This window comes from Flavobacterium sp. (assembly GCF_028712645.1).
Taxonomy (GTDB): Bacteria; Bacteroidota; Bacteroidia; order Flavobacteriales; family Flavobacteriaceae; genus Flavobacterium.
In genome coordinates, this window is sequence record NZ_JAQTPQ010000002.1 from 1 (window position 1) to 44,849 (window position 44,849).

Genomic DNA, 44,849 nt, shown 5'->3' on the forward strand with positions numbered 1-44,849 from the left:
AAAGTGTTACAATTATAGATTCATTTTGAGCTAAAGAACCTGTCCAAGTTTGAGTTTGATTGGCTCCTCCAGCAATAGAGTATTTTAAACTTGCGGATGTTAAAGCGGATGTTCCTCTATTGGTTAGAACCACATTCTTGTTGGTAGGAGTGGGTAGTGAGGCGCAGTCGGTAATATTGGAAGAGCAGTAATTGGTTACCGTTTTAATTTCGGCATCATTAGCATATAAAATAATCGCTGTCCCTTTAGTAGAGAGGGCAAGCGTTTTTCTTCTGTCGGAATTAGCCATAACGACCATTATTCTCTCTTTTTGATTTTGGGTAAAAATATTCATACAGGCATCATCAGTGTAATCCATATAATTTTCTACCATATCATTGCCTATATCTGTTGGACAAGTGTCATAAGTAGTTATACAATCATAGTGTTCATAGCCTTCTTGAGGAGTATCTGCACAATAATCAGTTGCTGTACAATCAGGGGATGCCGGAGATGCCGGGGTTGGAGGGGTTGTGGTTGGATCAGCTGGAATGGCTGGATGACCATTGCCATCACCCCAAGTATGTCTTAATCCTAGATAATGTCCAACTTCGTGCGTCATAGTTCTTCCTTTATCATAAGGTGCTGCCAATAAAAAGGTGCTGCCAAAATCGCTACTACCAAAAACATCATAACGTGAAACGACACCATCTGTGTTTGCATCTCCTCCAAAAGCATTAAGACCTTGTAAGCCAGAAGAATTTGGAAATTGAGCATAGCCAAGAAGATCGTTTCTTGTGAATTTTAAGGTCCACATATTCATATATTGAGTTGGATCCCAAATTGTTGATGGCTTTACAGTTTCGTTTATGTCAGTTTCTGACCAAGAAGATTGACACATGTTTACTCGGTCAATTCCGTTTGTAGGGTTTCCGTCTGGGTCTTGTTTGGCAAGAACAAATTCAATTTGGACATCAGCCGCAACAAGGTTCGTACTTGTTCCTCCTGGAGTACCTAACATTCTTCTGTAATCTTGATTTAGAACTGTAATTTGTGATTGTACTTGGTTATCGGTAATATTTGGAGCAGTTCCAATAGCTTGTCCGTTGTGTATCACGTGAACAACTACTGGGATTGTTATTATTGTTGATACAGCTGTTTTTGAGCTAGCTCGCAATGCTATTTGTTTCTTTACTAATGGAGCTAGCCAAGCTTCAAACTGAGCATTTGTCATTCTCGATGGGTTTTTCTCTTGAAGATATTGCTCATACTCTACAGTGGCACAACGAATGATTCCATTGTTTGGATTTGCATTTTTTACTTTAACAGCTTTGCCAAATAGAGTTTTGCTTGTTGTTTTGTTTGCCTGACTATAGGTATTACCGAGTATAAAAAGGCAAAAGGCAGTAAGGATTATTTTGGTAGAAATAGAGGTAATTGTTTTCATTTTATGAAATTTATTCGTCAAAGTTACTAATTTTCTAATAAGTATTTAAAAAAAGCAAATGGAAAGAAATCAATCCTCTCTGAATATTATTTGACAAAATTATTCTTTGATAAATCGTAAAGCCTTTTTCTTGGTTCCTTTTTCAAGAGCAATAAAATAGACACCACTGCTTAAAGAGGTTGTGTTGATTGTATAGTCATTTACATTAAAAAACGTTTCGGTTTTGATTATTTGCCCTAAAATATTACTAATCTTGTAACTGTTTAGAAACCCTGAATTGCTTGGGGTTTTTACATTTAAAAGTTCTTTTGTGGGATTTGGATAGATATAAAAATCATTGGAATCTATAACTACGTCTAGATTAATGCTGAATGTTGTGATTGCGGCTGTTGCAAATGAAGCTCCTGACGCTACAAGAATAGATCCGTCTGAAGATTTAATATCATAATAACCAGCTCCGAAATCACAGCAAATCCCATCTCCTTCAGTGTCATTTATTGAAAAAATATAGCATTGGTTATTTGCAAGTGTCCAGTTTTGAGTGATTAATGCAGGGATTGGTGTTGTGTCTGTATAGGATCCGCCACTATATAAAATTGTTCCAGAATCATTTTTTAGACTCCAAGTGGTTTCGCTTCCAAACTCGTCTTGCTGTAATCTAAACACAAAATCATTAATAGTGTAGTTAGTGGGCGCTGTTGGAAGTGTAAATGTTTCAGAGGAAGTGTTGTTTGAATTTCTTTGGTCAGCTACTCCATTAGCTTTAATGATTTCAATGTTTATAATTCCATTTATTGGCGAATTTATTGTTAAATCAAAAGTATCCGCTGCATTTGTTGCTAAATTTCCAGTCCAATTATAGGTTGCATTAGTACCATTATTAATGTTATAATTTAATGTTGCCGAAGTTAAGTTGCTTGTTCCTCTATTATAAAGGGTAATTTTCTGAATAGTTTGGTTAGGAACAGCACCGCAAGCGGATAATGGACAACTTGACTCAAGCTTTACTTCTGCATCATTTACAAATAAAGTTAATGGAGCGTTTTTGGTTGAAGTTTTTAACGTAGATCTTCGAGGAGAATTATTCATAACGGCAGTTATTCTGTCTTTTTGGTTTTGGGTGAAAATGTTCATACAAGTATCGTCCGTATAATCCATATAGTTTTCAACCATTTCATTTCCATTGGCATCACAATTTACAATAGTTGGGCATCCATAATTAGCATCGTGGTGAACAGGTGTGTCTGCACAATAATCGTCTCCACAAGTAGAATCTCCCCAAATATGCCTTAATCCTAACCAGTGGCCTACTTCATGAGTCATTGTTCTTCCTTTGTTATAAGTTGGATCCAATAAAAAAGTCCCGTCATCATATGTAATACTACCAAACACATTATAGCTTGAAACTACTCCGTCAGAGTTTGCATTACCACCAGAAGCATCAAGACCTGATAAGCCCGAAGCATCTGGAAATTGTGCATAACCCAAAACTGTATTGTCGGTTAATTTAACAGTCCACATATTCATATATAATGTAGGATCCCAAATGGTTGCTGGTTTTACCTTTGAATCAAACTCTGTTTCTGACCAATTTTCTTGGCAGAAACTTATTCGATCGATACCGTTTGTTGGATTTCCATTTGGATCTTGAAGAGCAAAAGCAAATTCAATTTGAACATCAGCTCCTACAGGATTTGAGTTATCACCAGGAGTTCCTATCATTTTTCTGTAATCTTGATTCAATATAGTAATCTGAGATTGAACTTGTGCATCTGTAATGTTTGGTGCCGTTCCGATTGCTTGTCCACTATGTATCACGTGGACTACAACTGGTATTGTTATGACTCCTCCACTTTGAGATGTAGTTCTCATAGATTGGTAGTGCTTAACTAATGGTGTTACCCATGCTTCAAACTGGGTGTTGGTCATTCTTTTTGGATTATTTTCCTGAAGAAATTTTTCATATTCTGTAGTTGCACATCGAATGTGTCCGTTAACTATATTTTTTGGATTGCCAAACAAAGTACTTTTTGCTTGTTTATTGCCTTGACTAAATGTCAAGTTTAGGGAAAGCAAACAAATTACAACGAATAGATTATGAATATGAGAAGTATTTTTCATTTAAGCAAAACTAGGAAAGACCAAATTAATTATAATTTAAACACAAAAATATTTTTTACCGTCTTATTTCCCATTGAATGCTGTCATTGTGTTTTCTAATCCAGCAGTTCCAAAGGATTTTATAATCTCGGAAGCCAATTCTAGTCGCTCGGGAAGCTTTTCTTTTTCATCTTCTTCCCATTCGCCAAGTACATAATCTATTTGTTTCCCTTTTTTGAATTCGTCACTAATGCCAAATCTAAATCGGTTATAATCTGTTGTATTCAAAAGTAAGTTGATGTTTTTTAATCCGTTGTGCCCTCCGTCACTGCCTTTTTTTCTGATGCGAATGGTTCCAAAAGATAAATTTAAGTCATCGGCAATTATCATAATATTTTCTAGAGGAATATTTTCTTTGTCCATCCAGTATTTCACTGCTTTTCCACTCAAATTCATATAAGTATTGGGTTTTAAAAGCAAAAAAGTGCGCCCTTTAAGTTTATATTCAGCAAGTGCTCCAAGCTTTACGGTTTCGAAATTAATTCCTTCTTTTTTGGCAAAGAAATCGACGATTTTAAAACCAATGTTGTGTCTTGTGTTTACATATTCAGCACCAATATTGCCTAGTCCTACAATCAAAAATTTATTACTCATGCTTTCATATTATTTTTTTGGTATTCGTGAACCTCTGGTTTCATATAATCTGTATTGTCTTCTGTTTTTGTTGATGAAAATAGGGTTTTTATCTATTTTATCATTTTACAAAAGTAATCTAATTACTTAATTTGAAAATGAGATAATTTGGAAATTTGAAAAGGGGGATTAGATTCTGCGTCTGTTGAGTTTTATAAAACAAAAAAAGCACCAGTTGTACAACTGATGCTTTTTTGAATATTTCGAAAAAAATTATTTTTTCTTTCCTTTTGCAGGTGCTTTTGCTGCTTTTGCTGCTTCTTGAGCTGCTTTCATAGCTGCACGAGAAATTCTTACTTGACAAACAACAGTGTTGTCTGGGTGTAATAATTTGTATTTGTCAGAAACAAGTTTCGTTACATACAATTTGTTTCCCATTTGAAGTTCAGAAATGTTAGCTTCAACATTATCTGGAAGATTTTTTGGTAAAGCTTTTACTTTTAATCTACGAGTATTTAAACGTAAATCACCACCTAATAATACACCTGGAGAAACACCAGTAATTTTTACTGGAACTTCCATAGTGATTTCTTTGTCGTCAAATAACTGAAAGAAGTCAATGTGTAAAATTTTGTCAGACACCGGGTGAACCTGAATGTCTTGTAAAACAGCATTGAATGATTTTCCTTCACCAAGTTCAATCACAACCGTGTGTGCGTTTGGAGTGTAAACCAAGGTTTTGAATGCTCTTTCGTCTGCTGAAAAATGCACTGGTTGATTTCCTCCGTATAACACGCAAGGAACCGCTCCAGCATTACGTAAGGCTTTAGTCGCAACTTTGCCCACGCTTTCTCTTTCTGATCCTTTAATTGTAATCGATTTCATTGTAAATATTTATATAGTTATTAATTAAACTCTTGTTGGGATTAGCTTTTGGTTTCTGTGTATGAATTACATCAAAAACTTTCCGCTAATGGAATTGTTGTGTTGTACCATTTGCATTACTTCTGCAAAAAGAGGTGCACAACTCACGACTCTTATTTTGTTTGATTCTTTCTTTAACGGAATAGAATCGGTAACTATCAATTCGAGTAATTTCGAATTTTCTATTTTTTCGTAGGCACCTCCTGATAAAATAGCGTGTGTACAAATTGCTCTTACACTCAATGCTCCTTTTTCTATCATTAAATCTGCGGCTTTCGCCAATGTGCCTCCGGTGTCAATCATATCATCAACCAAAATTACATTTCTGCCTTTCACTTCACCAATCAATTCCATTGTGTCAATAACATTGGCTTCTTTTCTCTGTTTGTAGCAAATTACAACATCAGACTCTAGGAATTTTGAATACGCATAAGCTCTTTTAGAACCTCCCATATCTGGCGATGCGATTGTTAAATTTTCTAGGTTCAAACTTTTTACATACGGCAAAAATATTGTCGATGCAAAAAGGTGATCTACAGGTTTTTCAAAGAATCCTTGAATTTGATCTGCGTGCAAATCCATCGTCATTATTCTTGTTGCTCCAGCAGTTTCTAGCAACTTTGCTGTCAATTTTGCTCCAATCGGAACCCTTGGTTTGTCTTTTCTGTCTTGTCTTGCCCAACCAAAGTATGGAATTACAGCTGTGATGTGTCTAGCCGAAGCTCGTTTTGCAGCATCTATCATAAGTAACAATTCCATCAAATTATCTGAATTTGGGAAAGTGGAACAAACAATAAATACACGCAAGCCTCTAATAGACTCCTCATAAGAGGGCTGAAATTCCCCATCGCTGTATTTTGACATTGTAACCTTGCCTAATGGAATTCCATATTCTTTAGCAATCTTTTCGGCGAGATAAACACTTTGTGAACACGCAAAAATTTTAGCTTCTGGCTCTAAGTGTGACATTTAATTTGTTGTTTTGTAGTTAGTTGCTGTTTTTCGTTTTACCGAGGTGCAAATTTAGGAATAAAATCGAACTCTGAAAGGAAAAATTTAAGTATTTTTAATAGTGATTTTAATATTATTTTTTACATTTGCACCGTGTTAAAGGAATCGATGGTTGATTTATAACAATCTCCTCTTTTATTGCGTTGAAATAACTGTTGTTATTTCATTGTCTGCTAAGCCCGGATGGCGGAATTGGTAGACGCGCTGGTCTCAAACACCTGTGGGAAACCGTGCCGGTTCGACTCCGGCTCCGGGTACAAAAACCGCTTCGAAAGAAGCGGTTTTTTTGGTTTTAATTCACAAAGAATTTCTCAATATCAAGGAACATTTGTTTTCTATTTGTTCTTTTTTTCCTTCTAAAATCATTTGGGACATAATTTTTCCCATAGCACGAAAATCTGTTGAAATGGTTGTGATGCCATTTTCTACTATTTTTTTTAAAGGAGTTTCATTGTAAGAAATAATTCCAAAATCGTCACCTAATTTCAAATTTTGAAGTTTCGATTTTTCTATCACACTTACTAAGTCTCGGTCATTTGGAATGATATATACTTCCTCTGTTTTTATTCCTCTGTTTTTAAACTCAGCAATGATTTCATATTCAATTATATAATCATTGCAAAATTTTTCAAATCCTTCTTTCATACCAATGGGTTCTCGAAAGCCAGGAAAGATTAAGATCAGTTTTTTATATTTCAATAGTTGGTTTTTCCCCTTTAATAAAGCATTATAAATATCCTTTTTATGATTTTGAAAAACAGCGGGAAAGATTTTAAGTTCTGAATTTGTTTGGTCTAATATATAAACATCATTAACTGGTAGGGTTTTTATAATTGCGGCGGCTCCAACTAAATTTGTCGGCATAATTATGTATTTGGTGTAGAGACCATTACTGTCGTCAATTATTTTTTTAAACACTTTGAGATTAAAATGATGAAAGAAAATTTCGACTTGAACGCCATTTCCTATGTTTTCTAAGATAGAATTATAAAGGTCTTCTTTGAAAATATTTAATTCCTCGAAAAGTAAAAAAATCCTTTGTTTTGTGGTTATATTAGTGCTTTTTAAGTAGTATCCTTTGCCTAAAATCGCATAAATAATTCCTCTTTTTTTAAGTTCTTCATAAGCTTGTAACACCGTATCGCGGGACAAAGAAAATTCTAAGCAAACTTTATTTATTGATGGTAAATGATCGTCTTTTTTTAATTTTCCTTCTTCAATTGCTCTTTCTACTGATGAAATGATTTGTTTATATTTTGGAATTCCCAAATTATTTTTGATAGAAATAATGTTCATAGAAATGATTTTTTTGCAAGATACAAAAACTGGTAGGTACTGGTATGTAAAAGTGAATTTTTATTTTATTTTTGAATATTGGAAAAAAAACATAAAAAACGTGAATCAATAATTTTTAGCACAAAATTTTATACTTATACTAATGAATAATCTTTTAATTACAAAAACAATAAATTTTTTCAAAGAAAAATTGGGTTCAAATCCAGAAAAAATAGTACTTTCTCCGGGAAGAATTAACATTATTGGCGAGCATATCGACTACAATGACGGTTTTGTTTTACCAGCAGCAATTGATAAAATTATCTGTTTTGCTTTCGAGAAAAACAACACCAATACCTCAAAAATAATTGCCATTGATCTTGAGGATGAATTTGAAATTGATTTAAATGATACCGTTAAGTTAAATGATAAAGTTTGGACAAATTACTTGCGAGGAGTTATTAATCAATTAAAAAACAATGGATTTATTTTTGAAGGTTTCAACTGTGTTTTTAGCAGCAATATTCCAGTGGGTTCCGGTTTGTCTTCTTCAGCAGCATTAGAATGTGGATTCCTTTTTGGAATTAATGAACTTTTTGGTTTGAAAATAAAGCCAATTGATATTGCCTTAATGGGACAAAAAGCGGAACATTGGGTTGGGATTAATTGCGGAATTATGGATCAATTTTCGAGTGTAATGGGTTTAGAAAATAAAGTGATAAAAATAGATTGTAGCACTTTAGAATTCGAATATCACGACGCTAATTTTAGCGATTATTCTTTGGTTTTATTCGATTCGAATGTAAAACATTCCTTAATGACATCGGCCTATAATCAAAGAAGAGAACAATGTGAAGAAGGCATTTCGATACTAAAAACAAATTTTCCAGAAATTAAAAGTTTTAGAGATTGCACAGAAAGTCAAGTTTTAAGTTTGGAAAAGGTGATGGGGCCAGATATTTTTAAAAGATGTTCTTTTGTAGTTAAAGAAATTAGCCGAGTTACAAAAGCCTGCGAAGCTTTAGACAATGGGGAAATTGAAGTTTTAGGAAGATTAATGTTTGAAACTCACGAAGGATTATCGGTTGAATATGAAGTGAGTTGCGATGAATTAGATTTTTTGGTCAATAGCGTAAAAAAAGAAAATTGCGTAATTGGTTCTCGTTTGATGGGTGGTGGTTTTGGGGGATGCACTATAAACTTAATTAAAAAAGGAGAAGAAGAATCCATAAAGTCAAAGCTTTCTAAATTATATTTGGATGCTTTTGGGATAGAATTAAAAATTTATGATGTTAAAATAAGTAACGGCACAACACTTTATACTAATTAGAATGAAAAAATTCGATATATACGAAGACCCACATAGACGCTATAATCCATTAATAAACGAATGGGTTTTAGTTTCTCCTCACCGTTCAAAAAGACCTTGGCAAGGTCAGAATGAAACGGTAACTTCAAATACATTACCCGAATATGACCCAAACTGTTACTTATGTCCTGGAAATATAAGAGCTAATGGCGAGGTAAATCCAGCTTATGAAAATGCTTTTGTTTTCGAAAATGATTTTGCTGCTTTAAAGCAAGAAGAAATTGCATTTGAAGAGAAAACAACTGAAACTTTTTTCAAAGCAAAACCAGAAAGAGGTATTTCTAGAGTAGTTTGTTTTTCTCCAAAACACAACTTGACTTTGCCTGAAATGCCTATGGAAGATATTGAAAACATTATACTTACTTGGCAAAAAGAATATACTAATTTGGGAAATGTTGATTACATCAACCACGTTCAGATTTTTGAAAACAAAGGAAGCGTAATGGGATGTAGCAATCCACATCCACACGGACAAATATGGGCGCAATCTTCCTTGCCAACCGAAGTTGAGAAAACGCAAAACAATTTAAAAGGGTATTATGATGCACATCAATCTAATCTTCTTTTAGATTATTTGAAAGAAGAATTGAAGTTGGGAGAAAGAATTGTAATTGAGAATAATCATTTTGTAGCTTTAGTTCCCTTTTGGGCTATTTGGCCGTTCGAAACGATGATAATTAGTAAACGTCATATCAATAAAATCACTAATTTTACTAAAGACGAAATCACTGATTTTGCCTTGACTTTAAAACAATTGACATCGAAATATGATAATCTATTTCAAACGTCGTTTCCTTATTCATCAGGAATTCATCAGTCCTCTACAGATGGAGAGTCGCATCCGGAATGGCAATTTCACATGCATTTTTATCCGCCATTATTGCGTTCAGCAACTGTAAAAAAATTTATGGTGGGATACGAAATGATGGGTGAATCTCAACGTGATATCACTCCTGAGAAAAGCGCTCAAATGTTAAGAGATTTATCTGATGTACATTATAAAAGCAAATAATATACTGGGATGGAAGACCAAATTCAGTATAGATTCAAGCTATAGAAAGTGCTAGGAAAGGGTACAAAAAGGAAGGTCTAAATAGGTTTTATTTTTTGCAGACATTAATAAATAAGAATACAAATAGGAAAACATATTTTTAGAGTATAAATTATTTTAAATTACTAACAATAAACATTTTATGGAAACAGGTTTTGGATTTATAGATTATGCGGTTTTTTCCGCTTACGCATTACTAATTTTGGGAGTTGGCTTATGGGTATCACGAGATAAGGATGGTCAGCAAAAAAATGCTGAAGATTATTTTCTTGCGAGTAAATCATTACCATGGTGGGCAATTGGTTCGTCATTAATTGCGGCAAATATTTCTGCAGAACAATTTATCGGGATGTCAGGTTCTGGTTTTGCTTTAGGTTTGGCAATTGCTTCTTATGAATGGATGGCTGCTTTTACTTTAATCATAGTTGGAAAATATTTTCTGCCTATCTTCATTGAAAAAGGAATATATACTATTCCTGAATTTGTTGAGAAACGTTTTTCTACAAATCTGAAAACAATTTTAGCCGTATTTTGGATTGCTTTATATGTATTTGTAAATCTAACCACTGTATTGTATTTAGGTGGATTAGCTATTGAGACAATCTTAGGTATAAATATTATGTATGCTATTATTGGATTAGCACTATTTTCTGCGGCTTATTCTTTATATGGCGGACTTTCAGCTGTTGCTTGGACAGATGTAATTCAAGTAGTTTTCTTGGTTTTAGGAGGTTTAGTAACTACTTATTTGGCCTTAAATACAGTTTCTGATGGAGCTGGAATGTGGGCAGGATTACAACATATTTACCATGCAGCACCAGACCGTTTTGTGATGATTTTAGACAAATCGAATCCTGAATATATGAATCTTCCTGGTATTGGAGTTTTAGTTGGTGGACTTTGGGTTGCTAATATATATTATTGGGGTTTTAATCAATATATTATCCAAAGAACATTGGCTGCAAAATCGTTGCGTGAAGCTCAAAAAGGAATTTTATTAGCAGCTTTTTTAAAATTGATTATCCCTTTGATTGTGGTAATTCCTGGAATTGCAGCTTATGTAATTATTAATGATCCAACTATTATGGCTAGATTAGGAGCCTCTGCAATGGAAAACTTGCCGGGAATAGGAACTGCAGATAGAGCTTATCCCTGGTTATTGCATTTCTTGCCAGCAGGATTAAAAGGATTGGCTTTTGCTGCATTAGCTGCTGCCATTGTATCTTCGTTAGCTTCTATGTTGAACTCAACTTCTACCATTTTTACAATGGATATTTACAAGCAATATATTAATCCTAATGCAGGTGACAAAAAAACAGTAAATGTGGGTCGTCTTTCTGGAGGTATTGCATTATTAATTGCGGTTATTATGGCACCACTTTTAGGAGGAATTGATCAAGCATTCCAATACATCCAAGAATATACAGGGATTGTAAGTCCAGGTATCTTAGCTGTTTTTGTATTGGGATTGTTTTGGAAAAAAACAACAAACAAAGCGGCTATTTGGGGAGCATTATTCTCTATTCCGATTGCTATGTTCTTTAAAATTGGACCAAAAGGTTGGGTTGCAGGAAGTGGAATGGAATCTTTTTTCCCAACGTTGCCTTGGATGGATCAAATGGGATATACTGCGGTTTTAACTATGATTTTAATTGCAATCATTAGCTTGATCGAAAATAAAGGAAAAGAGGATGCAAAAGGAATTCCTTTGACTAAAGAGTTATTTAAAACAAGTCCTTTATTCAACATCTGTTCCTTTGCAATAATGATTATCTTGGTTGTAGCTTATGCAGCTTTCTGGAAATAATTCAACACAGAAACTATCATTACAACAAACGGTTTTTTTATAATATTAATTAAAGAATTAGCCTGTTTTTAGCTATGAGTATTGGTTATTTTTTAAGATTTTAACACTAATAGACATCTAATGTTTATGCCTTTTTAAAAATAATAATGAAAAAAATAATAGTACAATTTCGATTAGTTTTTGTGACAATAATCTCATTGCTAATTTATTCTTGCAGTGGAGCCCAAACACCTGAGCCAACACCTGAACCTACTCCCATACCACCAACTTTTGCGTTTTTAAAAGGGGCTGATGTGGGCTGGTTGCCACAAATGGAAGCCACAGGATTCAAATTTTATGATACTGATGGTTCACAAAAAGATTGTTTGCAATTGCTGAAAGATAGAGGAATAAATACCATTCGTCTTCGTGTTTGGGTAAATCCATCTAACGATAAAGCTAGCGGACATTGTAGCCCAGCCGAAACTGTCGTGATGGCTGTTCGTGCCAAAAATATGGGAATGCGTATTATGATTGACTTTCACTATAGTGATTCGTGGGCAGATCCAGCTAAACAAACCAAACCTGCCGCTTGGGCAAGCCATCCTTTTGTAGAGTTGCAAAATGATGTGTATCAACATACTTATGATGTTTTGACAGCCTTGAAATCCGCTGGTGTAACTCCAGAATGGGTGCAGATTGGCAACGAAATTCCTAGTGGAATGCTTTGGCCAGAAGGAAGCACTTCAAATTGGGGTCAATTGGCACTATTATTAAATAAAGGATACGAAGCAACAAAAGCAATAGATGCATCAATCAAAGTTATTGTTCACGTGGATCAAGGAAATGATAATGCAAGATTCAGATGGTTTTTTGATAATGCGAAAGCTAATAATGTAAAATATGACGTGATTGGAATGTCGTATTATCCTTATTGGATAAAAAGTGATTATACGGCTACGATTGCTGACTTGGAGAATAATCTAAAAGATATGGTTTCAAGGTACGGAAAAGAAGTGATGGTTGTTGAGGTTGGAGGCGATTATACATTAGTTCAAAACACTAAAGATATGCTCGTTGCTGTTATAAATGCTGTAAAAGCTGTTCCAAATAACAAAGGGCTTGGCGTTATTTATTGGGAACCCGAAGGCGAAAAAAGTTGGAGTGGTTATCAATTGAATGCTTGGCAATCTGACGGAAAACCTTCGCCTGCTTTAGATGCTTTTAAATAATAGTAAATATCAAAAATGAACAAAATTTTATTACCGATATCTGGGAAATTGGCATTTCTAATTTTATGCTTTGTCTTAAATGGATATAATGCAAACGCTCAAAAAAAAATAAACTTTGATGAAGGTTGGAAGTTTCATTTTGGAAATGCAGCCAATCCAGACAAGGATTTTAATTATAGTACGGCCACTATTTTTTCTAAATCAGGATCGGCTCCTAAAACAGCGATTGATCCAAAATTTATAGATACTACTTGGACGCCTATAAACGTGCCGCACGATTGGGCAGTGGGTTTGCCATTTGAAAATTCTGCCAATTTTGATGTAGAATCTCATGGCTATAAACCAGTTGGCGGCTTTTATCCCGAAACAAGCATTGGTTGGTATCGTAAACATTTTTCTGTAACTAGAGACAATATAAATAGTCGTTTCCAAATTCAATTTGACGGAATCTTTCGCAATGCCTCCATCTGGTTAAATGGTTTTTATGTGGGCACAAATAGTAGTGGCTATGTCGGAAAATCTTATGATGTAACTGATTATATTAATTTTGATAAAGAAAATGTATTGGTTGTAAGGGTTGATGCGACCCAATATGAAGGTTGGTTCTATGAAGGAGCTGGAATTTATAGACACGTATGGCTCAATCAATACAACAATTTGCACATCCCGGAAGATGGCTTGTATGTAGTTCCTGAAGTCAAAGGAAAAAAGGCAGCAATAAACATTCAAACAACAGTTGAAAATAAAAATCTAAATGCTTCCCAATGTGTTGTTTTCTCATACATCACAGATAGAAATGGAAAAATAGTAGCCAAAACTGGGGTGCAAAAAGTTTCTCTTCCAGTAAATGGTAAAATAATTGTCAAGCAAAAGTTGAACATAAATAACCCCCATTTATGGTCATTGGAGGATCCTTATTTGTATAGAGCGGTTTCGGTTGTTGAGCAAGATGGACAAATTGTCAATCAAGCCAAAAGCAAATTTGGAGTCAGAACAATACGATTTGATGCCAAAGAGGGTTTCTTCCTAAATGGGAAACACATCAAAATTAAAGGAACTAACAACCATCAAGATCATGCTGGAATCGGTAGTGCCTTACCAGATTATATGCACTATTATCGCATTAAATTATTAAAAGAAATGGGGTCTAATGCGTATAGAACTAGCCACAATGCACCTACACCAGAACTCCTTGAAGCCTGCGACAGTTTAGGAATGCTCGTTTTAGACGAGCAACGTTTACTCAACAGTAGCCCAGAATATATAGATCAATTCGAGCGATTGATGCTGAGAGACCGAAATCATCCTTCTGTATTTCTTTGGTCGATTGGAAACGAAGAAGGATGGATTCAGAAAACCGAACAAGGCAAAAAAATTGCACAAACACTATTGGCCAAACAAAAAGAACTTGATCCTTCCAGAACGAGTACTTATGCTGCAGATATGGGGAATGAATTCAAAGGTGTAAACGAAGTGATTCCGATTCGCGGATTCAATTATCGTCAATTTGCCGTTGCCGATTATCATAAAGAGCATCCCAATCAACCCCTGATTGGAACTGAAATGGGAAGTACCGTTACAACTCGTGGAATTTATGAAAAGGACAGTATCAGAGCCTATGTTCCTGATCAGGATATAACGGCACCTTGGTGGGCTAGCAAAGCAGAAGATTGGTGGAAACTGGCCGCAGAAAACGACTATTGGCTGGGTGGTTTTGTATGGACTGGTTTTGATTATCGGGGAGAACCAACACCTTATAAATGGCCAAATATCAATTCTCATTTTGGAATTTTGGATGTTTGCGGTTTTCCAAAAAATATTTATTACTACTATCAAAGTTGGTGGACAGACGAAGATGTTTTACACATTTCTCCGCATTGGAACTGGCCTGAAAAAATAGGGCAACCCATTGATGTATGGGTGAATTCCAATGCCGATAACGTGGAATTGTTTTTAAACGGGAAAAGTTTAGGAAAAAAAGTAATGCCAAGAAATAGTCATTTGCAATGGGAAGTGAATTACGAACCTGGAACTTTAGAAGCAATTGCTTATAAAAAAGGCAAAAAACTAACTTCAAAAGTGGAGACAACAGGTCAAGTTTATAATGTTGTATTGACTCCCGACAAAAATATGCTGACTGCTGACGGGAAAGATGCTACGGTGATTAATATTTCTCTTACGGATGAAAAGGGAAGAGAAGTTCCTGATGCCGATAATAGGGTACGCTTTTATCTTTCAGGAGATGCTAAAATAATTGGCGTAGGAAATGGTGATCCAAGTTCTCACGAACCTGATAAATGCAGTGATGGTGCTTGGCAGCGAAGTGCATTCAACGGGAAATGTCAGGTAATTATTCAATCCGGAAAAACAACAGGTTCTGTAAAATTGGAAGCAAAATCAAACGGATTACAATCTGCATCAACAAACATTACCCTTAAATAATCAACGAATTCAAAATTTAAGTATTAGCTAAAATTTAATGTCGTATTTTAATGAATTCCTTTGCCACAGATTTGCTTCGCCTGTTCGTTATCACTCGGGTCTCAGATTGGCACAGATTAATTCGGTAAAGCTTAAAAATCTTTTTAATCCTTCTAATCTGTGGCAAAAACTCTTTTTAATAATTGCGACATTATATCTTTCTCGTTACTTATGAAGAAAAAGTGTGAAACTAATTCAGTTTAGTTTCACACTTTTTTTATTACATAAGTCACGATTCCCCAAATGATGAGTTCATTTTCTTCGGTGACTTTTATGGGAGAATAGCTGGGGTTTTCGGGCATTAAATACAAACAATCTTTTTCTTTTTGAATGCGTTTTACGGTGAATTCTCCATCAATAAAGCAAATGGCAATTTTGTTATTCTGTGGCTCCAAACTTCGATCTACCACGAGAACATCTTTGTCGTTGATTCCGGCGTCAATCATCGAATTCCCTTTGACTTTGATGTAAAAAGTAGCCAAAGGATTCGTGCTTAATTCTTTATTCAAATCAATATTGGTTTCCATAAAATCAGCCGCAGGCGAAGGAAATCCAGCCGAAACCCCTTCTTTTACGAAAGGAAATCTAAGTTCGCTTTCGAAATTAGGTTTGAAAAAAGTTAGTTTTTGCGCTTTATTTACTGACATCGTATTTCGAGAATATCGTTGAAATTAGTAGTATATTTGGGTGACAGATGATTCTGGTTCATATTCCAAGTCAGGTTTAAATTCTGAGTAGCCAATTTCACTTTCGTATCGCCAATTTTGGTATTCAATTTGTCCATTGCTTGCATCAAAGCTAAATGTTTTGGATTTTCTTCGTCGAATAATTGAAACTGTTTTTGGTTTTCGTCAATCAATTCAGTAACAATTACACCCGCTTTTTTGAACTTCATATTTTCGTTTCCTCTATGCAATTTTTTCAGCATTTCAATCGCCATATTTGAAATGGTCAGCGTCGAATTCGTTGCAAAAGGTAGCGTAACCGCCATGTTAAAATAATATTTTGAGGTTTGAATTGTATGTTTGTCAACGACCAACATCACAATAATAGTGTGACAACAAGATTTTTGTTTTCGTAGTTTCTCCGCACAAACCGATGCAAATGTAGCCACGCGTTCGCGCAACAAATCAAAATCGGAAATTTGTTTGGGAAAACTTCGGGTAGTGGTAATGCTTTTCTTTTGGTCGATAATTGGGTCTAATTCCAAAACCGATTTTCCTTCTAGTTCATATTTCAAACGCATTCCCACAACGCCCATTTCTTTCTTGATCCAAGCTTCGTGTTGAGGTTGAACAAAATCGAAAGCGGTATTGATGTTTCGCAATTTTACTTTTTTAATCATTCGATAACCAATGCCCCAAACATCCTCAATCTTTGTCCATTTCAGGGCTTTGATGCGTTTTTCTTCGGTGTCGATTATATAAACTCCCGAAGTTCTATCTTGAAATTTCTTCGCAATTTTGTTGGCGACTTTCGATAGAACTTTGGTTTCGGCAAAGCCAATACAAACAGGAATGCCAACCCATTTTTGCACTCTACGTTTTATTTGAAGTCCATAATTATGATAATCTGAAATGGTCAATCCATCAAAATTCAGGAAAGCTTCATCAATGCTGTAGATTTCCAGATTAGGTGTAAATTGGTTTAAAATCGCCATCACTCGATTGCTCAAATCGCCATAAAGTGGATAATTCGAAGAGAATAATTTGATGTTTTTTTCTTTGACCAAATTTTTAATTTGAAATGCAGGTGCGCCCATTGGAACGCCAACGACCTTGGCTTCGTTACTTCTAGAAATCACGCAACCATCGTTATTAGATAAAATCGCAACCGGTTTTCCGTTGAATTTCGGTTGAAAAACACGTTCGCAGGAAGCGTAAAAATTATTGCAATCGACTAAAGCATACATTGTGTAAAATTACAGAATAGCCTATAATTGTGATGTGGATAAAAAGTTAATTTTGATGATTGTTGATAAAAATTTTGATGCGTTTTTTTGACTTTCCAAAAAGCAATCATATTATTACTCTAGAACGGAACGCAGTTCTTTACGATATTGTGAGGCACTCTTACCTGTAAATTCTTGGAATGATTTATTGAAGTAGCTAAAGTTATTGAAACCACTTTCGAAGCTGATCTCGGTAATGCTTATGCGTTTTTCCGCTAATAGTTTGGAGGCGTGTACCAAGCGATATTCATTGACAAACTTCGTAAATGTTTTATGAGTTATTTTCTTGAAATAGCGGCAAAAAGAAGGAACGGTCATACTGACCAATGCTGCCACTTCCTCTAAAGTGATTTGTTCTTGAAAATTATCTTTTACAAAGTTGAAAATCGTATTTATTTTGTCATTGTCCTGCATTTGCATGTGCATTGAAAATCCTTCGGCATTCAAAACCTTGAATTCGGTGGCTTCTTCCATTTCATTTAGAATAGAAAGCAAAGTGAGCAATCTTTCAAACGGCAATTGGTTTTCAATAAGTTCTATTTTGTTTCCTATTCTTTTTTTTGTTTCACCAATAAAAACAAGACCAGATTTGGCTCTATGGAAAAGATGCTGAATATTTTTCATTTCTGAAATCCCCAAAAAATCAACTCCCAAAAAGTCTGGTTTCATGTGTATCACCGTTTCTTTGGTATTTCCAGTTTTTTCATCGGTAAAACCACAATGGGGCAAGTTGCTTCCTATAAGTATTAGACTGCCAGTGGTGTAATAAGAAATATGGCTTCCTACTTGGCGTTTGCCTGTGCCTCCGTTTACATATACCAATTCGATTTCGGGATGATAATGCCAAAAGTGGGCTTGGCTATTCTCATTTTCGACATATTTAGTCAAAGTGAAGGAACTCCCGAACGATGGTTCTATCATTTCTAGGGTAGGAAGTATCTTTTTCATAGTACTAAGAATTTAAATCAATGCAAAATTAACTCTAATTAACACACAATTGTCTTTTTTAACCTATTTCGTTTTCGTAAAAGGTAATATACCATACAAATAAGAAAATAGGGTGTTGTTATGCTCTGAATCACTCCAATATCTTTGCCTTATCAAACCATAATAAATTTAAAAAAAAACAATTATGAAAAAGATTTTAAAATTTAGTTTAGTGTTGGTAGTAGCATTTACAACTATGAACTTACACGCAGGTACTGTTGATTTTACAATTGGAGTAAAAAAAGAACAGGGAAAGATTGTAACTTTTGCTTTGGAAAATATGATAAGTACTATTGATTTATCTATATATGATGCAGAAGGTAAACTGATTCATTCTGAAAAGGTGAATTCGAAAAAGAATATTAATAGAACCTATGATTTGAATGCTTTGCCAAAAGGAACTTATTTCTTAGAAGTTGAATCTGATTTTAAAATTTCTAGATATATAATTTCAGTTATTGGGGAAACGGCTTCATTATCAACTGAACCAACTTCAGAAATTTACAAACCAACATTTGTATCCAAAGAGGGATTGGTATGGGTAGGTCTTTTTAATGTAGATAAATCTCCTGTAAACATTAAAATTTTCGATAAAGACGACAATGAAGTTTATGATAGCAAAGAGGTTTTAGATCAAAACGTGAAAAAAGTTTTTGACATCAACTATAATAATAGTGAAGAATACACTTTTGTAGTTACAGATAACGACAGAACTTTTACAAAAACATTTGGAAAAAGATAGTAATTCAACAATTCTTTTTTTTTAGAAACAGCTCCATTTTTGGAGCTGTTTTTATTTTTTTAGGTTTCCTAGAATCCCAACTGGCTTGAACAGCAGTCAAACCGTTAGAAGGATATTCAATAAAAAATTCAGGTTAATTCTCCAAAAGAAAAATAAATAAGCCCAAATCGTGACTTGGCTCAACCCAAGATTTTCCAACGAATTGTTTTGGTGTTGTTTGCCATTTGTAATATTTTATTTTGTTTGAAAAAACCTTTCTATAACAACAGCCGTAAACATCCTCGCACCAGTATCATTCATGTGACCGCAGGAAGAAAAATATTGATCACCTTGAACGACATTTTCCAGATTGTGAATTTCAGGATAAATTTTGTTTGCCTTTTCAAAATAGTCCATTCCTTTTACATTAGAACACATTGGCGTCATTACAGCGATTAGAGTGTAATTGTTTTGCTTGCAAATTTGCTTGATTTCCTCGTAGTATTTATTGTGAATGGGTTTCAAAGCAGTCAAATCATTTTTCATATTTCCAGGTTTGTGTCCCAAAGGATGATAACCCAAATGGTCTAAAATATTCGTCGGTTTGCCAGTTGCAGTATTGTACATTTCTCGGAAACCAATAAGCGCATCAAAATCAATATAACGATAAAAAGGAATATAATACAATTCATTAAAGTTTTCTAGCTTTAAAAAATGGTTTTTTATTACTTCGGAATGATGAATGTAGGGTAGAAATTTTGCAGCAATCATATCGGATTCTTTTTCGTTGCAAAGTCCTAAATCAGCTTCCAGAATCACGGTTTTGATTTGATATTTTCTTTCTGCCATCAATTTTAGCATTAGCGAAGCCTCGAATAAATGTGCGCCACTCATCCCATAATTGAAAGTTTTAAGTCCTTTCTTTTCAAATAATTCGGGTACAAAATGATTATTAGCTCTTGACGAACCCAAAATTACCACATCATAATTCTTAGCTTTGGAATTGAATACATTTTCCACTTTTCCACGATTGGAAGAATGCAAATACACCGTCGTGTAAGTCCAATCCAGCGCTACTAAAATCACTAGAATAGTGAATAGAATTTTGACAACTAATGTTATAAATTTCTTCATTAGAATTGGAAATAAATAAATTCTTTATAATCCGCATAAGTTCCCAAAGCGATAATTGCTAAGAGACACAAAGCCATTTTTAACCAACTGTATTTTCCTGAAATGGGTTCTATTTTGAATCGGCTGTTCCATTCCACCAAAACAAATGCAAAGACGAGCAACAGCACTTCGTAATTGTAACGTTCGTTTTCTAGATATTGCGTTGCGAAAGTCCAGTTGGTAAAGATTCTTTCAATATAATCAAAAGCAATGCTTATGGATTTTGCCTTAAAAAATATCCAAGCCAAACACGTCATCGAAAAAGTGGCGAGAATACTAAAAAACACTTTTATGGAATTGAAATCCCAATTCAGTTCGGCCGTTTCCATATTGTTTCGGTTTGTTCCCAATAACAATGAAGGTAAAAAATACAAGGCGTTGATAAATCCCCAAGCTAGAAAAGTCCAATTGGCTCCGTGCCAAAAACCACTCACTACAAATATGATGAATACATTTCGGACTTGTTTCCATTTGCTTCCACGGCTTCCGCCAAGGGGAATGTACAAGTAATCTCGAAACCAAGACGATAATGAAATATGCCAACGACGCCAAAACTCGGCAATATCTCTTGAAAAATAAGGATAATTGAAGTTTCGCAACAAGTCTAATCCAAACAATTTCGACATTCCCAAAGCCATATCCGAATATCCTGAAAAGTCGCCATAAATTTGGAATGCAAAATAAACTGCGCCCAAAATCAAGGAAAAAGAATTCATCGAAGTGTAATTGTCAAAAATAGCATTAACATAAGTGGCGCAAGTGTCGGCAATCACTACTTTTTTTACCAATCCCCAAATAATTTGGTAAACACCTTCTTTGGCTTTTTCGAAATCGAAATTTCTTTTCAGTTTTACTTGTGGCAATAAATGCGTGGCTCTTTCGATTGGTCCAGCCACCAAAAGCGGAAAATAACTTACGAACAAGGCATAATCAATTACATTTTTCTCGGACTGAATTCTTTTGTAGTAAATGTCAATCACGTACGAAAGTCCGTGAAAAGTATAGAAAGAGATTCCAACGGGAAGAATAACATTCAATAAAAGTGGACTGGATTTTATACCAATATTGCTTAATGCTTCTGCAAAGGAAAAGGCAAAAAAATTGTAGTATTTGAAAATTGCCAAGAATCCAAGATTAAAAACGATGCTCAACCAAAACCAAAATTTTCGACTTTTTTCCTGTGTACTTTTTTCTATTTGGATTCCTGTGAAATAACATAAAAGGGTAGAAAACAATAGCAAAAATAAGAATCGCCAATCCCAACAAGAATAAAAATAATAACTCACTACAACCAGAAATGTGTTTTGAGCACTTTTTGTTTTACTGAAAACAAGCCAATAGAGTAAAAACACTATTGGTAAGAAAACAGCAAAGGGTAATGAGTTAAAAAACATATTTTGGTTGTATAATGAAGACAAAAACCACCACGCTTATAGGCAGGATGGTTTATTATCTTATATTTTAAAAAAAATTACCGCAGATTCACAGATTTTAAAATTTATCAAAAATCTGCGAATCTGCGGTTAAATTATTTTTGTAATCATACTGACTTTTTATCCCAATAAATCCAATACCACAGAAGGGAATAAACCTAAAATAATATTCAGAAGAATTGCCACAACTGCCACTGCATAAAACACAAACGGAGTTTTTGTAGTCTCTTCATTTGGTTCTTTGCCAAACATTGCCAAAATTAACTTGAAATAATAACCCACACTTATTATTGAGTTGATAACTGCTGCGATTACAATTACTAAATAACCCGCTTGAATGGTTTGATTGAACAAAACCATTTTGGCAAAAAATCCAGCAAAAATTGGTATTCCAGCCATCGAAAGTAAAGCTGATGTAAGAACGACTGCCAATAATGGATTGGTTTTTCCCAAACCGTTGAAGTTTTCGATAGCTTCGTTATCCTTGTTTTTGCAAACGTATAAAATCACCGCAAAAGCAGCAATTCCAGCTAATGAATATGCCGTAGCATAATACAATAAACTTCCTGCCGAAGTACTGATGCTTAACAAAGCCATCAACATAAAACCAGCGTGTGAAATTCCGGAGAAAGCCAACATACGTTTCACGTTGGTTTGTCTCAACGCCATTATATTTCCAACAGTCATCGAAGCAATTGAGATAACAATAATGATATTGATAAATGCATCCGAAAGGTCAGCATTCATAGCTGTAAGCAATTTATATAAAGTTGCCATTGCAACTACTTTTACCAAAGTACTCATTGTTGCAGTTGTCAAAGCAGGTGAACCTTCATAAACATCAGGAGCCCAAAAATGGAAAGGAACGGCAGCAATTTTGAAAAGCATTCCAATAGTAACCAATGAAACTCCTATTGGAAACCAAGAAGGCAATTCGGCAGAGCGAGACCAATCTGTAATTTCTGCAATGTCAAAAGTTCCCATTGCACCGTAAATCAAACAAATTCCGAACAATATAATTCCAGAAGCAAAGGAACCCATCAAGAAATATTTCATTCCAGCTTCGTTGCTTTTTATATTTGTTCTCTTGCTTGCGGCAAGAATATACAAGGAAATAGACAAAATTTCGATTCCTAAAAAGAACATTGCCAAGTTTCCAAAAGAGACCATTGCGATTGCACCAGCTAACATAAATATTTTTATGGCAATAAAATCTGATATTTTTGTTTGGTGATCTTCGTAGAAATCGTGACTCAACGCCACCAAGAAAATGGTAAGAACAATAAACAATGCTGAAAATGCAGATGAAAACTGGCTCACCACAATCATATTATTGTGATAACTCGCAGGAGAATTAAATTCGGAGTAGGTTAATCCAAGAATTGCCAATAATCCAATAATTGTTACTGGGACAATGGCTTTTCTGAAATTTAAAATTTCAAATAAAAGGCATAAAACACCTAATCCTGTTATAGCTATTAATGTATTCATTTTTTTATTTGACTTAGTTAAATCTGTTTACTTGAGTTAAAATATTTTCTAGACTTGGTGTAATCAAGTCCATAATTGGTTTTGGATATAATCCAAAAAAGAATAAAACGGCAATGATAAGAACCAAAGACAATCCTTCGTTGAAAGTCACATCATTGAAAACTTTAGCATTGGTTTCACCCAACATTACGTGTTGAAACATTCTCAACATATAGTAAGCTCCTAAAATGATGGTTGTTCCACCAAGGAGTGCAAACCAAATATTCACTTGAGAAAGGCTAAATAAAACGGTAAATTCTCCAACAAAGTTGAATGTTGATGGCAAAGCAACCGACGCTAACACCAAAATCATAAACATTGAAGTTAATTTTGGAGATTGTGCACGAATGCCTCCCATTTCGGAAATTTTTCTTGTTTCGTATCTTCTAAAAATGATTTCGGCAACAAGAAACAAACCGACAATAACAAATCCGTGTGCTATCATTTGTAAAACCGCTCCACGCAATCCGTCAAGAGTTAAAGTATAGGAACCTGCAGCTATTAACCCGACGTGTGCCAAGGAAGAATAAGCTAGTAATTTTTTTAAATCTTTTTGTCTTAAAGCCAAGATTGAACCATAGATTACACCTACAAGTCCAAGACCAATAGAAAGTGTCATCAATTCTTTTGCAGCAATGGGTGCAATAGGTAATTGCCAACGAATAACGCTGTACAATCCCATTTTTAACATAATTCCCGAAAGTAACATTGTACCTACGGTTGGTGCTTTTTGATACACTTTTGCTTGCCAAGTATGAAATGGAATCAATGGTATTTTGATGGCATAAGCCAAGAAGAAAGCCAAGAAAATCCAGAATTGTTCTTTCGAACTTAAGTTTGCTTTTACTAAATCGTTAATTAATAAGCTTCCCGCTTTTTGGTATAAATAAATAAAAGCAACTAGCATAAACAAGGAACCAGCAAGTGTGTAAATAAAGAATTTCACCACCGCTTTTTTGCGTTCTTCTGCATCACCATTACCCCAAACCAAAGCGATGAAGTAAATAGGAATCAATGATAACTCCCAAAAAATATAGTATAAAAGTCCATCAGAAGCCAAGAAAGTTCCTGACATTGCAAAAGTCATAAACAAGATTAATGCGTAAAAAGCTTTTGAGTTTTTATAATTATTACCAAAAGAAGAATAGATGATAATTGGTGTCAAAGCAGTTGTAAGCAAAAGCATCGCTAGTGAAAGTCCGTCTGCATGTAAGGCGAAATAAATTTTTGGTTTAGAAATCCAAGGTAATATAAAGTCAATTTCGTTTCCTAAATTGTATTGGCTTAATAAACAAATTGATCCGAAAAATGCAGTTAATCCAAAAAGTAAAGCCACTTTTGGAGCCCATTTATCGCCCGAAAAATATGTAGCAAACGCTCCAACAAGTAGTATGATTAATAGTGTAGTTACATCCATTATTTAAAAATTATTTTGATAGTAGAAATAGGTTAATATGGCACAAACTCCTATAACAAAGGCGAAAAGATAAAAACCAATACTTCCGTTTTGTAATTTTTTCCCTTGGAAAGCCAATTCGTTGGTTGCTTTTCCTAATCCAAAAACCATTGCAGATAAAGTTGTCTCGACAGTATCTCTGAAGAAATTAGACAAGAAATTAACTGGTTTTACAAAAATAGCATCATAAATTTCGTCAACATAATATTTGTTATACAAAACTTTGGTTAAGCCAGTGATTTCGGCATCTTCGTTCGGAATTACACTGTTTTTAATGTATTTCATACGAGCATATAGTATTCCAGCAATCGCACCAACAGTAGCAATTGCCATCAAGGTATATTCGGTAGTTCCTAATGAATGTTCTTCGTGAACAACTTTCGAAAATAGGGGCGATAAATAATTATTCAACCAAGTGTTTCCTGGAAAATTAATCAAACCTCCTACGAAAGATAAAATGGCAAGAACAATTAAAGGCAAAGTAATTAAACTTGGACTTTCGTGTAAATGGTGTTCTTGTTCTGAAGTTCCCCTAAAGCTTTTGAAAAATGTTAAATACATTAATCTAAACATATAAAACGCTGTCATTATCGATGCTACAGAACCAATTACCCATAAAGTTGGGTTTTGGTGAAAAGCTGTCATTAATATTTCGTCTTTCGACCAAAATCCTGCCAACGGAAAAATTCCAGAAATCGCTAACGAAGCAATCATCATTGTCCAAAAAGTGATAGGCATTGCTTTTTTCAAACCACCCATTTTTCGCATATCTTGTTCGCCACCCAAACCGTGAATTACAGATCCTGAACCTAAGAACAAACAAGCTTTGAAGAAAGCGTGTGTAATTACGTGGAAAACAGCAACTCCATAAGCGCCCAAACCTAAAGCCAAAAACATTAATCCCAGTTGTGAAACAGTAGAATAAGCCAAAACTTTTTTGATGTCTGTTTGTGTCAATGCTATTGTTGCAGCAACTAATGAAGTTACAGCACCAATAATTGCTATAATATTTTGAACACTTGGAGCCATATCAAACAAGAAATTTAATCTTGTAATCATAAATATACCAGCTGTAACCATCGTAGCTGCGTGAATCAATGCAGAAACTGGAGTTGGTCCAGCCATTGCATCAGGCAACCAAGTATACAAAGGAATTTGCGCCGATTTTCCGGAAGCTCCAATAAATAAAGCCAAAGCAGCAAGCGCAATCCAAAAATCATTTACATCACTTGCAGTAGTAATTATGCTTTTTAAACTTGTAAAATCTAATGTATTGAATAAAGAACCTACAATGAATATTCCGATTAAAAATCCTAAATCACCAATTCTATTCATAATGAAAGCTTTTTTAGCAGCATCATTAAAAGCTTGGTTTTTGTACCAAAAACCAATTAATAAATAGGAGCAAAGACCAACGCCTTCCCAACCTATAAACATCACTAGTAAATTACTTCCAATTACCAAGGTAATCATAAAGAATATGAACAGATTTAAATAAGCAAAAAAGGAATGCATCTTCTCATCGTCGTGCATATAACTTATCGAGTACAAATGAATCAACGCCCCGATTCCTGTAACGAACAACAACCAAATTAATGACAATTGGTCTAATAAGAAACCAAAATTGATTTTGAATCTTTGTATCGAAATCCATTCAAACAAATTGATTTGAATAGCTTCTTTTGTTTGGTTTATTTGCAAGAAAAAATAAATTGTAACCGCAAATGAAACTACGACAGAAAGTGTTCCCACAATTCCTACAATGCTTTTACCCGCTTTTTTACCCAGGAAAACATTGAACAAAAATCCTAAGAAAGGAGAAAGTAATAAGACTAAAATTAAACTTGTATCCATTGAAAATTATCCTTTTAAATTTTTTAAATTCCCTACGTCTATCGTTCCCAAATTTCTGAATACGGAAACTAGAATTGCCAATCCAACGGCAACTTCTGCGGCAGCTACAGCCATCGAGAAAAACACAAAAACTTGTCCTTGGGCATCTTGATGATAGGTTGAAAAAGCCACAAACAAAAGATTCACAGCATTCAACATTATTTCTATTGACATAAATACGATAATGGCATTTCGTCTATACAAAACTCCAAAAACGCCAATACAAAAAAGTATTACGCTAAGGAATATATAGTTTTCGATCCCAATTTGATTTAGAATATTTTCCATTTTATTTCTCGTTATTTTCTTTTTTAGACAATAAAACCGCTCCAATCATTGCAACTAAAAGTAATATAGATGCAAATTCAAAAGGCACCATATATTCATTCAGCAGCACTTTACCCAATATTTTTATAGATTGGTAATCTTCGCCAGTTATCACATATTCTCCAACAATTGGTTTAGAATTTATAAAAATGGCGATTAAAATTAGTGACATTAAGCAAAACAAAACAATTGCTCCCAATCGTGTAACTCTAGGTTTATGCATTTCATTTTCCTTGTTCAAATTCATCAACATTATTGTAAATACAATCAGAATCATAATCGCTCCCGTGTAAACAATGAAATTGACTATCGCTAAAAATTGCGCATTCAAAAGCAAATAATGTCCTGTGATTGAGGTAAAACAGATTACTAAATAAATAGCGCTGTGCATTGGGTTTTTGCTGTAAATCGTTAAAAAAGCTGTCGCTAATGTGATAACAGACAACACAAAAAATATAATTTGTATGGGTGTTGCATTGGCGATATCAGGAATGTGTATCATTAGTTGGCGTTGTTAAGTTGTGCATTTTTCATTGCGATATCTAATGGCATTACTAGTTTATCTTTCCCGAAAATAAAATCTTCTCTATTATAACTTGCAGGAACTAATTCTTTTGAAATTGTTAGATAAATTGCATCTTTCGGGCAAGCTTCTTCACACAATCCACAAAAGATGCAGCGCAACATATTGATTTCATATATCTCCGCATATTTTTCTTCTCGGTACAAATGTTTCTCGTCGGCTTTACGCTCTGCAGCTTTCATTGTTATGGCTTCGGCAGGGCAAGATAAAGCACACAAACCACAAGCAGTACAGTTTTCACGACCTTGTTCGTCACGTTTCAACATATGTCGACCGCGATAAACAGGACTCATAGTACGAACCTGTTCTGGAAATTGAATGGTTGCTTTTTTTCTAAAAAAGTGTTTTATAGTAATCCATAGACCTTTGAAAATGGCTATGAGATACAGTCGTTCGAAAAAAGTCATCTCTTTATTTGAGACTACCTTTTTTCTTCCGGAAAGTGATATTTCTTGTATTGACATTTTTTATTTTTTTTGAAGCTTTATCCTGCTATCCACTTGTATCTTTTGTTCTGAACCCCAGAACAAAAGGATACCGTTTCTATCAGGGCTAGGGCATTTGTATTTTAATTAAAATCCTAAATAAGCCATTATTTCTACTCTCAAAAGAACAATTCCTGTAATTATGATATTAAAAATCGAAAGAGGGATTAAAATTCTCCAACCCAAATGCATCAATTGATCGTATCTAAATCTTGGAATAGTCCATCGAACCCACATATAAAAGAATATAAATCCACATAATTTTATAAATAGAGCCGTAATTCCTAATACGTTCGCGATGTTTACACCCCAATTTTCAACAACCCAACTCATTCCAGGATAATTGTATCCTCCAAAGAATAAAACTGCCAAAATTGTTGATGAAATAAACATATTAGCATATTCAGCAAATAAGTAAAAACCCATTTTCATTGATGAATATTCAGTGTGATAACCTCCAATTAATTCCGTTTCGCATTCCGCTAAATCAAAAGGCGTTCTGTTTGTTTCTGCAAAAGCACAAATCAAGAATATTAAAAAAGATAGGGGTTGGTAAAAAACATTCCAATTCATTCCAGATTGTTGAATCGAAATTTCTTTTAAACTTAAAGTCCCAGTCATCATTAATAAAGCCACAACCGATAATCCCATAGCGACTTCATAAGAAACCATTTGAGAAGCGGCACGAATTGCTCCAAGTAATGAAAATTTATTATTCGATGCCCATCCTCCAATCATAATTCCATAAACTCCCACTGAAACCACTCCGAAAATGTACAAAACAGCAACATTGATATCCGTAGCTTGTAGTAAAATATCTCTTCCGAAAAGGTGAAATCTGTCTCCCCAAGGAATTACCGCACTGGTCATCAAAGCCGTTCCCATTGCAATTCCAGGGCCGACTAAGAATAAAAATTTATTAGGAGTGTTTGGAGAAAATTCTTCTTTGGCAAATAATTTTAAACCATCCGCAAGTGGTTGAAATAATCCAAAAGGGCCTGCTCTGTTTGGTCCAACTCTGTCTTGTAGAAAAGCAGCAACTTTTCTTTCTGCCCAAGTCGAATACATTGCCATTACCATTGTTATGGCAAACACAACAAGGATTACAACACTTTTTTCTATAACAAATGTACTATCCATTTTTGTTTGAATTTAATGGGTTACCGTCTATTTTTTCGTTGTAATCAATCTCAGACATACTTATTTTTTTTCGGTCTTCATCTCTTCCCAAAAGAATAGTTCTTTCAGTATCAATTTCAACAGACTCTAATTTTCCAAAGTGTTTATTTTGGTTGATAACCGAATCTTTTTCAAATTCTCTTGGTCCTTCAATTACCCAGTCGTTTACATCTTTGTGATCAAAACGACAACTGTTGCAAATGAATTCTTCAATTTCGTGGAATTCGTCTTTTCTGCCTGTAACTCTTTGTATTTCGTCACCAAACATCCAAACCGTAGTTTTTCCGGAGCAAGTTGGACAATCTCTGTGTGCATCATAAGGCTTGTTGAACCAAACTCTCGATTTGAATCGGAAAGTTTTGTCAGTCAAAGCTCCAACAGGACACACATCAATCATATTTCCTGAAAATTCATTGTCAATCGCGTGCGAAACACAAGTCGAAATATTCGAATGATCACCTCTGTCCATAACTCCGTGTACTCGGTTGTCTGTTATTTGGTCGGCAACCATCACACAACGGTAGCAAAGGATACAACGATTCATATGCAATTGAATATTTGGACCAATATTTTCTGGTTCAAATGTTCTTTTTTCTTCAATATAGCGGCTTTCAGATTTTCCGTGCTCGTAACTTAAATTCTGCAAATCACATTCTCCCGCTTGGTCACAAACTGGACAATCCAAAGGGTGATTAATCAACAAAAATTCAGTCACTGATTTTCTTGCTTCTTGCACTCTTGTTGAAGATTTGCTGGCAATTTCCATTCCGTCTTGGCAACCTGTTACGCATGATGCCATCAATTTTGGCATTGGTCTTGGGTCGGCTTCGCTACCTTTAGTTATGTCAACCAAACAACAACGACATTTTCCGCCGCTTCCTTTTAGTTTAGAATGGTAGCACATGGCTGGCGGAACTACTTCTCCTCCAATCATTCTGGCTGCTTGCAGGATGGTTGTTCCTGGTTCTACCTCAATCGCTTGACCGTCTATGGTTACTTTCATTGTAGTAAATTCTTGTCTTTATACTGTTAATTTAGAAACTAAATGCTTTACACTTTCAAAAGGTTCCGCAACAAAATGGTCTCTATTTTTTATTTTTTCTGGGAAACGAATATGGTATTCAAATTCATCTCTAAAGTGACGAATCGCCGCTGCCACTGGCCAAGCTGCCGCATCGCCCAAAGGACATATCGTGTTTCCTTCAATTTTGCTTTGAATGCTCAAAAGCAAATCGATGTCTTCTTCACGACCGTGACCGTTTTCAATTCTGTGCAATACTTTTTCCATCCATCCAGTTCCTTCACGGCAAGGCGAACATTGACCGCAAGATTCGTGGTGATAAAAACGAGAAAAATTCCAAGTATTTCGAACGATGCAAGAAGTGTCGTTATAAACGATAAATCCTCCTGAACCCAACATCGAACCCGTTGCAAAACCACCGTCGCTCAAACTTTCGTAAGTCATCAAGCGGTCTTCGTTATTGGCTGTTTTGTAAATTAAATTAGCTGGTAAAACAGGAACTGATGATCCGCCGGGAACGAAGGCTTTCAAAGGTCTGTCAGAACTCATTCCTCCCAAATATTCATCAGAATTCATAAATTCGTAAACACTCAATCCCAATTCAATTTCATAAACTCCTGGATTTTTGATATGCCCTGATGCAGAAATTAATTTGGTTCCTGTAGATCTTCCCAAACCTATTTTAGCATAATCAGCACCTGAATTATTTACAATCCAAGGCACAGCTGAAATAGTTTCGACATTGTTCACAACTGTTGGGTTTGCCCAAAGTCCTGAAACTGCTGGAAATGGTGGTTTGATACGAGGATTACCTCTTTTTCCTTCCAATGATTCGATTAAAGCGGTTTCTTCTCCACAAATGTAGGCTCCGGCTCCACAATGAACATATACTTCTAAGTCGTATCCGGTTCCTAATATGTTTTTTCCTAACCAACCTGCGGCTTTAGCTTCGTTGATGGCTTTTTCTAAAATTTTGTAAACCCACATATATTCGCCACGAATATAGATGTAAGATAGATTGGCACCCAAAGCAAAACTCGAAGTAATCATTCCTTCAATCAATAAATGAGGAATGTGTTCCATCAAATATCGGTCTTTGAAAGTTCCTGGCTCTGATTCGTCGGCATTACAAACTAAATGTCTTGGTTTTCCTGATTTTTTGTCAATAAAACTCCATTTCATTCCTGCTGGAAATCCCGCTCCACCACGACCGCGCAATCCAGAAGTTTTTACTTCTTCGACAACTTCGTCAGGTGTTAGTGTTTTTAAGGCTTTTTCCACAGAAGTATAACCACCGTTTTGGCGATACACTTCATAGGTTTTGATTCCCGGAATATTTACTTTGTCTAATAATATTTTTTGTGACATATTATTTATCGTGTAACGTAATTTTGTTATCTCTACAATCAGCAATAATCTGATCTACTTTTTCTTTGGTTAATTTTTCTTTATAAAAATCACCTAACTGCATCATCGGAGCATAACCACAAGCACCTAAACATTCTACTCCAGCAATAGTAAACATTCCGTCAGCTGTGGTTTCGCCCATTTTTATTCCCAGTTTTTCAGAAGTATAATCCATTAAATCTTCGGCACCGTTCAAACAACAAGGGGAAGTTCTGCAAAATTCGAACATATATTTCCCGATAGGTTTTTGGTTGAACATCGTGTAGAATGAAACAACTTCATAAACTTCGATAGGTTTAATTTGAAGTATTTCGGCCACTTTGTTCATTAATTCAAAACTCAACCAGTTGTCGTGAGCATCTTGAACTTCGTGCAAAATTGGCAATAAAGCTGATTTTTTCTTGCCTTCTGGGTAATGACTGATTAACTCATTGATGCGGTTCATCAATGGTTCAGTTATGTTTATTTCTTGTTTGTATTGTGTTCTTTCCATTTTTCTTTTAAATCTGAAATCTAAAATCGTTAATCAACAATCTGAAATCTTTAAGCGTCTAATTCTCCGGCAATAACATTTAAACTTGACAAAATGACAATCGCATCCGAAAGCATTGCGCCTTTTATCATTTCGGCATACGCTTGGTAATAAATAAAACAAGGTCTGCGAAAGTGCAGTCTGTAAGGGGTTCTGCTTCCATCGGTAACCAAATAAAAACCTACTTCTCCGTTTCCACCTTCTACTGAATGATATACTTCGGCAACTGGAACAGGAATTTCTCCCATTACAATTTTGAAATGGTAAATCAACGATTCCATATCGTGATACACATCTTCTTTTGGAGGCAAATAATATTCAGGAACATCAGCGTGAAATTCATTTCCTTCTGGCATTTTGTCTAATGCTTGACGAATAATGCTCAAACTTTCCCAAACTTCAGCATTACGAACACAAAAACGATCGTAAGTATCGCCTGATTTTCCAACAGGAACTATAAAATCAAAATCTTCATAAGAAGAATAAGGATGAGCCACGCGAACGTCATAATCAATACCGGCAGCGCGTAAATTTGGACCTGTAAATCCATAAGCCATTGCTTTTTCGGCTGAAATAGGACCTACATTTACCGTTCTGTCAATAAAAATTCTGTTTCTTTCGAACAAGTTTTCAAATTCTTTCCAAGCAACTGGGAAATCTTTCAAAAACACATCTAATTTACGGAAGGCTTCTGGAGACCAATCTCTTTCGAAACCGCCTAATCTTCCCATATTTGTTGTTAAACGAGCACCACAAATTTCTTCGTAGATTTCGTAAATTTTCTCTCTAAATTGAAAAACGTATAAGAAACCAGTGTAAGCTCCAGTATCAACACCAAGAATAGAATTACAAATCAGATGGTCTGAAATTCTAGCCAATTCCATCACAATAACTCTCAAATATTGGGCTCTTTTTGGAACTTCAATATTCAACAATTTTTCTACAGTCATCCACCAACCCATATTGTTTATAGGTGATGAACAATAATTCATTCGATCAGTAAGAGGGGTGATTTGGTAAAAAGGACGATTTTCGGCAATTTTCTCGAAAGCCCTGTGTATGTAACCAATAGTTGGTTCAGCTTCGAGAATTTTTTCTCCATCCATCAATAATACGTTTTGAAAAATACCGTGTGTAGCTGGATGTGTAGGGCCTAAATTCAGAATAGAAAGCTCGCTTCCGTCTTCATTATGGCGCTCTTTAATTATTTTAGCATATCGATGCTCGGGTGGTAATAATAGTTCTGACATTTATAATGTTGAATTATTTATTTTTGATTCTATTTCGTTTTTTAAATTTGGAATATGATTAATGACGATGCTCCAAATGTTTTCGTCAGAAATATTGTCATAAGCGTGAATAATTTGATTTCGTAATCCTATAATTCTTCGGGCATTCACTATAGAAAATTCAGGATTTTCCTTTAAAATTCTATTTACTGCTTCGCCAATAATTTCTAAATTTCTTTCAATTCCTCTTTTTAGTAAAATATTCTTCGAATAATTAGAGAAAGTCTTTTCTTCATTCAATAAAAATGAGTCAATTTCATCAATTGCTAATTTTATATCATATAAAAATTTTAAAATTTTCTCATCCATATATTAATTGTTTTTCTCTGTCAACAATTTTTCTAAAAATGGGATTTTTAATCGCTTGATTTTCTACTAAATCTACTGGTCTATTAAAAAGGCTTTCTACACTTTCTTTAAAGTCCATATAATTATCAAAATAATCTTTTAAATCAATGTTAGAAAATTGTATCAACATATCTATATCACTATTCTTGTTGAATTTTTCTGTTAGAATTGAACCAAACAAATGCAATTGCTTTACGTGATGTTGCACGCAAAGAGCATTTAATTTTTGTTGGTTGTCCTCTATTAATTTCATTGTTTCTATAACTATTTATTATCTTTTTGAGGCGTTCTTCCAAAGAAACGGTCATCTTTATCTGTTCTTCCTCCGTCTTCTAACGGAAATTCTTTTCGCATTGGAAAAGAAACCATTTCATCCATATTCAAAATTCGTTTTAACTGTGGATGACCAATGAAATTAATTCCGTAAAAATCATAAGTTTCTCTTTCCATCCAATTAGAACAAGGAAAGATATTGGAAACTGATTTTAATTCTGGTTTTTCACGATTAAGGAATGTCTTAACTTTTATGCGTTTATTTTCATACCAATTATGCATATGGTAAACTACAGCAAATTGTCTTTCGACTATGTTGTCAGGGTAATGAATGCCACATAAATCAGTCAAGAAATGAAAACGAAGTGTAGGGTCATTTTTTAAGAAAAGAATTACTGCAGTTATTTTGTCGGCAGTAACTTCTAACGAGAATATGTCTTTTTCTTGATTGAAATTAAAAACACTTTCACCAAAGGTTTCTACTAATTTATCTTGAATTTGTGTTGTTTCTAAAGTCATTTTCTTATTTGATATTATAAGATGCCAATAATTCCTGATATTCTGGAGAACTTCTTCTTCTTACTGATTCGTTTTTCACTAATTCTTGCAATTGCATTACGCCATCAACAATTTGTTCGGGTCTTGGAGGACAGCCAGGGACGTAAACGTCAACTGGAATTACTTTATCTATTCCTTGTAAAACAGAATAAGTGTCGAAAACCCCACCTGATGAAGCACAAGCACCAACAGCGATTACCCAACGTGGTTCAGCCATTTGTTCGTATACTTGGCGTAAAATTGGTCCCATTTTTTTTGAAATAGTTCCCATTACTAATAACATATCTGCTTGACGAGGAGAAAAACTCACACGTTCAGAGCCAAATCTGGCCAAATCATAATGCGAAGCCATAGTTGCCATAAATTCAATTCCGCAACAAGAAGTTGCAAAAGGCAATGGCCAAAGCGAATTGGCACGAGCTAATCCCACAACATCATTCAGTTTTGTAGCAAAGAAACCTTCGCCAACAACGCCTTCTGGAGGGGCAACCATTGTTATATTTGAATCACTCATTTTAATTTCAGATTTCAGATTTCAGATTTCAGATTCTTGTGAATCTTAAAAAGTGAAGTCAATTTTTAAAAAAAAATCAATATCTTAATTTGAGAAATTTATGTTCTAAATCTAAAATTCTAAATTTATGTTCTAAATCTAAAATCTAAAATCTAAAATCTAAAATTTCTTTATTCCCATTCCAATGCTTTCTTTTTGATGATGTAGAAAAATCCCACCAACAATAAAAGCATAAAAATTACCATTTTTACCATTCCTTCTATTCCTAATTCCTTAAAATTGATTGCCCAAGGATAAAGAAAAATTACCTCTACGTCAAATAAGACGAAAAGAATAGCAACTAAAAAATATTTTACCGAGAAAGGAATTCGGGCATTTCCTACAGATTCAATTCCACATTCGAAGTTTTGATCTTTTATTTTTGAGGATCTTTTAGGACCTAATTTTCCTGATATTATTATAATTCCTGCCACAAAAGCAACAACTAAAAGCAATTGCATTAATATTGGAAAAAAATCTAATTGACTTGATTGCATAATGATAATTTTGTTTTACTCTAAATAAGGCACAAAGATAGGTTTCAAGGATTTAAAACACAAGTTTAATGCAAAATTTAGTTTGTAGAAAAAGCAGAATTATTTCTTAATTATGAATTGAATTTTTTGAAGCAGATTTGCTTTGTGTTTTTTTATTTAAACGCAAAAAAGCGTTCCGAAATAAATCGAAACGCCTTAAACATTCGTAAGCAAAAATTTTACTTAGATAACTGCTACTTTCGCAGCAACTTTTCCTTTTCTTCCTTCTTCTTCTTCATAGCTAACTCTATCACCTTCACGAAGTTCTTCCGCGTTGATTCCTGAAGCATGAACAAAAATGTCTTTTCCTGTTTCTTCGTCTGTAATGAATCCGTAACCTTTTGATTCATTGAAAAATTTAACTGTACCTGTACGCATTGTAATTGTAATAATAATTTATAATGCAGCAAATGTAATATATAATATAATACGAAAGATATTTTATATTAAAATTTATTAAAATATATGAAATTCAACTATTTACAATGCATATTCATTAACAAAAGGCTATAAGTCCAATTTAATATGTAATTCATTCAATTGCAATTCATCAATTATTGATGGAGCATCAATCATAACGTCTCTTCCTGAGTTATTTTTTGGAAAGGCAATAAAATCACGAATGGTTTCTTGGCCTCCTAAAATGGATACTAATCTATCCAATCCAAAGGCTAAACCTCCGTGCGGTGGTGCTCCATATTGAAATGCGTTCATCAAGAATCCAAATTGATCTTCAGCTTGCTCTGGCGTAAATCCTAAATATTTAAACATCAATTGCTGTGTAGTTTTATCGTGAATACGGATAGAACCACCACCAATTTCGTTGCCATTCAAAACCATATCATAAGCATTAGCACGAACTTTTCCCGGATTGGTTTCTAATAAGTGCATATCTTCTGGTTTTGGCGAAGTAAATGGGTGATGCATCGCGTGATAACGTCCGGTTTCTTCTTCAAATTCCAATAATGGAAAATCAACAACCCAAAGCGGAGCGAATTCTGTAGATTTTCTTAACCCCAAACGATTGGCTAATTCCATTCTTAAAGCAGAAAGTTGCGTGCGAGTTTTGTCGGCTGGACCTGAAAGTACAAAAATCATATTGCCAGGTTTCGCCTCAGTGGCTTTTGCCCAATTTTTTAAATCTTCTTGGTCATAAAACTTGTCTACCGATGATTTGAAAGTGCCATCTTCGTTGCATTTTACATAAACCATTCCGCTGGCGCCAATTTGTGGACGTTTGATCCAATCAATCAAACCGTCAATTTCTTTACGTGTATATTCGCTTGCTCCTGGAGCAGCAATTCCTACGACTAATTCCGCCGAGTTGAAAACTGAAAAATCTTTATTTTGTGCTACTTCGTTTAATTCGCCAAATTCCATTCCGAAACGAATGTCTGGTTTGTCATTCCCGTAGGTTTTCATCGCATAATCGTAGGTAATTCTTGGGAATTTTTCTACTTCAATTCCTTTTATTTCTTTCAATAAATGACGTGTCAATCCTTCGAAAACATTCAAAATATCTTCTTGCTCAACAAAAGCCATTTCGCAATCGATTTGTGTGAATTCTGGTTGACGATCGGCACGTAAATCTTCGTCGCGAAAACATTTCACGATTTGAAAATACTTATCCATTCCGCCCACCATCAACAATTGTTTGAATGTTTGTGGCGATTGTGGTAAAGCATAAAATTGTCCTTCATTCATTCGAGAAGGAACAACAAAATCTCTCGCACCTTCTGGAGTTGACTTGATTAAATAAGGAGTTTCTACTTCGCAAAAATCTAAATCAGATAAATATTTACGCACTTCCATTGCTACTTTATGGCGAAAAAGAAGGTTGTTTTTTACTGGATTTCTACGAATGTCTAGATAACGATATTTCATTCTGATATCTTCTCCACCATCGGTTTCGTCTTCGATAGTGAAAGGAGGTGTTATTGAGGAATTTAGTATTTTAAGTTCTGTAACTAGAATTTCGATGTCGCCAGTTGACATATTGGCGTTTTTGGCTTCACGCTCAATAACAGTTCCTTTGGCTTGAATTACAAATTCACGTCCCAAGGTTTTTGCTAGTTCAAAAACGTTTTTATTGGAACGACTTTCGTCGAAAATTAATTGAGTAACTCCGTAACGGTCACGCAAATCGACCCAATTCATAAATCCTTTGTCTCTTGATTTTTGAACCCAACCGGCAAGTGTAACTTCGGTATTGATGTGTGAGGCGTTTAATTCGCCACAGTTATGACTTCTATACATAATCTAAATTTTAGAATGCAAAAGTAAAAACAAAAAACAACTTAATCTCTAAATCGGTAAAACTTCGTTTAAATTATTGTTAATCTTAATTAACCTTTAAAAAATTGAAGTAGATTTGGACAACAAAATTTTAAACTTAATTCTTATGAAAAAATTATTCTTAATTGCAATTGCTTTAATTATTAGCTTGAGTACTAACGCTCAAGAAAAAAAACAAATGACATTTCAGGCTGAAATTGCAAATAGATCAGGTGATTTTATTACTTTTTTTGATAGCAAAAACAAGGAAATAAAAAAAATACAAGTTAATAAAGAGGGCATTTTTAAAGACACAATGAATGTTGCAACGGGCAGATATGTTTTTTCTGACGGCAATGAATTTACCATTGTTTATCTAAAAAACGGCTTCGATTTAAAATTAAAAATGGATGCTAAAATGTTTGATGAATCTATTGTTTATACAGGAAAAGGAGCTGTCGAAAATAATTTCTTAGCCCAAAATTCTTTAATTGAAGAGCAAACTAATATGGAAACTTTGCTTGCCTCAACTGAAGCGGATTTTCTTGAAGGATTAAATAAGAAAAAAGCCGATGATTTGAAACGTTTAGAGAACAAAAAATTAGATCCTGTTTTTGTAAATCTTCAAAAGAAAAATATTGATGATAATTACAATAATATCGTGAAATATTACAAACAAAATTATCAAGCAAATTTAGCTAAAAGCAAAATGAATAACACGATGTCGCCATTATTTGATTATGAAAATCAGAAAGGAGGCAGTACAAAACTCGAAGATTTAAAAGGGAAATATGTTTATATTGATGTTTGGGCAACTTGGTGTGGTCCTTGTCGTGCTGAAATTCCTGCATTGAAAAAAGTTGAAGAAAAATACCAAGGTAAAAACATAGAGTTTGTGAGCATTTCTGTTGACGTTGCAAAAGACCACGATAAATGGAAAACGTTTGTTAGCGAAAAACAATTAGGAGGCATACAATTATTTGCCGACAAAGATTGGAATTCCGACTTTATGAAAAGCTATGGAGTAACAAGCATTCCTAGATTTATTTTGATTGATCCTAGCGGAAAAGTTTTGAAATCTGATGCAGCAAGACCCTCGGATCCTGAGCTGCAAAAAGTATTAGATTCACTTGTGAATTAGTTGTAAGACAAATAGGGGCAAAGGTTATTATTGCTTTATTTTTTGATTGAAATAGTGAATTTCTTTGTCAAATATTTTTTTTGTAAAAATAAATTTTATAAATTTACTACATACAAAGACGCTCCAATTTACAGAAATTAGAGAACTGATTTAGAAAATAAATGGCTCTTTCTGTGTGTTAAATCAATACTGTTGCGTCTATAAAAAAATCGGCTGTCGTAAATTTTTGCAACAGCCGATTTTGATTTTATTACAACAAGAAATCTTCATAAGTATCTGGCGTAACTATTTTTGAGGTTACATTGTCATAGTTTGTCGAAAATGTTGCTGGAATTTTACATTTGGCTTTTACATTCCATTTAATTTCACAAGCCAAAATTTGGTCTGCGTTTTTTTCAATATAATCTATTTCCTGTTGTTGTGTTGTTCTCCAAAAAAAGGATTCTGCTTTATGTTGCTTTATATTCAAGTGTTTGATGCGTTCACTTATGATATAGTTTTCCCATAAACTGCCAATATCAGTTCTTTGAGCCAAAGGATTGAAATTTCCCGTAACCGCATTGATAATTCCATTGTCATAAAAATAGATTTTTTTGCCTTTTTTAATCTCATTTCGCACATTGCTCGATAAAGCCGGAAGCTTAAAAATCACAAATGCTTTTTCGAGAAGATCGATATATTTTTCAACGGTTTTGTTGTCTATTTGAATGAGTTTGCTCAATTCACTATAATTGACCTCGCTGCCCACTTGAAGTGCCAATGCTTTGACAATTTTTTGAAGCAAAACTGGCTTTGAAATTTGCTCCAGCAGAAACAAATCTTTATACAAATAACTGTTGGCAATCAATTTTATGTGTTCTTTGGCATCTATTTGATTGGTAATTATTTCTGGATAATTGCCAAAGATAAGGCGTTGTTCTAAAGCTCTTTTTTCTTCCAATAAACCATTGTGAGCCACCATTTCGCCAAATGCAATTGGGAATAAATACATTTCATATTTTCTTCCTGTCAATGGTTCGTTCAATTTGTTAGCCAGTTCAAAACTTGAAGAGCCAGTTGCAATAACTTGCACAGATTTAATCTGATCCACAATGATTTTGAGAACAATCCCAATGTTTGCAATGCGTTGCGCTTCGTCAATGACGAGAATTTCGTTATCGCCAATGATGTTTTTTAGTTTACTAACGTTTGGATTTTCAAATAAAACCAGCACATCCGATTCGTCTCCGTTCAGGAAAAGTGTTTTTTTGTTTAGGTCGGCGATTAAATTCTGGACAAAAGTAGTTTTCCCCACTTGTCTTGGGCCAAAAACCAGCAGTGCTTTTCCTTTGAATAACCGTGCTTTAGCGTAGGCAGTTTGTTCTCTTCGTATCATACAAAGTTGTATTTATGAGAACACAAAAGTAATTTAATTTTGGCAAAATCCAAAATTATTATGGTTTTTTTGGATTTGATTCCAAAATTATTATGGTTTTTTTGGATTTGATTCCAAAATGATTATGTTTTTTTGTTGTTTGCTCTCGATTGTGGGTACGGAAAGGATTTCTGAGCTAGCGTTTATGAAGAGATTTATTTGAATTTGAGAGGTTTTGATCTTAATTTCCATTACTGAAACTATATTCATCGCCACCGTCTTTCGTGCAAGGAATGAAAAAAGTTTTAGGTAAGCCGTTAGCAAGATTAATAAATCTTGTTTTTCTAAGATTGCAGTCTTCTGAATTTTCTAAATAAAGTAATTTATTTTCTTGTAAAGTATCGGGTAAACTTTCTGGCATACCAACATAATATTCTCCAACATATCTATTTTTCATATCGTAGATTTTAATTTTACTAGTACCGTGACACATATCATTACTAGTGCTGAAAACAAAAAAAGAAGTCAAAACCTTATATAGTTTTCTTTGATTGGTGCGAACGACTCCTAAGTATTTAATTCTAGTTTTATTACAACCTTTTTTACCTGTTAAATCATATAAGTATGCTTTTCCAATAATATTTTCTTTCAAAGCGAGTTGCTCTAATTTTTGAAGTTTGATATATTCGGAAGATGCTTTATCAATAATGGTAAATGAACTTAGGATTAATAAGCACATAATCAATAATATTATTTTACGATTCATTTTCATAAACGTGAGTATACTCATAGATTTTAAAGTCGCCATTCTTTCCCTCAAATATAACCATTCCCTTCCTACAAAAACAAAAAACCACCCAAAATCAAATTTCAGGTGGTTTGTTTGCAATTTTTAGAATAGTCTCTTTTTTAGAGTGTAATTCTAATTTTTTTTAATGTTTGTGTTTTGGGTTAAAACCGTCCACTAATTTTTGGTGTTTGTATTCGGAGGTCATCAATTTGGCATAATCTATTTTTTTGTCTTTGCCTAAACGTACTCTGATGCTGTCAAAAATAGCATACACCACAGGCACTACAATCAAGGTAAGAAAAAGAGAAGACATCAGACCTCCGATAACTACCCAAGCTAATCCATTGTTCATTTCGGCTGCAGCTCCTTTGGCTAAAGCGATAGGAATCATACCAATAACCATCGCAATTGTCGTCATCAAAATAGGGCGAAGACGAGCGTGGTTTGCTTGAACTAGCGCATCGTATGTGCTTTCTCCTGCTTCTTTCCTGTGGTTGGCAAAGTCAACCAGCAAAATAGCATTCTTACACACTAAACCAATTAACATAATAATACCCAAGATGGTAAAAATATTTAATGAGTTGTTTGTCAAAGCCAAGGCTAACAAGGCTCCAATGAATGATAATGGAATAGAAAACAATACTATAAACGGCGTCACAAAGTCATCATACAAAGCTACCATTACAAGATAAACCAAGATAATTGCTGCCAATAATGCAATTCCTAAAGTACCAAAACCTTCAGTTTGGTTTTCCATATCACCACCCCAAACATAATTTACACCAGCCGGTCTATCTATTTTTGAGAAAACAGCTTCCCAATCGCTTGCCACAGTTCCTGACGGACGACCTACAGTTTGTGCTTCTATCGATACAGCGGTACTTTTGTCTCTTCGCTCTAACATACTTGGACCAGAACTTTCGATAACATCGGCAAATTGTGATAATTTAATTTGTTGACCAACATTGTTTATGAAAATTAAATCGTTTACATCTTTAGCATTCGATCGATCGTATTCGTTGAAACGGATGTTAATGTCGTATTCGTATTCTCCTGCACGGAATTTACCATCAGTATTTCCGCTGAAAGCAGTTTGCATTGTTACCCCTACGGTTTGTAGTGTCAATCCTAAAGCGGCCATTTTATCACGGTTGACCACGACTTTAATCTCTGGATTTCCTGCTTCGGAAGTTAGTTTAACTTCTGATGATCCTGGTGTTTTTTTCAAATCAGCTGCCGCTTTGGTTGCAAAAGACATTACATCTTCAAAATTGGGTCCTGTAACGGTTAATTTAATTGGGGCTTGGTCAGCACCCAATAATCCCATTGGAACGGTTTTTACTTTGGCCCCAACCAAAACTTTTTCTAATTGGCGTTTCATTTTTGCAGCAAAAATAAAAGAGTTGTCCTCTCGTTTCGATTTATCGACCAACAAAACATCTATTTCCGATTTGTATGCTGTGGATTGTGTTGCACCTAATCCTTCGCTGGTTTGCCCAACGGTGGTAATCAAATCGACAACATTTTTATCGCTTCGTAAGTATTCTTCAGCTTTTTGAGTCATAAAATTAGTTTGCTCTATCGAAGCATCTTTGGGCATTTCGATTTGTACCAAGAATTCTCCTTTATCTGTTTTAGCAAAGAACTCTCCACCTATAAAGCCACCACCAACTAATCCCATTGTTGAGGCTAAGAAAAGTACAAGCACTATGGCTAAAGTACTTTTTTTATGTTCTAAAGACCATTTTAAAATATCGGTTATTCTGTGAGTGAAGATGTCTAAATAAGATTCGAAGCCTAAAATAACTCTACCGAAAAAGGTCTTTTTGGTGATGTGTTCTAATTTCCCATAACGAGAGAATAACCAAGGAACAATGGTGAATGAAGCCAATAGAGAGAACAAGGTAGCGATAATCACCGTTACACAGAATTGCGTGATAATATTAGAAACAAGTCCAGTACTCATTGCGATTGGAAGGAATACTACGATGATAACCAAAGTAATTGCCATTACGGTAAAACCAATTTCGGCGGCACCATCATAAGCAGCGCGCACTTTGTTTTTACCCATTTCCATATGTCGGTGAATATTTTCTAGTACTACAATTGCATCATCTACGAGGATTCCTACTACTAATGAAAGTCCTAATAAACTCATTAAGTTTAGTGTGTAACCCATTAAATAAATTCCGATGAAAGTAGCTATAAGTGAAGCTGGAATCGAAACCATTACAATAACCGCATTACGAATACTGTGTAGGAAGAACAACATTACAAAGGCAACCAAGATAATAGCGATAAATAAATCGTGCATAACCGAATCGGCAGCTGTCAAGGTAAATTCACTACTATCGTTGGCTACTGCTAATTTCAAGTTCGATTTGGCATAATCTTTCTCTACTTGTGCAATGGCAATTTTTACTTTTGCACTTACTGCAACCGCATTAGCATCTGATTGTTTGATAACTTGAAGAATGATGGAGCTTTTTTGATTTACTCTCGCAATTTTCTCTACATCTTTTTGTGCATCTTGAACATCAGCAATGTCACCTAAACGAATTTGAACACCATTATTGGAAGAAATAACCAAATTGCGCATTTCTTCTACCGATTTGTATTTTCCAGACAAACGAATTTGAGTTTTGTTTTCTCTAGTCTTAATATTTCCTGTTGGAAAATCAAGATTAGAACCTAAAATGGCTTGTTGAACCTGAGGAACAGAAAGCAAGTATCCTTGTAGTTTTTTTGAATCTAAACTTACCTTGATTTCTCTTTCTTGACCACCCACAAGGTTTACTTGTGCAACACCGGGAACACGTGATAATATAGGCTGGATTTTTTTGTCTAATAAATCATAGAAGGCAACTTCATCCATTTTTCCAGTAGCTCCAATTGTCATAATTGGCAAGTCGCTTAGCGAGAATTTGCTCAAGGATGGCGGATCGACATCTTCAGGCAGATCTTTTAATACCGCATTTATTTTTCGTTGAGCATCATTCAAGGCGTAATCGGCATCTGCTTCAGTCGTTAAGGTAATCATTACAACCGAAAGACTTTCGTAGGATTTTGATTCAATTTTCTTGATGTTTTCCATTGTGGAAATAGCATCTTCGATTTTTTTGGTTACTGTATTTTCAACCTCTCCTGGCGAAGCTCCTGGATATACGGTTGAAACTGTAACTACATTTACTTCAAATTTTGGAATTAATTCGTAGCTCAGTTGTTTGTAACTGAACAGACCACCCAATAGTAAAATTGTAAATAATACTATAACTATTGATGGTCGTTTTATGGATATATCGACTATTTTCATTTGTTGTCTTTAAGGGAATTATTTAACGATATTTATTTTGGTCTTCTCGCTCAAATTGATTTGTCCGCTTGTAACGACTATATCGCCATCATTTAAGCCGTCTAGAATTTCTACTTTATCACCCAAGATTCTTCCAGAAACAATTTTTTTCAAAGTAGCTACATTGTTGTTTACCACAAATACTTGGTTGCTACTCACACTACCCACGAAAGCCGTTCTTGGTATTGTTTTAACTTCTGCTTGTTTTGCAGCATTGGCTCCAAAAGTGGCTGTTCCATACATTCCTGCTTTGATGTCATTATTGGGATTGTTGTCCACTTCAATTTCTATCGGAAAATTTAATGTTTGATCTGCTTTAGACGCAATAAATGTAATTTTACCTGTCAATTATTTATCTGGAAATACGCTTGCTGAAATAATTACAATGTTTCCTAATTTTAGACTATCTACTTTA

General features: G+C 34.5%; 39 protein-coding genes, 1 tRNA gene and 1 pseudogene. 8 read left to right on the forward strand and 33 right to left on the reverse strand.

The features are described 5' to 3' along the window. The 5 genes and pseudogenes from PHC28_RS00145 to PHC28_RS00165 all read right to left on the reverse strand — a co-directional run. Nucleotides 1-1,426: zinc metalloprotease (locus PHC28_RS00145; protein WP_300095149.1), on the reverse strand; the 1,426-nt coding region annotated here is incomplete at its 3' end. Between the two features lie 99 nt (nucleotides 1,427-1,525). Continuing rightward, on the reverse strand, nucleotides 1,526-3,547 hold the full coding sequence (locus PHC28_RS00150; RefSeq protein ID WP_300095152.1) for a M43 family zinc metalloprotease: 2,022 nt from the start codon (nucleotides 3,545-3,547) through the stop codon (nucleotides 1,526-1,528). Nucleotides 3,548-3,610: 63 nt separating this feature from the next. Further along, nucleotides 3,611-4,224, reverse strand: a pseudogene (gene pth, locus PHC28_RS00155) (aminoacyl-tRNA hydrolase). Nucleotides 4,225-4,432: 208 nt separating this feature from the next. Then, complete coding sequence (locus PHC28_RS00160; RefSeq protein WP_300095155.1) at nucleotides 4,433-5,044, reverse strand: 50S ribosomal protein L25/general stress protein Ctc; 612 nt, start codon at nucleotides 5,042-5,044, stop codon at nucleotides 4,433-4,435. 66 nt (nucleotides 5,045-5,110) lie between these two features. After that, nucleotides 5,111-6,052, reverse strand: a complete 942-nt coding sequence (locus PHC28_RS00165) for a ribose-phosphate pyrophosphokinase (RefSeq protein ID WP_300095158.1) — start codon at nucleotides 6,050-6,052, stop codon at nucleotides 5,111-5,113. 219 nt (nucleotides 6,053-6,271) lie between these two features. On the opposite strand from PHC28_RS00165, the gene PHC28_RS00170 reads away from it, so the two are divergent. Then, nucleotides 6,272-6,351 (forward strand) — tRNA-Leu (locus PHC28_RS00170). 40 nt (nucleotides 6,352-6,391) lie between these two features. On the opposite strand, the gene PHC28_RS00175 is transcribed toward PHC28_RS00170, so the two are convergent. Next, nucleotides 6,392-7,390 (reverse strand): GntR family transcriptional regulator, encoded by a 999-nt coding sequence (locus tag PHC28_RS00175; protein WP_300095162.1) that lies wholly within the window; start codon nucleotides 7,388-7,390, stop codon nucleotides 6,392-6,394. A gap of 142 nt (nucleotides 7,391-7,532) precedes the next feature. On the opposite strand from PHC28_RS00175, the gene galK reads away from it, so the two are divergent. From galK to galA, 5 genes are all read left to right on the forward strand, one after another. Then, nucleotides 7,533-8,699 (forward strand): galactokinase, encoded by a 1,167-nt coding sequence (gene galK, locus PHC28_RS00180; protein WP_300095164.1) that lies wholly within the window; start codon nucleotides 7,533-7,535, stop codon nucleotides 8,697-8,699. A 1-nt stretch (nucleotide 8,700) separates the two neighbouring features. After that, nucleotides 8,701-9,750, forward strand: a complete 1,050-nt coding sequence (locus PHC28_RS00185; protein ID WP_300095167.1) for a UDP-glucose--hexose-1-phosphate uridylyltransferase — start codon at nucleotides 8,701-8,703, stop codon at nucleotides 9,748-9,750. Nucleotides 9,751-9,931: 181 nt separating this feature from the next. Next, the gene (locus tag PHC28_RS00190) at nucleotides 9,932-11,596 is read left to right on the forward strand and encodes a sodium/sugar symporter (RefSeq protein ID WP_300095170.1); all 1,665 of its coding nucleotides are present in this window, start codon (nucleotides 9,932-9,934) and stop codon (nucleotides 11,594-11,596) included. A gap of 146 nt (nucleotides 11,597-11,742) precedes the next feature. Next, nucleotides 11,743-12,807 carry an arabinogalactan endo-1,4-beta-galactosidase gene (locus PHC28_RS00195; protein ID WP_300095175.1) on the forward strand — a complete coding sequence of 355 codons (1,065 nt, stop codon included), beginning with the start codon at nucleotides 11,743-11,745 and terminating at the stop codon, nucleotides 12,805-12,807. A 15-nt stretch (nucleotides 12,808-12,822) separates the two neighbouring features. Then, nucleotides 12,823-15,249, forward strand: coding sequence for a beta-galactosidase GalA (galA, locus tag PHC28_RS00200; RefSeq protein WP_300095179.1), 2,427 nt, complete (start codon nucleotides 12,823-12,825; stop codon nucleotides 15,247-15,249). Nucleotides 15,250-15,494: 245 nt separating this feature from the next. Here galA and PHC28_RS00205 read toward each other — a convergent pair whose 3' ends face one another. From PHC28_RS00205 to PHC28_RS00215, 3 genes are all read right to left on the reverse strand, one after another. Continuing rightward, entirely contained in the window at nucleotides 15,495-15,935 is a 441-nt protein-coding gene (locus PHC28_RS00205; RefSeq protein WP_300095182.1) for a LexA family transcriptional regulator, read from the reverse strand. Continuing rightward, on the reverse strand, nucleotides 15,926-17,200 hold the full coding sequence (locus PHC28_RS00210; RefSeq protein WP_300095187.1) for a Y-family DNA polymerase: 1,275 nt from the start codon (nucleotides 17,198-17,200) through the stop codon (nucleotides 15,926-15,928). Before PHC28_RS00210 ends, PHC28_RS00205 begins: the two co-directional genes overlap by 10 nt. 114 nt (nucleotides 17,201-17,314) lie before the next feature. After that, complete coding sequence (locus tag PHC28_RS00215; RefSeq protein ID WP_300095190.1) at nucleotides 17,315-18,187, reverse strand: AraC family transcriptional regulator; 873 nt, start codon at nucleotides 18,185-18,187, stop codon at nucleotides 17,315-17,317. 184 nt (nucleotides 18,188-18,371) lie between these two features. Here PHC28_RS00215 and PHC28_RS00220 point away from each other — a divergent pair, with 184 nt between their 5' ends. Further along, nucleotides 18,372-18,968 carry a T9SS type A sorting domain-containing protein gene (locus PHC28_RS00220; RefSeq protein WP_300095194.1) on the forward strand — a complete coding sequence of 199 codons (597 nt, stop codon included), beginning with the start codon at nucleotides 18,372-18,374 and terminating at the stop codon, nucleotides 18,966-18,968. Nucleotides 18,969-19,202: 234 nt separating this feature from the next. On the opposite strand, the gene PHC28_RS00225 is transcribed toward PHC28_RS00220, so the two are convergent. The 20 genes from PHC28_RS00225 to aspS all read right to left on the reverse strand — a co-directional run bounded on the left by PHC28_RS00225 (nucleotide 19,203) and on the right by aspS (nucleotide 37,779). After that, nucleotides 19,203-20,081 carry a hypothetical protein gene (locus PHC28_RS00225; RefSeq protein ID WP_300095199.1) on the reverse strand — a complete coding sequence of 293 codons (879 nt, stop codon included), beginning with the start codon at nucleotides 20,079-20,081 and terminating at the stop codon, nucleotides 19,203-19,205. Continuing rightward, on the reverse strand, nucleotides 20,081-21,514 hold the full coding sequence (locus PHC28_RS00230) for an MBOAT family protein (RefSeq protein ID WP_300095202.1): 1,434 nt from the start codon (nucleotides 21,512-21,514) through the stop codon (nucleotides 20,081-20,083). The genes PHC28_RS00225 and PHC28_RS00230 overlap by 1 nt, the downstream gene beginning before the upstream one ends. Before the next feature lie 159 nt (nucleotides 21,515-21,673). Continuing rightward, complete coding sequence (locus PHC28_RS00235; RefSeq protein ID WP_300095205.1) at nucleotides 21,674-23,044, reverse strand: NADH-quinone oxidoreductase subunit N; 1,371 nt, start codon at nucleotides 23,042-23,044, stop codon at nucleotides 21,674-21,676. Nucleotides 23,045-23,057: 13 nt separating this feature from the next. Then, nucleotides 23,058-24,500: a NuoM family protein gene (locus PHC28_RS00240; RefSeq protein WP_300095208.1), complete on the reverse strand. Its 1,443-nt coding sequence runs from the start codon at nucleotides 24,498-24,500 to the stop codon at nucleotides 23,058-23,060. Nucleotides 24,501-24,503: 3 nt separating this feature from the next. Next, nucleotides 24,504-26,393: an NADH-quinone oxidoreductase subunit L gene (gene nuoL / locus PHC28_RS00245; protein ID WP_300095211.1), complete on the reverse strand. Its 1,890-nt coding sequence runs from the start codon at nucleotides 26,391-26,393 to the stop codon at nucleotides 24,504-24,506. A gap of 6 nt (nucleotides 26,394-26,399) precedes the next feature. After that, nucleotides 26,400-26,720, reverse strand: coding sequence for an NADH-quinone oxidoreductase subunit NuoK (gene nuoK / locus PHC28_RS00250; RefSeq protein ID WP_300095214.1), 321 nt, complete (start codon nucleotides 26,718-26,720; stop codon nucleotides 26,400-26,402). 1 nt (nucleotide 26,721) lies between these two features. Then, nucleotides 26,722-27,261 (reverse strand): NADH-quinone oxidoreductase subunit J, encoded by a 540-nt coding sequence (locus PHC28_RS00255; RefSeq protein WP_300095217.1) that lies wholly within the window; start codon nucleotides 27,259-27,261, stop codon nucleotides 26,722-26,724. Continuing rightward, nucleotides 27,261-27,806, reverse strand: coding sequence for an NADH-quinone oxidoreductase subunit I (locus PHC28_RS00260; RefSeq protein ID WP_300095220.1), 546 nt, complete (start codon nucleotides 27,804-27,806; stop codon nucleotides 27,261-27,263). Before PHC28_RS00260 ends, PHC28_RS00255 begins: the two co-directional genes overlap by 1 nt. Before the next feature lie 108 nt (nucleotides 27,807-27,914). Further along, the gene (nuoH, locus tag PHC28_RS00265) at nucleotides 27,915-28,967 is read right to left on the reverse strand and encodes an NADH-quinone oxidoreductase subunit NuoH (protein ID WP_300095224.1); all 1,053 of its coding nucleotides are present in this window, start codon (nucleotides 28,965-28,967) and stop codon (nucleotides 27,915-27,917) included. Next, the gene (locus PHC28_RS00270) at nucleotides 28,960-30,009 is read right to left on the reverse strand and encodes a 2Fe-2S iron-sulfur cluster-binding protein (protein ID WP_300095227.1); all 1,050 of its coding nucleotides are present in this window, start codon (nucleotides 30,007-30,009) and stop codon (nucleotides 28,960-28,962) included. Before PHC28_RS00270 ends, nuoH begins: the two co-directional genes overlap by 8 nt. An 18-nt stretch (nucleotides 30,010-30,027) precedes the next feature. Beyond that, complete coding sequence (gene nuoF, locus PHC28_RS00275; protein ID WP_300095231.1) at nucleotides 30,028-31,395, reverse strand: NADH-quinone oxidoreductase subunit NuoF; 1,368 nt, start codon at nucleotides 31,393-31,395, stop codon at nucleotides 30,028-30,030. Nucleotide 31,396: 1 nt separating this feature from the next. Next, a complete protein-coding gene (locus PHC28_RS00280) occupies nucleotides 31,397-31,927 on the reverse strand; it encodes an NAD(P)H-dependent oxidoreductase subunit E (RefSeq protein WP_300095236.1) in 531 nt (176 codons plus the stop codon). A 50-nt stretch (nucleotides 31,928-31,977) separates the two neighbouring features. Next, complete coding sequence (locus tag PHC28_RS00285) at nucleotides 31,978-33,216, reverse strand: NADH-quinone oxidoreductase subunit D (RefSeq protein WP_300095239.1); 1,239 nt, start codon at nucleotides 33,214-33,216, stop codon at nucleotides 31,978-31,980. Next, complete coding sequence (locus tag PHC28_RS00290) at nucleotides 33,217-33,564, reverse strand: HepT-like ribonuclease domain-containing protein (RefSeq protein ID WP_300095242.1); 348 nt, start codon at nucleotides 33,562-33,564, stop codon at nucleotides 33,217-33,219. Continuing rightward, nucleotides 33,557-33,856, reverse strand: coding sequence for a nucleotidyltransferase domain-containing protein (locus tag PHC28_RS00295; protein ID WP_300095245.1), 300 nt, complete (start codon nucleotides 33,854-33,856; stop codon nucleotides 33,557-33,559). Before PHC28_RS00295 ends, PHC28_RS00290 begins: the two co-directional genes overlap by 8 nt. 11 nt (nucleotides 33,857-33,867) lie before the next feature. Then, complete coding sequence (locus PHC28_RS00300; RefSeq protein WP_300095248.1) at nucleotides 33,868-34,395, reverse strand: NADH-quinone oxidoreductase subunit C; 528 nt, start codon at nucleotides 34,393-34,395, stop codon at nucleotides 33,868-33,870. Nucleotides 34,396-34,399: 4 nt separating this feature from the next. Continuing rightward, complete coding sequence (locus PHC28_RS00305) at nucleotides 34,400-34,948, reverse strand: NADH-quinone oxidoreductase subunit B (RefSeq protein ID WP_300095251.1); 549 nt, start codon at nucleotides 34,946-34,948, stop codon at nucleotides 34,400-34,402. Nucleotides 34,949-35,118: 170 nt separating this feature from the next. Next, the gene (locus PHC28_RS00310) at nucleotides 35,119-35,484 is read right to left on the reverse strand and encodes an NADH-quinone oxidoreductase subunit A (RefSeq protein ID WP_300095254.1); all 366 of its coding nucleotides are present in this window, start codon (nucleotides 35,482-35,484) and stop codon (nucleotides 35,119-35,121) included. Nucleotides 35,485-35,706: 222 nt separating this feature from the next. Then, entirely contained in the window at nucleotides 35,707-35,901 is a 195-nt protein-coding gene (locus PHC28_RS00315; protein ID WP_007137066.1) for a cold-shock protein, read from the reverse strand. 129 nt (nucleotides 35,902-36,030) lie between these two features. Continuing rightward, on the reverse strand, nucleotides 36,031-37,779 hold the full coding sequence (gene aspS / locus PHC28_RS00320) for an aspartate--tRNA ligase (protein ID WP_300095267.1): 1,749 nt from the start codon (nucleotides 37,777-37,779) through the stop codon (nucleotides 36,031-36,033). 145 nt (nucleotides 37,780-37,924) lie between these two features. On the opposite strand from aspS, the gene PHC28_RS00325 reads away from it, so the two are divergent. Continuing rightward, nucleotides 37,925-38,938 (forward strand): TlpA disulfide reductase family protein, encoded by a 1,014-nt coding sequence (locus PHC28_RS00325; RefSeq protein ID WP_300095272.1) that lies wholly within the window; start codon nucleotides 37,925-37,927, stop codon nucleotides 38,936-38,938. Nucleotides 38,939-39,188: 250 nt separating this feature from the next. On the opposite strand, the gene PHC28_RS00330 is transcribed toward PHC28_RS00325, so the two are convergent. The 4 genes from PHC28_RS00330 to PHC28_RS00345 all read right to left on the reverse strand — a co-directional run bounded on the left by PHC28_RS00330 (nucleotide 39,189) and on the right by PHC28_RS00345 (nucleotide 44,782). Beyond that, nucleotides 39,189-40,313: an ATP-binding protein gene (locus PHC28_RS00330; protein ID WP_300095275.1), complete on the reverse strand. Its 1,125-nt coding sequence runs from the start codon at nucleotides 40,311-40,313 to the stop codon at nucleotides 39,189-39,191. Between the two features lie 220 nt (nucleotides 40,314-40,533). Then, nucleotides 40,534-41,031, reverse strand: a complete 498-nt coding sequence (locus tag PHC28_RS00335; protein ID WP_300095279.1) for a hypothetical protein — start codon at nucleotides 41,029-41,031, stop codon at nucleotides 40,534-40,536. Between the two features lie 193 nt (nucleotides 41,032-41,224). Continuing rightward, entirely contained in the window at nucleotides 41,225-44,395 is a 3,171-nt protein-coding gene (locus tag PHC28_RS00340) for an efflux RND transporter permease subunit (protein ID WP_300095282.1), read from the reverse strand. A gap of 18 nt (nucleotides 44,396-44,413) precedes the next feature. Continuing rightward, the gene (locus tag PHC28_RS00345; protein ID WP_300095285.1) at nucleotides 44,414-44,782 is read right to left on the reverse strand and encodes a hypothetical protein; all 369 of its coding nucleotides are present in this window, start codon (nucleotides 44,780-44,782) and stop codon (nucleotides 44,414-44,416) included. Between the last annotated feature and the right edge of the window lie 67 nt (nucleotides 44,783-44,849).

Bases quoted from the DNA above. Each gene is read 5' to 3' on its own strand.
- PHC28_RS00150 (WP_300095152.1), bottom strand. From the start codon at position 3,547: ATGAAAAATACTTCTCATATTCATAATCTATTCGTTGTAATTTGTTTG.
- PHC28_RS00160 (WP_300095155.1), bottom strand. From the start codon at position 5,044: ATGAAATCGATTACAATTAAAGGATCAGAAAGAGAAAGCGTGGGCAAA.
- PHC28_RS00165 (WP_300095158.1), bottom strand. From the start codon at position 6,052: ATGTCACACTTAGAGCCAGAAGCTAAAATTTTTGCGTGTTCACAAAGT.
- PHC28_RS00175 (WP_300095162.1), bottom strand. From the start codon at position 7,390: ATGAACATTATTTCTATCAAAAATAATTTGGGAATTCCAAAATATAAA.
- galK (WP_300095164.1), top strand. From the start codon at position 7,533: ATGAATAATCTTTTAATTACAAAAACAATAAATTTTTTCAAAGAAAAA.
- PHC28_RS00185 (WP_300095167.1), top strand. From the start codon at position 8,701: ATGAAAAAATTCGATATATACGAAGACCCACATAGACGCTATAATCCA.
- PHC28_RS00190 (WP_300095170.1), top strand. From the start codon at position 9,932: ATGGAAACAGGTTTTGGATTTATAGATTATGCGGTTTTTTCCGCTTAC.
- PHC28_RS00195 (WP_300095175.1), top strand. From the start codon at position 11,743: ATGAAAAAAATAATAGTACAATTTCGATTAGTTTTTGTGACAATAATC.
- galA (WP_300095179.1), top strand. From the start codon at position 12,823: ATGAACAAAATTTTATTACCGATATCTGGGAAATTGGCATTTCTAATT.
- PHC28_RS00205 (WP_300095182.1), bottom strand. From the start codon at position 15,935: ATGTCAGTAAATAAAGCGCAAAAACTAACTTTTTTCAAACCTAATTTC.
- PHC28_RS00210 (WP_300095187.1), bottom strand. From the start codon at position 17,200: ATGTATGCTTTAGTCGATTGCAATAATTTTTACGCTTCCTGCGAACGT.
- PHC28_RS00215 (WP_300095190.1), bottom strand. From the start codon at position 18,187: ATGAAAAAGATACTTCCTACCCTAGAAATGATAGAACCATCGTTCGGG.
- PHC28_RS00220 (WP_300095194.1), top strand. From the start codon at position 18,372: ATGAAAAAGATTTTAAAATTTAGTTTAGTGTTGGTAGTAGCATTTACA.
- PHC28_RS00225 (WP_300095199.1), bottom strand. From the start codon at position 20,081: ATGAAGAAATTTATAACATTAGTTGTCAAAATTCTATTCACTATTCTA.
- PHC28_RS00230 (WP_300095202.1), bottom strand. From the start codon at position 21,514: ATGTTTTTTAACTCATTACCCTTTGCTGTTTTCTTACCAATAGTGTTT.
- PHC28_RS00235 (WP_300095205.1), bottom strand. From the start codon at position 23,044: ATGAATACATTAATAGCTATAACAGGATTAGGTGTTTTATGCCTTTTA.
- PHC28_RS00240 (WP_300095208.1), bottom strand. From the start codon at position 24,500: ATGGATGTAACTACACTATTAATCATACTACTTGTTGGAGCGTTTGCT.
- nuoL (WP_300095211.1), bottom strand. From the start codon at position 26,393: ATGGATACAAGTTTAATTTTAGTCTTATTACTTTCTCCTTTCTTAGGA.
- nuoK (WP_300095214.1), bottom strand. From the start codon at position 26,720: ATGGAAAATATTCTAAATCAAATTGGGATCGAAAACTATATATTCCTT.
- PHC28_RS00255 (WP_300095217.1), bottom strand. From the start codon at position 27,261: ATGATACACATTCCTGATATCGCCAATGCAACACCCATACAAATTATA.
- PHC28_RS00260 (WP_300095220.1), bottom strand. From the start codon at position 27,806: ATGTCAATACAAGAAATATCACTTTCCGGAAGAAAAAAGGTAGTCTCA.
- nuoH (WP_300095224.1), bottom strand. From the start codon at position 28,967: ATGGATAGTACATTTGTTATAGAAAAAAGTGTTGTAATCCTTGTTGTG.
- PHC28_RS00270 (WP_300095227.1), bottom strand. From the start codon at position 30,009: ATGAAAGTAACCATAGACGGTCAAGCGATTGAGGTAGAACCAGGAACA.
- nuoF (WP_300095231.1), bottom strand. From the start codon at position 31,395: ATGTCACAAAAAATATTATTAGACAAAGTAAATATTCCGGGAATCAAA.
- PHC28_RS00280 (WP_300095236.1), bottom strand. From the start codon at position 31,927: ATGGAAAGAACACAATACAAACAAGAAATAAACATAACTGAACCATTG.
- PHC28_RS00285 (WP_300095239.1), bottom strand. From the start codon at position 33,216: ATGTCAGAACTATTATTACCACCCGAGCATCGATATGCTAAAATAATT.
- PHC28_RS00290 (WP_300095242.1), bottom strand. From the start codon at position 33,564: ATGGATGAGAAAATTTTAAAATTTTTATATGATATAAAATTAGCAATT.
- PHC28_RS00295 (WP_300095245.1), bottom strand. From the start codon at position 33,856: ATGAAATTAATAGAGGACAACCAACAAAAATTAAATGCTCTTTGCGTG.
- PHC28_RS00300 (WP_300095248.1), bottom strand. From the start codon at position 34,395: ATGACTTTAGAAACAACACAAATTCAAGATAAATTAGTAGAAACCTTT.
- PHC28_RS00305 (WP_300095251.1), bottom strand. From the start codon at position 34,948: ATGAGTGATTCAAATATAACAATGGTTGCCCCTCCAGAAGGCGTTGTT.
- PHC28_RS00310 (WP_300095254.1), bottom strand. From the start codon at position 35,484: ATGCAATCAAGTCAATTAGATTTTTTTCCAATATTAATGCAATTGCTT.
- PHC28_RS00315 (WP_007137066.1), bottom strand. From the start codon at position 35,901: ATGCGTACAGGTACAGTTAAATTTTTCAATGAATCAAAAGGTTACGGA.
- aspS (WP_300095267.1), bottom strand. From the start codon at position 37,779: ATGTATAGAAGTCATAACTGTGGCGAATTAAACGCCTCACACATCAAT.
- PHC28_RS00325 (WP_300095272.1), top strand. From the start codon at position 37,925: ATGAAAAAATTATTCTTAATTGCAATTGCTTTAATTATTAGCTTGAGT.
- PHC28_RS00330 (WP_300095275.1), bottom strand. From the start codon at position 40,313: ATGATACGAAGAGAACAAACTGCCTACGCTAAAGCACGGTTATTCAAA.
- PHC28_RS00335 (WP_300095279.1), bottom strand. From the start codon at position 41,031: ATGTGCTTATTAATCCTAAGTTCATTTACCATTATTGATAAAGCATCT.
- PHC28_RS00340 (WP_300095282.1), bottom strand. From the start codon at position 44,395: ATGAAAATAGTCGATATATCCATAAAACGACCATCAATAGTTATAGTA.